The sequence below is a fragment of the Acetobacter sp. JWB genome, assembly GCF_003323795.1.
Taxonomy (GTDB): Bacteria; Pseudomonadota; Alphaproteobacteria; order Acetobacterales; family Acetobacteraceae; genus Acetobacter; species Acetobacter oryzifermentans.
The window spans coordinates 691,098-746,640 of record NZ_CP030871.1 but is presented as its reverse complement, the minus strand read 5'-3'; the positions used below and the strand labels follow the sequence as shown (position 1 = coordinate 746,640).

Genomic DNA, 55,543 nt, shown 5'->3' with positions numbered 1-55,543 from the left:
GATATGTCTCACGGTGGGCAAATTACCGTAACCGCCGCCGGTGGGTTTGACTGGGACCAGAACCAGAAAAAAGTTACCGCCTATGATCAGGCAAAAGCCATCCGTGGGGATGTTACGGTTACGGCAGACAAGCTGATTGCCTATTACCGCAAAAAAGCCCCTGCCCCCGGCGCGCCAGACGCTAACACCCCGGCTGAGGCAAATGGTGCAAAACCGGCAAGCGTGCAGGCCCCGGCAGCCAACGGCGCCACACCGGCCACCCCTCCGGCCAGTACAGATCAGCCCCCACCGGCCCCTGCCACCAATGGCAGCGCAGATGCAGGTGGCCAGAAAGCCGCCGGAGGGGATGATCAGGATTCCGGCGCCAACGAAATTTTCCGGCTTGAAGCCATAGGCCACGTACATATCTTCACCCAGACCGATCAGGCATGGGGGGATAAAGCCGTGTACGACATGGATCAGGCCGTGCTTGTCATGACCGGCAAGGCCATGAAGCTGACCACCCCGCAGGATGTGCTGACAGCGCGGGATTCGATGGAATATTATTCGCAGCAGCGTATTTCCATCGGGCGGGGCAACGCTACCGTCACCACGAACGATCAGCGCCAGATCCGGGCTGATGTGTTGGTGGGCTACAGCGCCCCGCCAGATCAGAACGCCCAGCCACAGCAGCAGGCCAGCAACAACAGCAGTTCAGATCCGCTCAGCAGCGGTTCGGGCAAGCTGGAAAAGGTGAACGCCTTTGGCCATGTATGGGTGCACACGCAAACAGAAATCGTAACGGGGGAACGCGGGGTGTATGTGCCTGATACCGGCATTGCCCGCATTGTTGGCAATGTCCATATCACCCGTGGACCAAATCAGATTCAGGGCGCGGCCGCCATTATCAACATGCACACAGGCATAGCCACCATGACAGAACGCCCCGGCAGCCGGGTAAGTGGGTTGGTTGTGCCCAATAACGGCGATACGTCGGACAGGAAATAAGCATGAATCAGGAAGTCACCTGGACGTCGGAAGAAACGGTTCGTGAAGAAGTTGTAGGTGTAGGCGTTGGGCCGGAACCTACTGACATTCATGCCCCGCATCGCCCCGGCCACGGCCTGTACGCACGCGGCATTGGCAAAAGCTATAAAAAGCGCGAGGTGGTGAAAAACGTTTCCATCGAGGTACACCGGGGGGAAGCTGTCGGGCTGCTGGGGCCAAACGGTGCAGGTAAAACCACCAGCTTTTACATGATTGTGGGCCTTGTGCAGCCCGATACCGGCTCCATCACGTTAGATGGGGCGGATATTACGCAGTTACCCATGTATCGGCGCGCCCGGCTGGGCATTGGTTACCTGCCGCAGGAAGCCAGTATTTTCCGTGGCCTGAATGTGGAGCAGAACATTCTGGCCGCCTTGGAAGTGGTAGAGCCAGACCCAGACCAGAGGCAGGTGATGCTGGATGGTCTGTTAAGCGAATTTGGTATCAGCCATCTGCGCCGCTCGCCTTCCCTTGCTCTTTCAGGGGGGGAACGCCGCCGTCTGGAAATTGCACGCGCACTGGCCAGCCAGCCCCATTACATTCTGCTGGATGAACCACTCGCTGGTATTGACCCCATTGCTGTGGGGGAAATCCGTGATCTGGTATCCCACCTCAAAGATCGCGGCATTGGCGTGCTGATTACCGACCATAACGTGCGTGAAACGCTGGAAGTGATTGACCGCGCCTATATCATGCACAGTGGTCAGGTGCTGATGCAGGGTGTGCCAGAAGAAATTGTAGCCCATGAAGATGTACGCCGCGTGTATCTGGGTGAAAGCTTCTCGCTTTAAGCTTTGGCCATTTGCGCCAACACGTTGGATGGCCCGGAGTCTAATATAGTTACAGGCGCACCCACCTCTATTATGCCGGGCTGTTCTACCACTGCGTTTTGCGCAAACATTATCCCTTTGGGCGTGCGGTGGAACGATGCCAACGTGGCCAGAGGCTCCTTGGGGTAAGGCACTTCTGCTGTGGTCTGATCAATCGTTGTCACCACACAGCGCGAACATGGAGCCAGAATACGTAAAATGGCTGTGCCAACACGTATGCGCAGCCAGCCATCCTCGGCCCACGGTGCTGCCCCTTGCACCACAATATTAGGCCGAAACCGCGCCATAGGCACAGCCTGCCCCAAAGGCAAACGCGCGTTTAAATCCGCCAAAGATGCCGTATTAGCCACAAGCAGCGGGTATCCATCTGCAAAGGAAACCGGAACATCTGCCTGATCCAAATGGCGCAGGCGCGCTTGCTGGGGTGTATCCATCCACACCAGCCTGCACGGTTGCGCTAAAGCCTCGGCCAGCCAAACCGCTGCGTCTTTCCCCGCATCCCGTGCCTGCACCGTATCTTTCCATACGGTAACAGAGCGCATGGGCGCGTTGGTATCTGGAAAGCGCACAACGCACGGGGGCATATTGGCCTTGCCCAGTTCCAGCCCTTGTGGCGTAGGCAAAGCAGATATCAGCGCCATATCCCGGCAGGTTCTTTGGGTTATAAACCGGCCTTGTGGATCTGTAATCATCCACCGCCGGTCTGCTTCCAGCCCCCAAGGCCATAATCTGGCTTGGGTGGGAGAAAGCCCGCGCAGCCCCTTAACAGGGTAAACATGCACGCCAGCAACGCTTAAATCTGTCATGCAGCAAACTCCCTGTATATCGCCAAACCCCTAACTAGCGGCGGTGCCCCGCATGGCGCAGCACCAGCTTTGGGGGTGGAAACTGAACCGGTGCAGGTTGCACAAGCTCTGGTTCAATAGGTGCTGGTGCAGGCGGAATAACCATAGGCAGCTTGATAAAGCGGATAGCAACCCGTGCTGCCGGATTGGGCCGCGGGGCTATTTTTTCATGCGCCAGATGCCATACAAACGCGCCGTACAGCACACCCAGCCCAGCCATGCAGCCCAGCTTAACGCGCACCATCTGCCCGCGGGGCATTTTAGGCATTTCAACCGGCGGAGCAGAGCGCAGCAGCATGGAAAATATACTCTCCTGTCAACAACGGCAGACAGGCTGCCCCGTATTGTTCTGGCCTTATTGTGTATTGTTAGGCATGGCTGTTTGCCCACTGCAAGCCTGCTAAGTGCTTTTTACGCAGCCATGCAACCGAGAGGCCTAGCCCTGCATTATATTTAAAACAAAGGCATGGACAGCAACCGCCACCCATGCCCAAATATGAAAGAAGCGTTACAAACACTTCGCGTAACGTAACAAGGCTAACCAGTTGAACCTGATAAAACCCGGTTCTGGTATGGCACCGGTGTTTATTCAGATCTGGAGATTCTGCCACTTAGCAGCAAGGAACGACGTTCTATGCATATTCAGGTTTCAGGTAAACAGATTGATCTGTCCGATGCGCTTAAGCACCGGGTCAATTCCCACCTCGGCAACCTAGCGGAACGATATTTTGACAAAGCCCTGCAAGCACAGGTGACATTCAGCAAGGCGCGTTCGTTCTTTACCTGCGATATTAATGTGCGCACAGGCAGTGGCCTTGTATTGCGCGGTGAAGGCGAAGCCGCAGATGCTAATGGGGCATTTGATGATGCCGCTGAACATATTGCCAAACGCCTGCGCCGGTATAACCGCCGGGTTACATCCCACACACGCGGCGCCCAAAGGCAGGCAACAGCACAAAGCGGTCGCACCTATGTGCTGCAACCGCTTAATGAAGATCCGTTGCCATCTGAAGACAGCACAGAAAAACCCGTGCTTTCCACCCAGCCAGAAGGCACGGATACAGAAACTTTTGCCGCCATTATTGCCGAACAGCCCACGGATATTCCCTTACTAAGCGTTGGCGAGGCCGTTATGCGGCTTGATCTGGCAGGTATTTCCTTCCTGCTGTTCCGTAACGCGGCCAACGAGCAGGTGAGTCTGGTTTACCGGCGGGATGATGGCAATATTGGGTGGATTGATACCAACCCACGCTAAGCCAACAGCGTGATGCGCATAAAAAAGGATCGGCTCATCACCGATCCTTTTTCTATCTGGTAAGACTGAATGGCCCTTGGGCCGCCGCCGCTACTGCAAGCTGGCGGGGATCATATCGTTCTGTACAATTGCGCCCCATGCCGTTTCCAGATCTTCCACCACAGCCAGCAAAGATCCGTCCGCCGCGTAAATGGCGCAACCCACTTCATCATCTTCCATCAGCGCTGGGCGCGTATAGGCAACCTCCCGCAGCCCAAGGGAGCGGAACTGGCTTTCTGAAAGCTGGCGAACATTTGCTGGGCGTTCAGCCGCATGCGGCATAACGGGGGCGCTACCGTTGTAGATGGAACTTTTCATGGCGTCCTCCTTATTGGGTCAGCTTTCATCCACGTCCATCACTGGGCGCAGCATGCGCGATGAGCGGGTTTTAAGCACGCTGCCGCTACCAGCAGCAGGCGCGCGGCCATTTTTTTGCCCACCCTGCACAATTTCAATGCGTTTCACACGCACCTCCGGCTGGGGGCGAAACAGGTCTATATGCAACAGACCGTTATCCAGCCACGCCCCGCCAATTTCTATCCCTTCCGCCAGCACAAATGCTTTTTGGAACTGGCGAGAGGCAATACCTCGGTGCAGAAAAACGCGTTCTTCTCCGTCTTCCATCTGACGACCACGAATAACAAGCTGATTATCTTCCTGCGTAATCTGCAAGTCATCCATTTTAAAGCCTGCTACGGCCAAAGTGATCCGTAGGCCGTTGGGGGCAATCTGCTCAATGTTATAGGGCGGATATCCATCGCCCGATCCCTTGCTGGCGCGTTCAAGCATCTGCTCCAGATGGTCAAACCCTAAAAACATGGGTGAGCCAAACAGTCTTCCAGACATCCAAGCCTCCTCCTTCCTTGAGCGAGACAGAAAAATCAGACCCGTTACAGCATCTGATCTTATCACGATATGGGATAGGCCCGCTGACACGCAACCCCGCCCCCATGCCTGTATCTGGCCAAATGGGGGTATTGGACAACACACTGTGGCGGTGGTGCAACAGGTTTTAAGGCCAGAGGCAGATTTTCCCTGTGTTTTCCTCTGGCATCAGGCGCAGTGGAGCGCTACATCCCGCAGTATGACACACGCAGCCAATACAGACATCTCTTTTTCTGCTGCATCGGATGGCGCAGCACCCCTTCAGATCCTTACGCCGCCGCACCCTGTGCTGCGCCAAAAGGCGCGGCTGGTAAAGCCGGAAGACGTGGCAGACATTCGCAAGATTCTGCCCAACATGTTCTCGGCCATGTATCAGGCCCCCGGCATTGGGCTTGCCGCGCCGCAGGTGGGCCTGAGCCAGCGCTTTCTTCTGGTTGATCTGGGAGAAAAGGATGCGCGGGACCCGATTGTCATGATCAACCCCGAAGTGATTGCAGAAACCGAAGACATGGCCGTGCGGGAAGAAGGCTGCCTTTCCCTGCCCAACCAGTATGCAGAAGTTGTGCGCCCGGAAAAGATTCGCGTGCGCTGGAACAACATCAATGGCGATGTGGTGGAGCGCGAAGCCGAAGGCCTGCTGGCCACCTGCATCCAGCACGAAATAGACCATCTGGAAGGCGTGCTGTTTGTAGACCACCTTTCTGCCCTGCGCCGCAACATGATCCTGCGCCGTCTGGCCAAGGAACTAAAGCGTAAATAAGCCTAAGGGGCCGCCAACCATGCGTCTTGTCTTTATGGGCACGCCGGATTTTTCTGTTCCGGCGCTGCGTGCGCTCCATGCCGCGGGGCATGAAATTGTTGCTGTGTACTGTCAGCCGCCGCGGCCCGCAGGGCGCGGCAAAAAACTTCAGGCTTCCCCCGTGCAGCAGGCGGCGGAAGAACTGGGGCTGCTAGTGCGCCACCCGCTCTCTCTGCGCAAAAATGAGCAAGAATGGGCAGATTTTGCAGCACTACAGGCCGATGCCGCCATTGTGGCCGCCTATGGGCTTATTCTGCCCCAAGCCATGCTAGACGCCCCGCGCCTTGGCTGCCTGAACATTCATGCCAGCTTGCTGCCGCGCTGGCGCGGTGCCTCCCCCATCCAAAGCGCCATTCTGGCCGGAGATACCCAAAGCGGTGTCACCATCATGCAGATGGAAGCCGGGTTAGACACAGGCCCCATGTTGCTACGTGAAGCCGTGCCCATTACCGCCACCACAACCGCCACCAGCCTGCATGATGCCCTGAGTGCTCTGGGCGCAGATATGGCGCTGCGTGTGCTGGCCGATATGCCCGCCCCAACCCCACAGCCAGAAGAAGGCGTAACCTACGCCCCCCGCCTAACGCGTGAGGATGGGCGCATAGACTGGGCCAAAACCGCCACGGAAATAGACCGCCAGATTCGCGCACTTACACCGTGGCCCGGCACCTTCAGCACCCTGCCTGATGGCACTGTGCTGAAAATTGGTGCAGCCACTCCCCTGCCTGATACCAAGCACAGCGCCCAACCCGGCACAGTACTGGATGATGCCCTGACCATTGCCTGTGGCAACGGCGCCGTGCGGCTGAACCGCCTGCAAAAACCGGGCCGCGGCATGATGGATGCTGATGCCTTCCTACGTGGCCAGCCTTTGGCCGCTGGCACGCTTTTAGGGGCCAAACAGCCAGACGCCGCATGATGGAAGAAGAACTTGCTCCCGTTCAGCGCTGGGCCGTTAAACTGGAATATGATGGCACCGGCCTTGTAGGCTGGCAGCGCCAGAAATCCGGCCTTTCTGTGCAAAGTTTGTTAGAAGCGGCGGCTGCACGGCTGGCCGGTAATCGGCCTGTAAGCAGCATTACCGCCGGGCGTACAGATTCCGGCGTGCATGCGCTGGCACAGGTGGCACATCTGGATTTTCCCGCAGATGTGCGTTTCTCTCGCCATTCTGTGCGGGAGGGGCTGAGCTACCACCTCAAACCGCATAACGTGGTGGTGTTGGATGCCGTGCAGGTGGATACTGACTGGAGCGCTCGTTTTTCTGCCACGTGGCGTTCATACCAGTATCGTATCCTCAACCGCAGATCGCGCCCTACCTTGCTGGCAGGCAATGTGTGGCACGTTAAAAGCACGCTGGATGTAGAAAAAATGCAGGAAGCAGCCAATATTCTGGTTGGCCCGCATGATTTCACTTCTTTCCGCGCCGTGGCCTGCCAGGCTCATAGCCCTATGCGTACGCTAGACCAGCTAGACGTTTCCCGCCACGGAGATGAAGTGCTTGTTTTTGCCAAGGCCCGTTCCTTTTTGCACCATCAGGTGCGGAACATGGTGGGCACGCTTAAACTTGTGGGGATTGGCGCTTGGCAGCCAGAGCGTGTGGCAGAAGCTCTAGAGGCCCGCAACCGCTGCGCCGCAGGCCCTACCGCCCCGCCAGAGGGGCTTTACCTAAACGGCGTGGGGTATGATCCAGACCCGTTTGACTAAAACAGGTCTGGCACAAAACTTTCTTCAGGAATTGTTCATCACAATCATGGGCTGGAGTAGATCGGTCAGCACCTTGTAATGGGGTGGCAGCAGCGCAGCCAAACCATACAATGCCAGCGTGGCCAACAGCACAGAGGCATACAGCACAAAGGCACGTCCACCGCTAATGCTTAAGCCCACGCGGGCCACAAACCATTGCAGCCAGAGTTCATACACAGCGGCTGTCATCACCAATGCGGCCATAAAGCCCGGCTGTTGCGCAATGGCAGGAAACAGCAGAGCAGCCAGCAGCGTAGCGGCCAGAGAAATCAGCACCACAACCCAGTTGCACCATGTAGCTGCCGTAATGTAACGCAGCCATAGCGCCCCACGCCCCCAACGCTGGGCGTAAAAATGAGACACAACAGCAGGCAGCAAGGTGACGCACAAGGAAAGCAGAACCTTGATAAGCGCCATAATCTTGTCGGTCTGGAGGAAGACCTGCAACAGCCCCACCACCAAAAACGCCAACTGCGGTGCAAGTGCTGCGCCAAAAGCATCCAGCGTGCCATCAAAACACGCTATGCCATCTCTGCGCCCACTGGCCAGCAGCAACATGCCCTGCAATGTACGCCGGATAACACCGGGCTTGCTGGTATCGGGAATCATGCCTGCGCTCCTTCCAGAAAAGTCTGATAGATCCGTGTCAGCATTTCCAGATCCGCAATATCCGTGTGTTCATCAACTTTGTGAATACTCGCCCCCACCAGCCCGAATTCAGAAACCGCACAATACCGGCTGATAAAGCGTGCATCCGATGTGCCGCCCCCGGTATCCAGCTTGGGTGTGCGGCCTGTAACCTGCTGAATGGCCTCTACAAGGGCTGTGGTTTCCTGCGTGGGAGACGTAAGGAAAGATTCGCCGCTGATCTTGGTTTCCACGCGGGAACGCGGGGCATGCTGGCGGCAGATGGTTTCCACCCAGCCCTTGAGCGCGGCACCTGTATGCAGATCATTAAACCGAATGTTCAGCCGTGCTTCCGCCCGTGCGGGAATAACATTGGTGGCTCCATTACCCACATCTACACTGGTAACCTGAAGGCTGGAGGGTTCAAAATACTCGGTGCCGTTATCCAACGGCGTGGCGCGCAAAGCTTCCAGCACGGCCAGCAGGCGATGCACCGGGTTATCTGCCCGATGCGGGTAAGCCACATGCCCCTGCGTACCTTCCACCACAATATGCGCGTTCAGGCTGCCACGGCGGCCTACCTTCACCATTTCGCCCAATACCTTGGGGTTGGTGGGTTCACCTACCAGACAGTAATCGGGAATCTGGTTGTGCTGCGCCATCCATTCCAGCACCTTTACCGTGCCATAGGTGGCGGGGCCTTCTTCATCCCCGGTTATCAGAAAACTGATGGAGCCTTTGCCCGGCCCTGCGGCCACATGCCGCGCCACGGCAGAAACAAAAGATGCAATGCCGCCCTTCATGTCACACGCGCCGCGGCCATACAGCACGCCATCCACAATATCTGCCGCATAAGGGGGGTAAGACCAATCGGCCTCATCCCCCGGCGGCACCACATCGGTATGGCCCGCATAGCAGATATGGGGGCTGCCCGTGCCCAAACGGGCAAAGAAATTGGGCGTGCGCTCCGCACCCTCACCAAACGGAAGATGCGTTACCTCAAACCCCAAGCGCTCCAGCATGGCTGCAAGCAGATGCTGAGATGCGCCAGGATCTGGCGAGACAGAAGGCAGACGGATAAGCGCCTGCGCCACTCCAACCGGATCTGTCAGTGCCAGATTGGCCGGAATACTCACCTGCGCTGCGTCCGCCATGCTTTTCTGCCTCTTTTCGCTTTTTAGTCTACCAGATCAGTCACGCAGCAGATCGTTAATGGAGGTTTTGGAACGCGTGCGTTCGTCCACCCGCTTAACAATAACAGCGCAGGCCAGAGCAGGATTGGGGCGGCCATCCGGGCCAACCGGCTTGGAAGATGGCATGGTGCCGGGCACGACAACAGAATAAGCCGGAACGCGGCCCATGTAGATTTCACCCGTTGCACGATCCACAATCTTGGTGGAAGCCCCAAGGAACACGCCCATGGAAAGCACGGAGCCGCGTTCCACAATCACGCCTTCTGCCACTTCGGAACGTGCGCCGATAAAGCAGTTATCTTCAATAATCACCGGGGCAGCCTGCAACGGTTCCAGAACGCCGCCAATGCCTGCGCCACCGCTGATATGGCAGTTTTTGCCAATCTGGGCACAGCTTCCAACAGTGGCCCATGTGTCTACCATGGTGCCGCTATCTACGCGTGCGCCCACATTTACAAAGCTGGGCATCAGCACAGCACCGGGCGCAATAAAGGCGGAGCGGCGCACAACAGCACCCGGCACCACGCGGAAGCCAGCCTTATCAAAACGGGCCTGATCCCAGCCAGCAAACTTCAGCGGCACTTTATCATACGCAGGAGCACCTGCTGCGCCACCGGGAATGGCTACGCTATCATTCAGACGGAAGGAAAGCAGAACAGCTTTTTTCAGCCATTCATTCACCTGCCAGCCATCTTCCTTGGGTTCGGCCACACGCAGCGCACCAGAATCCAGAGCTTCCAGAGCCGTTTCAATGGCTTTGCGGTCTTCCCCCGTTGTAGCGGAGGAAATCTGGTCCCGCTTTTCCCACAGGGTTTCAATATGCGCGCGCAAAGTTTCGTTGGTCATAACACACCGTCAGACAGGATGGACAAACACCGGGCCTGCACCACAGCCCCGGCAGAAAAAACACAGAGCGACCATGCGGACACACACGCAGCGTGTCAACGCATGGCACCCCGGAAAATGGCAGGCAACCGCGGCGTTATTCCGCCCGGATCATGGTGCCGGAGCCAGATGCCGTAAACAGTTCCAGCAGGCAGGCATGGGGCATGCGGCCATCAATAATGACGGCGGCACGCGCACCGGCCTGCACGGCCTGAATGCAGGTTTCCACCTTGGGGATCATACCACCGGTAATCACACCATCCTCAATAGCCTGCATGGCCTGCGCTGCTGTGAGTTCGGGTATAAGCTTACCATCGGCATCCAGCACGCCGGGCACGTCTGTTAGCATCAGCAAGCGTGTGGCATGCACCGCACCAGCTACAGCACCCGCTGCCGTATCGGCATTGATATTGTAGGTAGCCCCATCTTCCCCAAAGCCCACTGGTGCAATAACCGGAATAAGGCCAGAGCCAGACAGCGCATAAATCACCCGTGGGTCTACCTTTATGGGTTCGCCCACAAAGCCCAGATCCAGCACGCGTTCAATCTGGCTTTCCGTATCCCGCACCTTGCGCTGCAATTTGCGGGCGGTAATCATTTTACCGTCCTTGCCAGAAATACCAACGGCCAGCGCGCCTTCACGGCTGATAAGCTCCGCCACTTCTTTGTTCACGGAGCCAGCTAGAACCATCTCGATAACATCCACCATGTTGGCATCTGTTACGCGCAGGCCATCCACAAAGGTGGAAGGAATTTCCAGCCGTTTGAGCATCTGGTTAATTTGCGGGCCGCCGCCATGCACCACAACCGGGTTGATACCCACCAGCTTGAGCAGCGCAATATCGCGCCCAAAGGTTTTGGCCAGATCTGCATTACCCATGGCGTGGCCACCATACTTGACCACAATGGTATCTCCCGCATAGCGGCGCAGATACGGCAGGGCTCCGGCCAGAATGGCGGCTTCCTGCGCCGCATCATGATGGGAATGGGAAGAAGGAACCCGTGGTTCTGTCATGTTCTGCACGTCCTGCTTGTCATCATCAGATCATGGCGCCTTGGGCAGGGCAAATTCTGCCAGTTCCGCCCGCAAGCCCTCAATACCTTCACCTGTCTGGCTGCTTGTTAAAGACAGGTAGGGAAAAGCCGCAGGGTGGCGGCGAATTTCCGCTTCAACTTCTGCCTGCTTGCGTGCCAGCGGGCCGGGTTTAACGCTATCGCATTTGGTAAGCACAACCTGAAAGCTGACGGCCGCTTTATCCAGCAGATCCATCACTTCCAGATCATGGGCTTTCATTTCCACCCGAGCATCCAGCAACAGCACCACACGCTGCAAACTTGGGCGGCCACGCAGGTAATCAAACATCATATCCTGCCAATCTTCCTTTACGGATTTGGCAGCTTTTGCGTAGCCATAACCCGGCATATCCACCAGCATCAGCCGGTCTGCCAGATTAAAAAAGTTGAGCTGCTTGGTGCGCCCCGGTTCGGAAGAGGCCCGCGCCAGCGTTTTGCGGCCCGTAAGTGCGTTTACCAAGCTGGACTTACCCACATTGGAACGCCCGGCAAACGCAATTTCTGGCAGGGTTTGCGGTGGCAGTTGCCCCAGCCGTTGTGCGCCAAACACAAATTCGCATGAACCCGCAAAAAGCCGCCGCCCCTCTTCCAGGGCGGCGGCAATACGGGCTTCATCCTTTAGTTCTCGGAAAGAGGATGCGGCATCATCTGTCATTTGGGCTTAACCAGTTGGGGTTTGGCATCTGCCGCTTTGAGGCGGGAGATGATGACAACCTGCTGCACAGCCGTAAGGATGTTGCTCCAGCAGTAGTAGATCACCAGCCCAACCGGCTGCCGCGCCATAAAGAACGTGAACAGCAGCGGAATGAACATCATCACCTTCTGCTGTGATGGGTCCATGTTGGCAGAGCTGGAGCTCACCTTCTGCATCAGGAACAGCGTGGCCCCATACATGATCGGCCATGCACCCAGCGCCAAGAACGGCGTGATGTGGGTGGGATCAAACGGGATAAGACCAAACAGGTTGAACAGGTTGGTGGGGTCTGGCGCAGAAAGATCTTTCACCCAGCCCACAAACGGTGCGTGCCGCATTTCAATGGTGACGTACAGATCCTTATACAAGCACCAGAACACAGGCGCCTGAATAAGCAGAGGCAGAAAGCCCCCGAACAGATTGACGTTTTCCTGCCGATACAGCGCCATAATCTGCTGCTGCATGGCCATTGGGTCATCCTTCAGGCGGGAGCGGATAAGATCCACCTGCGGCTTCAGGCGCGCTGTTTTCCATGTCATGCGCATCTGCTTGATGGTGAGCGGCAGAAAGGCCACTTTCACAATCACGGTAAACGTTAGCAGCGCTAGGCCAAAGCTGCCCAGATGTTCGTTCAGCCAATCCAGCACAAAGAACACAGGGCGGGTAAGAAAGGAAAGCCAGCCAAAATCCACGGCTTTCCAGAACATGGGCACGTGCAGGTCTTTTTCATACTGTTCAAGCAGGCGCACTTCCTTGGCGCCCGCAAACACGTGGGCCTCGGTAGAAGCTGTCTGCCCCGCGGCCACCTGCACAGGTGCTGTAGCCGTAAAGCCAACCTGATACGCGCCCTGTGCTGCCTGAAAACCATAAGTGCCAATTACGTTAGCGTTCTGGTCTGGCAGCACGGCCATCAGCCAGTATTTATCTGTAATACCAGCCCAACCGCCGGTGCCCTGATGGCTCCATGCAATGTTGTCTGGCGGTACGCCACCCGTGCGCACCGTTTTGTAGGAGCCTTCGTTCAGGCGGCCATCAATAACCGAGATCGGGCCTTCATGCACCAGCATGCCGCCGGTTTCTTCTGGCGTGTAACCACGGTTCACGCGGTAGAAAGGATACAGCGCCACAGCCTGCCCGGTGCTGTTATGCACCTGCTGGCTGATGGTGAACATGTAGTTCTGATCCACCGACAAGCGGATATCAAAGGTTAGGCCCTGCCCGTTATCCCAAGAAAGGGTAAGCGGGTGTTCGGCATCCATCTGGGTGCCAGAGGCTTTCCACAATGTGTTGGCATCTGGCAGACGCACAGAAACATCGGACGGCGCACGCCAGCCGAAATCTACATAATCTGCATGGGTGGAAGCGGAGTTAAGAACACGCACATCCGGGCTATCTGGCTTTACGGTTTCCCGATAATGCTTGAGCACCAGATCATCCAGCCGTGCGCCACGCAGGTTTAGCGTACCCTGTACGGCAGGGGCGTTAATGGCCACACGGGTTTCCGGGCCATCCTTTACCGGGGCAGCGGCTTCTGCCTGCGTGTTTTCAGCCGGAGCGGCTGCACCAGAAGAGGCAGGGGCCGGAGGCGCTACAGCATGTACGCCCTGCTGCGCCGGTGGCACAAGCTGATGCTGTGGGAAAAAATAGTCATACCCGAAAAGTACCAGAGCTGACAGCAATGTTGCCAGTATCAGACGTTTTGAATCCATAAGCTCCGGCCTTGCGGCCCCCTGCACATACAAATTGGAAAACTTAACACCCGTAAAAAACCCGGAGTCTTAAACGGCATACAGGTTCCAGCGCAGGACGAGCATGAATGCAAGGCAGGATATCAGGAATCCCGCTGGCACAACGCTAATGCTTTACGGAAATCAGCCACCAGCGCCACAAATGGGCGATTTATGGTGGCGCTACGGCCTATAAGAACAAGGTCCAGACCGTTTAGCGGCGTATCGGCTTCTACAATACGCACAACTTCGCGCAACCTGCGGCGCACGCGGTTACGCACCACGGAGTTGCCGACCTTTTTGGTAACCGTAAAGCCTACACGCGCGACATCCGTATCCGGACGCCGGAAAAGCTGCAAAACAAGCCCCGGCACAGGCGCTTTACGCCCGCGAGAAGCCAGAAAGAGGAATTGCTTCCTCTTTTTAAGCCGCAGAGATCGTGCAGATTCCGCCGCTGGCTGCTCCTGCGCTGCAGGCCCGTCCATCAAGCCGGACTGCCGGGCAGTTCTTACGCGGAAAGGCGCTTACGGCCTTTGGCACGACGGTTGCCGATGATCTTGCGGCCACCAACGGTTGCCATACGCGCGCGGAACCCGTGACGACGCTTGCGAACCAGCCGGGACGGTTGATAAGTGCGCTTCATGGCGGCACTCCCTTACTGTTTGAATACGGTTATCCGGTGGCCTGTTAAAGACCACGCCTCTTGAAGCTGCGGCTTATAGAGTTCAGATAAGGAACCGTCAATCTATAGCGTAGAGTCGTTACCGCAGCCTTGCGGCAGAATCCCCCGCAAGATGGAGAAAAACATGAACACCATGCCCTTTCCCGCCCGTGCCGCAGCCGTTATTTTCTGCCTGCCCGTAGCAGGTGCCGTGCTGGCCGGAGTGCTGGGGCTGGCCTTCCCCGTTGCGTTAGGGCCTATTATTTGTGCAGCGGCTTTAGGCGCATGGCTAGGCATAAAGCTGCAACCACATACAGCCGCCCCCACTCCGGCGGCTGCACCTCCAGCACCGGCCCCAACAACAGATTCCAAACTGCGGCACGATATTCGGGGCATTGTCTCCCCCGCCATGCTGGCAGCAGAGCAGCTTGATACATATTCCGACCCAGCAGTGCAGAAAGCTGCCAAGACCATTAATGATTCGCTAGACCGCCTGACCGCACGCCTAAAGCAACACCCGCAAAGCTAAGCTGCCTTTATTCAGCGCGCTCGATCAGCTCGACCTTATAACCATCGGGGTCTTCAACAAAAGCAATTACGGTGGTGCCAAATTTTACTGGCCCGGCTTCTCGCGTCACCTTGCCACCACCGGCCCGCACACGTGCTACCATTTCCACCACATTAGGCACGCCTACGGCAAAATGACCAAACCCGGTGCCCAGTTCATAGCCGTCATCTTCACCCCAATTATAGGTTAGCTCGATTTCAGCTTGCCCGGCAGCATTATCTGCATAGCCGATGAACACCAACGTATAACGTCCTTCCGGCACCTCGCGTCGGCGGAGTTCGTGCATGCCCAGCAATTTGTAGAACGCCAGACTTTTCTCCAGATTGCGCACCCGCACCATGGTATGCAGAAAACTTGCCATCTGTTTGCTCCTTGTTTTGAAGTATCAGGCAGACTGCGCGCTTGTTCCTGCATCTTCAACAGGATTGAAGGCCAGAAGAAACAAGCCCAGCCGGTCTGCTTCCTCTATACAACGCTGCCTGTCTGTCAGCAGTGTGTGGGCGGCCTCAAACGCAATGCCGCGTAGGCCTGCCGCATGGGCATTCTGCACGGTTACAGGCCCTATTGTGGGCATATCCGCCCGTTTTTCCTGCCCCGGCTTAAGCATTTTTACCAGAACGCCACCTTCACCCGGCTGCCTGCATTCACCTGCACGGGCCAGCATACGGTCTGTGCCTTCCATGGCCTCTACCGTTAGCACAACGCCATTCTGCACCACACAGCCCTGCCCGATATCCAGCCGCCCTAGCGCCTGCACCACAGTAATGCCGCGCTGAATATCTGCTTGTGCCTGTGCATCTGGCTGCATGCGGCCCAATACACCGGGTTGTGCCACAGCCTGCGTAAGAAATTCGTGCGCTCCACGAATGTGAAAGCCTTCCTCGCCCAAAATGCGCACAAGGGCACCCAGCAGGCCATCATCTCCCGCAAACAGAGCACGACCTAAACGCGCCAGAATACGTGCGCCTTCGGCATCCGGGCGCAAATTGCGCAAGGAAGGCCGACGGATTGGCCCGATAAGAACCAGATCCGAACAATGATGTTGCCGTAAAAGGGAAAGCATACGCCCGGCTGCACCCAGCCGGACACATTCGTGCGGCCAAGGGCCGATCACTTCGGGTTCGGCAAAACCTTCAAACCCCAGAATAAAAACAGGCCGCCCTGCTGCTGTGGCTGCTTCTGCCACTCTGCCCGGCAGAGGGCCACCGCCCGCCAGAATACCAACAGCAGAAGGTGTGCTCACGCGCCCTCGGTTTCTGCACGCTCCAGATCCTGCCGTGCGGGGCGCACAAGGCCGCGCCGACTAGGAGCATCTATAAAGTCCAGAATTTCACGCACACGGGGGTTATCACCAAATTCTGCACGCACCCGTTCCAGACGCACAGAAAACGGATCTTCCCCACAGCCATTTTTAGGGTACAGCGTAAGAAACGCCTTACGCATCCGATGGATTTCATCAGACTGCACGCCATTCCGGCGCAGCCAGATCCAATGCAGGCCAATTAGCCGCGCGCGGTTGCCCAGCACACTGCCGTAAGGAATAACATCGGCTTCCACCCCAGCCACACCGCCCACAAGGGCTGCATGCCCAATGCGGACAAACTGATGAATGGCAGCGGAGCCCATAATACGGGCATCATCCTCAATGGTAACATGCCCGCCCATCACCACGTTATTCACGATAATAACGCGATCACCCAGCACGCAATCATGCGCTACGTGGGCGTTGGCCATGATGAGCACATTCTGCCCCACCTTGGTAAGACCAGACCCCGTGGCGGTGCCACGATGGATGGTAACGTGTTCACGCACCACTGTACCAGCCCCGATCTCGCACCGGGTTGGCTCACCTTTATACTTCAAGTCCTGCGGGGCCATGCCCACGGTGCAAAACGGAAAATAGCGTGAACCCGCCCCCAAACGTGTGTGGCCATCGACCACCACATGAGAGATCAGCTCAACCCCGTCTTCAATCGTGACATCTGGCCCGACAGAACACCAAGGGCCGATAACCACCCCCTGCCCAAGCCGCGCACCGGGAGCAACAAGAGCCGTTGGGTGGACAACGGTTGATCTGGCTTCCTCTGCAGCGTGCACCAATTCAGTTCCTTATTTCCGTTCACCGTTGGCCGGGCAAATTTGCCCTACCTTACCCTTTTGTAAAAAAATCTGGGCAGTTTAGGGGCAAACCTGACTTGCCTTAACAGAATGATGTGAACAGGCCGGGTTCTCAACCCATAATCATGGCGCTGAATGTGGCTTCCGCCACCACAGTGCCTTCTACGCGGGCTTCACCGCGGAATTTCCACACATTGGAGCGATGGCGTTCCTTGGCCACATGAATGCGCACCTGATCCCCCGGCTCTACCGGGCGGCGGAATTTTGCGCCTTCAATGGTCATGAAGTACACCAGCTTGCCTTCAAAGTCCTTACCCAGTGTAAGCACAACCAAGGTTGCGGCGGTTTGCGCCATAGCCTCAACCAGCAATACACCCGGCATAACAGGGCGCGCAGGAAAATGCCCCTGAAAGAATGGTTCATTGACCGAAACATTCTTGATACCTGTTGCCTCTTCTCCCAGGACGATATCTTCCATCCGGTCGATCAGAAGAAAAGGATATCTGTGCGGAATCGCCTGCATGATACGGTTGACGTCAATTCTGTCGATCGTCTGAGCGTCCTGCTGCGATTCTTGTTTCGTCTCCACGTCCCCGAAACCACCCTTTGCGCCGGTAACAAGCACCGACCTTAGTTTATCCCTTGTCCGAACCGTTCTTGGCCGATCCAGACGCTTTTTTTGCCAGCTTGCGCAATACCGCTACGTTCCGGAAAAATTCCCTGAACGGCATAGCTGGGCTGCCAATAACATCCGCGCCGCCTTCTATATCCGACATTACGCCACATTGCGCGCCAATACGCGCCTTTGCACCAATGCGGATATGCCCGATAAGGCCAGCCTGCGCGGCAATTGTTACATAGTCTTCCAGCACGGTGGAGCCAGAGATCCCGGCCTGCGAAACCACAATACAACACCGCCCCAGACGGGCGTTGTGGCCGATCTGCACCAGATTGTCGAGACGTGATCCTGCACCAATAACCGTATCATTCACCGAACCACGGTCAATTGTGCTGTTAGCGCCAATTTCTACATCGTTTTCCAGCACCACGCGGCCAAGCTGCGGCACGGTTTCAAACCCTTGCGGGCCAACTGCAAAACCAAACCCATCCTGCCCAATGCGGGAGCCAGGCAGAATAATAACCCGTTCGCCCAACACAGCGTGGGAGAGTGTAACATGGCTGCCAATGCGACAATCCTGCGCAAGCTGCACGCCATCCCCTACCACGGCGTGAGAACCGATAATACAACCCGGCCCAATTTCCGCCTTGGCCCCAACCACCACAAACGGCCCAATTTCTGCCGTGGGGTCTATGCTGGCTGTGGGATCTATACATGCTGAAGGATGCACCCCCGCACGCGCTGGCACCCGTGGGTGAAACAACCGCGCAATGCGAGACCACGCCAGATACGGCGTGCCCGTTACCAGTGCGGCACACCCGGCAGGCACCTTATCTGCAAAAGCAGGTGCAACAATCACCAGCCCGGCCTTGGTTTGCTCCAGCAAAGGGGCATACCGGCGGTTATCCAGAAAGCTGACATCATGCAGGCCTGCGGCCTGTAGCGGCGCAATACCCACAAAGCCTTTTTCTGGCAGGGCACCGGCTTTAGGCAGCACCAGTTCCGCCCCAGCGGTTTCAGCCAGCGTGGCCGCATCAAACGGCCCCGCCCGGGTGAAAAAACGCGGGTCTGCCGGCCCGGAAAATGTTGTACCCTCAGCCACGATTACTGCTGCCCGGCTGCCGGTGCCACTACTGGAGCCGGACCTGTGCGCGGGCCTTGATCTGCATCTGCCGTTGTGGGCATTTTGCCAGATTTAGCCAGTTCTTCGGGGTCTACATTAGCTTCTGGAATGAATACAGACGGCAGAATCTTGTTTAGCTGCACGGCTACTTCGTTGGTGATATCCTGCCCATCAACATGCAGGGCCACCTGCTCGCTATGCAGCACAAGGTTCATGCCATGTGCGGCAGCCACTTTCTGGATAACCTGCACCAGCTCACGTTCAATCTGGCCCAAGGAAACCTGTGCTGCTTCCTGAATGATGCGGTTGCGGTTACGGAAATCGCGCTGCGCTTTCATCACGCGGGCTTGCAAGCTGCGTTCACGCGTCTGAATCTGCTCGGATGTCAGAGACTTGGCCTGTGCCTGAAGTTTCTGCTGTTCATCACGCCAGCCAGCCTGTTCCTTCTGGAGATCCTGCGCCAGTTCATCACGGCGGCCACCCAAAGTACGTTCAACCTGCATGGCTGCGGAAGACTGACGCATAACGCCGCCAACGCTAATTACGCCAATAACTGTTGTGGGCGGCGGAGCTTCCTTGGCAACTTCTGGCGCAGATGGAATAGGCGGCAACGGCAGTACGGGCGGAGCCTGATCTGCTTCCTGGCTATCTGCTGGCGGTGCGGGCAACTGCACCGGAGCGGGAGCGCGACGGGCCGCAGCCGGATGCTGTGCCGGAGCCTGTGCAGCAGGCTGCTGGGTTTTGGGCACAAACCACCCGCCTCCATTCTGCGCCTGTGCACAAGGCACAAAAGCCGAAGAGAAAGACAGGACAACAGCCCCCAGCAGGGCAGTTCTGGTGGAAAAACGCATCATTACCTCAGAATTGCTGGCCGAAGCCAAAGCGAAGGAGCTGCGTGCGGTCATTATGGCTCCGCATAACTGGCACACCCAGATCGATGTTCAGCAAACCAAACGGACTTTTCCATGAAAAACCAGCACCAGCACTTACACGTGGGCGCAATGTATCACCGCTGACAGGCGTGTAATAGATACCATCATTCGCCTTGCTTGTATAAAGGCGCTTCACACGCAAACCAGCGACACTCCCTGTATCCACAAACGCACGCCCGCCAATACCCATGTCAGACAGGAACGGAATAGGGAAGTTAAGCTGGGCGGAAGCATTATACATAAAGCGCCCACCCAACAGATCTTCGGACGAATGGTTGAGGATACCCACACTACGCGGGCCTGCACCACCATCCAAGAAGCCGCGCAGGTTGTTACCACCCAGATAGAAGTTATCAATAATATCGTGGCGGCCATTACCCCAGTCAGCCATGTACCCGGCGCCACCGCGCACCATGAATGTCCAGCTATGGCTGTTGGTAATATCATCCAACGGCACATAGTACGCCCCGTTAACCTTACCGCGGACGTATTTTTCATCGCCACCAATACCGGCAAAGTCACCGCCAACAGACACATAGTACCCACTATGCGGCGCCATGCGGTTATCACGCGTATCATACATAAGGGTGGTGCTCAGCTGCGAGAGCAAAGACTTACCCTTCTGATCCAACACGTAGTAGGAGGACTGATCCCATGTATCACCCACCCAACGGCGGATCAGGCTGTAGTTCCAGGATTGGGACAGATACCGGTTGTACGAATACCCCATACGCAGGGTGATACCGTAGCGCCCTTCAGAATAGTTCTGATAGGTCTGGTAGTTGTTTTCAACAAAGAAGATATCCGCACCGGCAACAAGGTTGCGCCCCATAAATGCAGGGTTGGTGATGGAGATATCCGCCTGTTTTTGCCACTGCGAAACGGTGCCAGAGAACCCGGCATCAACCCCGGTGCCCAGCAGGTTATGCTGTTTTAGCCCAACGTTACCGATCACACCCACGTCGGTTGAGTAACCGCCACCAAGCGAGAATTCCCCGGTGGGTTTTTCCACCACGTTCACCGCAACGTTGGTGCGATCAGGCGTAGAACCCTGAGCGGTGGAAACATCCACGCTCTTAAAGAAGCCCAGATCCTGCACAGCTTCCTTGGCGTATTTCTTGTAGCTGGTGGTATAGGGGTCACCCTCAGCAAACGGCAACTGACGGCGGACCACATTATCCTGCGTGATGGTGTTGCCGTTCACATCAATACGCTCAACGTAATGGCGTGGGCCTTCGCTCACATCAAACAGCAGGTTGACTATCCGCTTTTCCGGATTGCGAGCAATGGTGGGGCGTACTTGTGCAAACGGATGCCCTTCGGCCTGGAGGATTTCCTCCATATCCGTAGCGTTATCCTGCACGGCCTTGCCATCGTACCACTGATGCGGGAACAGCTCGACATACTTACGCAAAGATTTAGCTGGCACATGGCGCAGGCTGGAGCGGATATCCACCTTACCCAAACGGTAACGCACACCTTCATCCATCGTGAAGGTGACGTAGAAAGACTTCCGATCCGGCGAGAGCTCGCCTTTTACGTCCTTGATCTGAAAATCCACAAACCCGTTGCGCAGGTAAAACCGGCGCAGCAATTCCGCATCGTATTTAATACGTTCGGGGTTGTACTCATCGGATGAGGACAGGAAGTGGTACCAAGCTGTTTCCTTGGAAGAAACAACGCCTGCCAGACTGGATTCGCTGTACGCCTTGTTGCCTACAAACGCAATCTTGCTGATAAGTGTCTGCGGCCCTTCGTTAATCTGGAAAACCACATCCACACGGTTATGCGCCAGCTTGATAATCTGTGGCGTTACCACCGCAGCAAAGCGGGCCTTCTGGGCGTACACTTCCAGAATACGCTGCCGATCATCCGCCGTGGTTTCGGCCGAGAACACTGCACGCGGGCGCAAAGCCAGCACCTTTCGCAGGTCTTCATCCTTAGCGGCGTGGTTCCCCTCGAACACGATACGGTTGACGATGGGGTTTTCCTTCAGGCGCACCAGCAGGATGTTGCCATCACGGCGCAGCGTAACATCCTTGAACAGGCCGGTGGCGTAAAGAGTTTTGAGCGAACGATCCAGATCATCCTGACTGAACGGGTCCCCCACGCGCGCAACCATATAGGACAGCACGGTGTTGGTTTCGATACGGGTGTTACCCGATACCCGGATATCTTCAATATATCCGCCCGTAGGCGCAACAGATGATGTGGATTCGGAAAGGCGCGGCGTGCGCGCATGTATGGCGCGGGATGGCGCCACCACCGCAGCAGGTGCGGCGGCACTTGTACCTTCTGTTGCTGCGGCGGATGCCTGTCTGCCATCCACCATCACAAAAGGTAGCACACAGACAGAAACGAACAGGGCTGAACGCTTACCCGTCAAGATCTGCTTCCTTCCATCCGGGTCGCTTTTCGTACGAAAGCCCATCTTCCGTTCTCATTCCGCCCGCAACGGGAGGTATCCGAAATCACCCCTGTCACGCAAGCACTTCCCTTCCTGTTCCCGCCGTCATTCATCCTACAAGCGAAGCAATCCACCTGAACAGGCCAAAACCTGAAAGGTCATTGAACGTGGAGAACAGGAACAGGCCCGCAAGCAATGCAAAACCAACCTGAAAACTGATCTCTTGCACCCGCTTGGAAACCGGGCGGCCTCTTATTGCCTCTATGGCATAAAAAACCAGACGTCCACCATCAAGAAGCGGCACGGGGAAGAGATTAATCAGCCCAAGGTTAACAGAGAGCAGCGCCATAAAGGACAACAGGCTGGCAAACCCATACTGCGCCACCTGCCCGGAAAGTTGCGCAATCTTGAGCGGACCGCCCAAATCTTTGGCTGTATGCTGGCCGGTTAGAATCTGCCACACGCCATCCAGCGTTTGCACGCTGGCGTTCCATGTGGCTTTTACGCCCGCCACCACAGCCTGCGGAAATGGCAGTGGCTTACCAACTTCCGTGGCAAAAATAATACCAAGCTGACCATGCGGCTTTTGAGGAGTCGAATCCGGGGCCTTGCCGATGGTAATGGGCAACGTCACGCTCTGTTCGCCACGTTTTACGGTGAGCGTGGTTTGTGCCCCAGCCTGCGTGGAAATGGAGGCCTGAATATCTTCCACGCCGGTAACATCATGGCTGCCGATACGCTGAATGACATCGCCCTGTTGCACACCAGCCACAGCCGCCGCGCCATTTGGCATAACGGTTGCAATCTGATCGCGCACATGCGGCTGGCCTGTTGTGGCAAACAGCACAGCAAACAGCACAAAGGCCAAAATGAAGTTAAAAATCGGGCCTGCCAGAATAACAATAGCGCGGGAAAAAACCGATTTATCGTGAAAGGTACGGCCCTTTATCCACGCAGCTTTTTGCTCTGGGGTCGCGTCTTCGGGGTCTTCAAACCCGTGGGGGCGCACGTAACCACCCAAAGGAATGGGGCAGATACGCCATTCCGTGCCGGATTTATCGCGCCAGCGGAACAAGGCCGGGCCAAACCCAAGCGAGAACACCTCAACATGCACGCCACGCCACTTGGCCGCCAGATAGTGGCCAAGTTCGTGAAAGCTCACCAACACACCCAGCACGAAAACGAAGGAAAGCAGTGTACGCAGGTAATCGTGTATCATCATTCTTCCGATATCGGCTGGGGGCTGCGTTTTCTCAAGCCGCGTGAACGGGAATCAGGCGCTGTGCGGCACGGCGTGCCTCAGCATCCCAATGCAGCACGGCGTCCAGCGTATCTGCTGGCGGTGCGCCAAGCGCCACCATAACTTCTTCCACAATGCGGGAAATATCCAAAAAGCCGATCTGTTCGTGCAGAAAGGCATCAACCGCAATTTCGTTAGCCGCGGAAAGGATGGCAGGTGCGGCCCCACCCTTACGCAGTGCCTCACGCGCAAGGCGGAGTGCTGGAAAGCGCACTTCATCCGGCGCATAAAATTCCAGCTTACCAAAAGCCGCCAGATCCAACTGAGGAGACGTCGTGGCCATACGCTGCGGCCAAGCCAGCGTATGTGCGATGGGGATACGCATATCAGCAGAGCCCATCTGGGCAATCAGGCTGCCATCTGTGTACTGCACCATGCCGTGCACCACAGATTGCGGATGCACCAGCACATCAATTTTGTCTTCCGGCAGATTAAAGATACGGGCGGCCTCAATAACTTCCAGCCCCTTGTTAAACATGCTGGCAGAATCGATGCTAATTTTGGCCCCCATGCTCCATGTTGGGTGCTTAAGCGCCTGCGCACGGGTGGCTACGCGCATTTCTTCCAGCGTGGAGGTGCGAAATGGGCCACCAGAAGCCGTGAGAATAATTTTTTCAACCTGATCGATCTGCCGATCAGCCATGGCCTGAAAAACAGCATTGTGCTCAGAATCCACAGGCAGCAGTGTCGCGCCCGCTTCCTTTACGGCACGCAGCATTACATCACCGGCGCACACCAAGGCTTCCTTGTTGGCCAGTGCAATGCTTTTGCCGTTTTTAACGGCAGCCAGCGTGGGTTCCAGCCCCGCAGCGCCTGTAATGGCGGCCATTGTCCAATCTGCCGGAAGGGCTGCGGCATCAATCACCGCCTGACGGCCACAGGCAACTTTTGTGCCACTGCCTGCCAGCAGGGTCTTCAGTTCTTCAAACGCGCTTTCATCAGCCAGAACAGCCAGTTCCGCTTGTAGGCTACGGGCCTGCTCTGCCAGTTTGGCAGCATTTTTGCCCCCCACAAGCGCCCGCACCCGAAACTGGTCTCGCGCCTGCTCCAGCAGATCTACGGTTGAACAGCCAATGCTGCCAGTGCTGCCCAGAACGGTTACGGTTCTCATGCTTAACGTCTTTCCAAACCTGAAAATACAAACGGCGGCAGGCCGCCCAACAGGCAGCCACACCACCCATTGGCCCTACCCCGGCAGATGGCCTGCCAGAGCCCTTAAAATGGTGCGTGCGCCTACTGCCCAAAATGGCATGGAAGCCCCCGCACATACAGAAACCAGTGCCGCCACAGGTGCAGCCACCACCAACCCATCAAACCGATCCAGCAGGCCACCATGCCCCGGCAGCAGCTTACCCGAATCCTTTACGCCCAAGGCGCGCTTCATTGCGCTTTCGGCCAGATCTCCTGCTTGGGCGGAAATACCCAAGATCCCCCCCCATACCAGTGCGGAACCCATGCCACCTAAGCCGGAAAGTGTGGCAACAATACCGCCGGTTGCCACAGCGCCCACCAAACCGCCAACAGCACCGGAGCGCGTTTTACCCGGAGAGATACGCGGTGCCAGCTTGGGGCCTCCAAAAATGCGCCCCGCCACATAGGCCGAACTATCGCTGGCCACCACAACGGCAATCACAAACAGAACGGGCCAGAAGCTGGCCTGCCGCAACCATAGCAGCGCCGTGCCTGCCAGAATAATCACGCACATAATGGCGCAAAGCGGGGCACCAAACACCAGAGAGCTGAGGCAAAAAACAATAAAATAAGCCCAATGCCCGGTAGCCGCAGAAAGCCCGGCACAAATAGCCCACAGCATATACAGCACGCCGCGCCAGCTTTTAATGGAAAGCCCAAACAAGGTTGCGGCCTCTACCGCCATGCCGCCCATCATGCCCAGAATAAGGGCATCATACGCCAAGCCACCCAAGCCAATGCATGTACCGGCCACAGCCACCAGCACAGCGGCAGACATAAGCCGCGGGCGCAGATCACGCCATGCTGAGGTATCCTGCGCGTTTGTGCTCATGCCGGGCCTTGAGGGCGTGCGCCAAAACGCCGTTCTCGCTGGGCGTATTGATCTAGCACCATAGCAAAATGTCGTTCGTTAAAATCGGGCCAGAACACGTTCAGAAACACCAGCTCAGCATACGCGCTCTGCCACAGCAGAAAGTTGGAAAGCCGACATTCGCCACTGGTGCGCACCACCACATCGGGGTCTGGCACGCCGCTGGTCCATAAAAAGTTGCTGAATACGCTTTCTGTAATCTGCTCTGGCGCAATGCGGCCATCCTTGACCTCCTGCGCCAAACGCTGTGCCGCCTGCACAATATCCAGCCGCCCACCATAAGAAAGCGCCAGAATAAGCGTAAGCTTGCTATTGCCGCGGGTTAAGGATTCGGCCTGTGCCAGTTCCTCTCGCAAGCTGTCATCAAAGCGGGCCAGATCACCAATAAAGCGCAGGCGCACGCCTTCCTTATGCAGTTCACGCACCTTGTGGCGCAGGTAATACCGCAAAAGACCGGTGAGGTCTGAAACCTCCTCCTGCCCCCGTGCCCAGTTTTCTGATGAGAATGCGTACAGCGTTAAATACGCCACACCACGCTGCATGGCTGCGCGCACGCAACGGGCCACGGCTTCCGCCCCTGCCCTGTGCCCGGCAAGGCGCGGCAGACCACGTTCGCGCGCCCAGCGCCCGTTTCCATCCATGATGACAGCAACATGGGTTGGAATTGCCGGTTTTTTATCAGCTAGCCGCGTGGACATAACAGGCAGGGTTCCACCCCATTAACGTGCACAAACACATCCGAAGAAGCCCCAATACTGCCTCAGACCTGTTTGATTTCCTTGTCTTTATCGGCCAGCATATCATCAATTTTTTTCACGTACTGGTCTGTCAGTTTCTGAATGGCGTCAGACCAGGTTTTAACATCGTCCTGGCTGATTTCACCTTTCTTTTCGAAACCCTTGGCTTTGTCCATGCCATCACGGCGCACGCCACGCACGGCCACCTTGCCGCCTTCTGCATAACGGGCGGCAGCTTTTGCCAGCTCGTTACGGCGTTCTTCTGTAAGCTGCGGAATGGGCACGCGGATGGTCTGCCCTTCCCCTGCCGGGTTCAGGCCCAGGCCGGAATCACGGATAGCGCGTTCTACAGCGCCAGCCAGTGCGCGATCCCACACCTGCACGGTAATCATACGTGCTTCTGGCACGGCAATGGAGCCAACCTGTGTGAGCGGCACTTCACCACCATAAGCTTCCACCCGCACAGGTTCCAGCAAAGCCGGGCTGGCGCGGCCAGAGCGCAGGCCAGAAAAATCACGGCGCAGGCTATCCAGCGCGCCATCCATACGGCGCTTTAGGTCATCCAGCAGAGCATTCAAGTCAGACACGGTGTTTTCTCCCGTTGCATCCTACAGCAGGGCATGGCCTTACATGCCCCGTTCAGTTTGTCGGTCATTCTGGCGGCATAGGGTGCCAGAATGATGCGGCGCTTTTCAGGCGGCTTCGATAATCCGTGTGAAAGGCCCTTCATTGCGCATCACACGCGGGAAGGCCCCTTCCTCGCCAATATTGAAAACAATGATAGGCAGACGGTTTTCACGCGCAAGGCTAATGGCGGCGGCATCCATCACGTTTAGCTGGTTGGCCAGCACGTCCATGTATGTCAGCTCTTCATAACGCTTGGCGGTGGGGTCTTTTTTGGGGTCTGCGGAATAAACGCCATCTACCTGCGTGCCTTTCAGCAGCATGTCGCATTCCATTTCCGCGGCGCGCAGGGCAGCGGCTGTATCCGTGGTAAAGAACGGGTTGCCTGTGCCCGCAGCAAAAATAACCACACGCCCTTTTTCCATATGCCGCACGGCGCGGCGGCGGATATATGGCTCCGCAATGGAAGACATATGGATGGCGGACATTACCCGCGTTGCAATCTGCTCGCGCTCTAGCGCGTTTTGCAGCAGCAGCGCGTTAATAACGGTGGCCAGCATACCGGCGTAATCACCCTGCGCACGGTCCATGCCCTTGGCGGCGGCGGCCAGCCCGCGGAAGATGTTGCCACCCCCCACAACAAGGCACACTTCTGTGCCAGAACGCACGACTTGGCCAATATCATGGGCAATGCGTTCTACCGTCTGCTGATCCACTCCGAAGGCGCCATTGCCCATCAGGGCTTCCCCCGATACCTTGAGCAACACGCGTTTACGGCTTGGCTTTTCGCCTACAGAAGCAGTCATTGGCCCTCGATCTTGCAGAAAGTCCCACACAGATCCCACACCGTATGCAGATACGGCGAGATCGCCCCCTCTTATCCTTCATGGCGCACGGCCACAAGCGCCCATGCGGTAGTTTATGGCACGTCGTCCAGACCAATGGCGCGTAGGCGGGCGCGCTCTTCATCCCATCCGCCGCGTTCCTTTACGTTCAGAAACAGGTGGCAGGGGCGTTCGAGCAGGCTGGAAAGCTGCTTGCGCGCGCGTTCTCCAATCTGGCGGATTTTCTGCCCGCCATTGCCAATCAGAATAGCCTTATGCCCCGCGCGGGACACATAGATGGTAGCATCTATACGCACAGATCCATCTGGCCGCTCCTTATAACTTTCGGTTTCCACCGTGGCGCTGTAGGGCACTTCTTCATGCGTTTGCATAAAAATCTGCTCACGCACCAGTTCGGCAGCCAAAAGCCTGTCTGGCAGGTCTGTCAGATCATCTTCTGGGTACAGGTACGGGCCTTCGGGCAGGCTTGCAGCCAGCTTGTCCAGCAGGTCTTCCACACCATTGCCGGTGCGTGCGCTCACCATAAACACGTGCTCAACCGGCAGTTTTTCCGTAATGGACGCCGTAAGCGGCAACAGGGCCGTGGCGGGCACAAGATCGGTCTTGTTCAGCACCAGCCAAACCTTGCGCTTGGTTTCTGCCAGACGCTCAATAATGGTCTGCACGGCTTCTGTCAGGCCGCTGCGGGCATCTACCAGCAGCAGTGTGATGTCTGCATCTTCTGCACCCGTCCACGCTGCGGCCACCATAGCGCGGTCCAGCTTACGGCGCGGGCGGAAAATTCCCGGTGTGTCTACCAGCAGAATCTGGCTGTGCCCGCGCATAAGAATGCCCAGAACCCGAAAACGCGTGGTTTGCGCTTTGGGTGACACAATGGATAACTTGGCACCCGCCATGCGGTTAAGAAGTGTTGATTTGCCTGCGTTTGGCGCCCCCACAAGGGCAGCAAAACCGCAGCGCGTGGTATCATCAGCCATGCTGGGCTACCCCTCCAGTTTTTCTAGTAAATCAGCGGCGGCGGCACTTTCCGCAGCACGTTTGCTGCCTGCCCGGCCTTCACCAAACAGGCCGCCTGCCGTAACGCGCACCACAAACAGCGGTGCGTGAGAAGGGCCATCCGCCCCTATTGTTTCATACACAGGCAGGCTTTGCCCGCGGCCAAGCACCCATTCCTGCAACGCGGTTTTGGGGTCTTTGGGCGGGTGGGCCTGTGCATCCAGCGCAGATCGCCACCAATCCCGCACCATCTGGCGTGCAGGCTCCAGCCCGCCATCCAGAAAAACTGCGCCCAGCACGGCTTCCAGCGCATCGGCCACCACATTGGCGGCAGTTTGCACACCTGCGCGGGCTTCATGCGCAGCCACGGTAAGAGACTGCGGCAGATCCAGCCTATCCGCAATTTCCGCCAAGGAAACGCGGGAGACCAGATGCGCCAGCCGAGACCCCAAAGCACCTTCCTGCTCGTTTGGAAAGCGCTCTAGCAGCCATTCCGCCATCAGCAGGCCCAGAACGCGGTCCCCTATAAATTCCAGCCGCTCATTAGAGCCAGCGCCCTTGGCTTTCTGGCGCTTACGCCCGCCTGCTTTCTGGTGCGCGGCAGAACGATGCGTCAGTGCCTCCTGCAACAGATCAGGATTAACAAAGCGATAACCCAGACGCACTTCCAGCTCTTCTAACCGAAAGCGTGCGGCATCGGAAATATTGCTTGGTTTTCTCACGATACGCCCCGCAGAATGCGCGCCCAACGGATTTCAACTGGCCAGTACCAGACCTGCCAGAACGGGTGAGAAGACTGAACCGAGAAGAAAATACGCTGCGCCCGGCCGACCAGATTTTCCATGGGCACAAAACCCAGATCCTTGGGGCCATCACCCATAAAGCGGCTATCTGCGCTATCATCCCTGTTATCACCCATAGCAAAAAAGTAACCGGGCGGCACAACATATTCGGGCGTGTTGTTCTGCGGGCCTTCATCCGTCAGCTTAAGGATATCGTGCTTGACCACCGTGCCATTGGCGCTGCCGGGCAGTTGCTCTGTGCAGGCTTCGCCTTCCATATCCACCTGCGTTTCATCCCGCGTGGTGTAGGTATGGGGGTTCAGGCACGGCACTTCCTGCCCGTTTAGAATAAGATGGCCATTTGTAACGCGGATATGGTCCCCCGGCAGGCCGACAATGCGCTTGATGTAATCAACCGATGTATCCTTGGTGTAGCGGAACACAGCCACATCACCCCGGTGCGGTTCTGCCCCCCACACCCGCCCTTCAAACAGGTTTGGAGAGAACGGGAAGGAATATTTGGAATACCCATAGCTAAACTTGGACACCCAGATGTAATCCCCCACCTGTAAGGTTGGGATCATGGAGCCTGATGGGATCACAAAAGATTCAAACAGGAAGGTGCGCACCACAGTTACCACCAGCACCACCGTTATAATGGTGCGCAGGGAGTCCAGCACGGTATTTCCGCCCTTTGCGGGCTGACCTGCCCCGGTGGTGGGAGGATGTTCCGGTGTGCTCATGCGTTATCTCGCCCGTTCCTGCTGTTCAGTAAAAAAGAAAAATCCGGCGGATCAAGCCGCGCAGGGCGCTGGATGTCAAGCAGGCGTTCATGCCTTGCGGGCTGATATCAGCACCTGCGCCAACGCGTATGGGGGCTCATCCGTCATGCTCAGCACAATATGGGGCACTGTGCCGGGGGCATAAGCTGCGCCAGTTTTTGCGCAGCCACCCCGGTGAGCACCAATGTTGGCTGGCCAGATGGCAGGTTTTGCACGCCTATCTGGCTATGCGCCACCCCTTGCGCAAAGCCGGTGCCCAATGCCTTTGCGCAGGCCTCTTTCGCAGCCCAGCGTTTGGCATAAGACCCTATACGGGCCTGGCCGGATATGCTTTCCGCCTTTGCGCGCTCCTGCTGCGTGAACACACGCTGCGCAAACCGATCTCCAAACCGTTCTAGAGCCTGAGCAATCCGGCGCATATCGCACAGATCCACCCCGGCGGAAATCAGTGTCATGATTTTACCCTATCTGCCTGCGTAATGCCCGGGGCAGCACGCAGGCTGGCAATAACCGAGGAGAGATGGCGCAGATCCCGCACTTCCACGTCCACAAGAATTTCCGTGAAATCAAGCTGACGATGCACAATTTTAAGGTTCACCATCGCGGCATCGGATTTGGAAATGGAGTTGGTGATATTGGCCAGCACAGCGGCCTCGTTTTCCGCCACAATGCTGATACGGCCAACCCGCATCTGCCCCGCCCCGCCAGAACGGGCCATGGCATCGTAATCCCAATCCACATCCAAAAAGCGTTCTGGGGTTGCGGAAAAACTTTCCAGCGTCTGGCAGGTGCGGGTGTGAATGGTCACACCGCGGCCCGTGGCCACCACGCCCACAATTCTATCCCCCGGCAAAGGGTGGCAGCAGGCGGCGTAATGCACAGCCACACCAGCACCCAGCCCCACCAGTGGCACCGCAGCGTTGGAGGAGCGGCGGCCAGAACCACCTGCCCCGCGCGCCCGTGGCCCAGCCGTACCCAACACACCGGGCAGGCCAGAAAGCATACGCGGCACACGCTGCACGCGCTTGAGTTCGGGGTACGCTGTATGCACCACATCCCGCGCGGGCAGATTACCTGCGCCCACAGCCACATACAGATCTGTAAGCGAACTTTGTTTGAGCGGCTTGAGCGTGGTTTCCAGAATCTTTTCAGACCCATCCACACCTTCCTGACGGAAGGCTTTAGCCAGCGCGGCACGCCCGCCATCCAGCGAGACCTGGCGCTGCTGCTGCGCCACATAACGGCGGATGCGCGCACGCGCCTTGCCGGTAACAACAAACCTTTCCCACGAAGGAGAAGGCGCGCCGCCACGGGCCGTCATGATTTCGACCTGATCACCGTTTTCCAGCTCATGCCGCAGGGGCATCAGGCGGCCGTTGATCTTGGCGCCCACGCAGGTATCACCCACATGGCTGTGCACGGCGTAGGCAAAATCTACCGGAGTGGCCCCACGTGGCAGAGAAATAAGTTGACCTTTAGGTGTGAAGCAGAAAACCTGATCCTGATACAGCTCCAGCTTGGTGTTTTCCAAAAACTCATCCGGGGCGGATGAAGCTTCCAGAATTTCCAGCAGATCTTGCACCCAGCGCGGGCGACGCAAGCCGCCATAGCCGCCTTCTTCCGTGCCTGTGCCTTCCTTATAGGCCCAGTGCGCGGCCACGCCGTTTTCTGCCACATCGTGCATATCCTGCGTGCGGATCTGCACTTCAATTTTCTGGTTGCGAGGGGAACGGAGCGTTACCCCCGTATGCAGGCTTTGGTATCCGTTGGCCTTGGGGGTAGAGATATAATCCTTAAACCGCCCGGCTATCATGGGGTAGGCCGCATGCACGGCACCCAGCGCCATGTAGCAATCCTCCCGCGTGTCTACGATCACACGGAAAGCCATGATGTCTGAAAGCTGTTCAAACGCCACATTGCGGCGCTGCATCTTTTCCCAAATGGAATACGGAGATTTCTCGCGCCCCGAAACCTGAACGTTCTTCAGCCCGGCTTCATGGCACAGGCGCAGCAGTTCGCGCCGCACTTCTTCAATAACATCCGCACCCTGCCCGCGCAGGTAGTTCAGGCGCGTACGGATGGTGGCATCAGCTTCTGGTTCAAGCTGCGCAAAGGACAGGTTTTGCAACTCTGTCTTAACGCGGTCCATACCAATGCGCTCGGCCAGCGGCGCATAGATATCCAGCGTTTCACGCGCAATACGCTGCCGCCTATCCTGCCGCTCCACAAAATGCAGGGTGCGCATGTTGTGCAGCCGGTCTGCCAGCTTGACCAGCAGAACACGGATATCCTTGGACATAGCCAGCACAAGCTTGCGGAAATTTTCTGCCTGCTTGGTGCGGTCTGATTGCAGTTCCAGCCGTGTCAGCTTGGTTACGCCATCTACCAGATCCGCCACTGTGGGGCCGAACTGCGCCTTAAGCGTATCGTAGGTAACGCCGGTATCTTCTATGGTATCATGCAGCAGAGCGGTGCAGATAGACTGCACATCCAGCCGAAAGCGGGCCAGAATCATGGCCACGGCAAGCGGGTGAATTATGTACGGGTCACCATTATCGCGCTTCTGGTTTTCGTGCGCTTTGCTGGCTACCGCAAAAGCGCGGCGGATACTTTCTACATCCGCCTTGGGTGCGTAAGTAAGCACCCGGTTAACCAGACGCTCGCAGTTCAGCTCACCTCGCCCGCCATTTTCTGGCGCGGAAGCCGGTGTGGCAGTTTTTTCTGCAGAAGCGTCTGTTTTAACAGGCTGCAACACGCCCTCCCCCGAGTCCTTAACGGAAACCGGAACCGGAGGAGAATGATCGCCGCCCGTATGCGCCACCCGAATTACCGACGTGCGCGACCGGTAAGTGCAGCCTCAATAGCCCGCACATCATCAGCGGCTTCTTCTTCTGCAGAAACTTCCTGCAAGCCAAAGATGTTCTGCTCGGTCGGAACCAGATCCTGCACTTCTTCTTCCACGGGTTCGGGCTCGGGTTCACGGGCCTGAGAACGGATCAGATCATTGCGCAGAGCGGGCAGAGAGACGGTTTCGTCTGCAATTTCACGCAGAGCGACAACGGGGTTTTTATCGTTATCCCGATCAACTGTCAGCTCTTCCCCGCGAGAGATATTGCGGGCGCGCTGTGCGGCATAGACCACCAGTTCAAAACGGTTCGGGACCTTTTCCACACAGTCTTCAACGGTGACGCGGGCCATTGCGGAGAGCCTCCAGACAAGTTTCAGCTTATAGATGCTTACAGGAACAGAAAGAGTATATTACCGCATCCGCCCCGCCTACGGAAGAGTTTATTCTTTTACGGGCTGTATTTCCTGCCCCGCAACGCCTTGCAGCAGGGCATCCAGCCCCTTGCCGGTTACGGGGTCTTTCCACTCTGGCGCCACATCATGCAAGGGGTACAGCACAAAAGCGCGTTGGGTAGCTCGGGGGTGGGGCAACGTAAGGCGCGGTGTGTTAATTTGCAGAGTGTCTATGGAAATAATATCCAGATCAAGCGTGCGCGCAGCATTTGGCACGGAACGTACGCGCCCCAACCGCGTTTCCACCCCCTGAAGCGCATCAAGCAGAGCCAGAGGCTCCAGCGTGGTGCGGCAACGCACAACCCCATTAACGTAAGGAGGTTGCCCAGATGGAGGCACAGGCGCACTTTCATACCAGCGGGAAACAGCTTCAACTTCTAGTTGGGGCAGATTTTTCAAGGCCTGCACGGCTTGCTCACACGTCTGGCGGGCGCTTAAGCGCAAATGCGGAAGATTCGCACCTATCGCTATCAGCACTGATCTGGTATTCATTTCCGGCATCGTTATAAACCCGTTCCGCAGCGGCTAATTCTGCCACATTTTATGGATATAGTTACCAAATGATCTTACCATTCTTTCTATCAAAACCGAAAAGACCCCAGACCATTTAATAGTAACGCCCAAAACAGCACACCAAAGTATTTAGAGGAAACCAACTATGAACCTTCAGAAAACCGAAAAGACCTGCCTTTTCATTGATGGCTCCAGCCTGTATTCTACATCCCGTAGTCTTGGTTTTGATGTGGACTATAAAAAGCTGTTGGATTTCTTTGCCGCCAAAACGCATATTATCCGCGCTTATTATTATGCCGCCATTTTGGACACAGAAGATTACTCCCCCCTTAAGCCACTTACAGACTGGCTCTCCTATAACGGGTATTTTCTTGTTACCAAACCCGCGCGGGAATTTACCGATTCTACCGGCAAGCGCCGCGTAAAAGGCAATATGGACATAGAAATTGCCGTGGATATGCTGGAAATGGCCCCACATATCGACCACGCCATTCTGTTTAGCGGTGATTCTGATTTCCGCCGTGTGGTGGAAGCCGTGCAGCGGCAGGGCACACGGGTTTCTGTTGTATCCTCCATGCGCTCCACCCCACCGTTGATTGGGGATGATTTGCGCCGGCAGGCAGACCAGTTTCTGGAGCTTTCCGCTCTGGCAGGCAACTTTACCCGCAGGCAGACAGAAAACCCCCGCCCCGTGCGCACCAATGCCCCGCCCGTGCGCCACCCGGCAGACCAAATGAGCGAACCGGATGAAGATGATCCGCTAAGCTAAGCGCGCAACACGCAAAATGCCACCTTCCAACAGAGGGTGGCATTTTTTTTCATCTGCGTGCAAAACTCTTAAGGTTGTTTTGCCGTTATTTAACCGTCACCATTGTTGAAGCCCTTTGTTTCAAGGGTGAACCGACATAATAATTTGCCGGAGTTTTTATATGCCCTCATGTTCTGAAGCCAGAAGCAGCCTTCTTTCCCTGCTGCGTGGGGTTGAGCACTTCAACACCGAAATTTTTCCTGCCAAAAAAGAACTGTTTACCAATCTGGCAAAAGGGCAAGCCCCGGAAGCTTTGTTTATTGCATGCGCAGATAGCCGCATTAACCCCAACCTTATCACCCAGACAGGGCCGGGTGATCTGTTTATTTTGCGCAATATTGGCAACCTTGTACCTGCATATGGTGAAATGCTGGGTGGTGTGTCCTCCGCAGTGGAATACGCTGTTCTGGGCCTTGGGGTTTCTACCATTATTGTGTGCGGCCATTCTGATTGCGGCGCCATGAAGGCCCTGCTGGAACCAGAAAAAAACGGGCTGGATAAAATGCCCACCGTGCGCAAATGGCTGCGCAATGCAGAAGCCGCCCGTGCGGCCACCCTGCACACCTTTACGGGCGAAGATGTTGGCCCCGCCACCGTGCGTTCTGTTGCAGAACAAAACGTGCTGTTGCAGTTGGCCCATTTGCGCACGCACCCTGCGGTAGCTGCTGGGCTGGCAAAGGGCACACTGTTCCTGCAAGGGTGGTTTTATGATATCGGCTCCGGTGAAATTACGGTGCTGGATGAACAAACACGCAAAAGCCTGCCGATTAAAGCCGTTATTACACAGATGGAAGAAAAAGCCGCCTAAAAGCCCTGCTCTTTTCTTTTGTGGTTTTGTAATTGCTGCGTGTTGCCTGTGTTTTACTTCGGCAACCGCAGCAGATACACTTAAACTCAGCACATGGAATCTGGACTGGCTGCTTGATCCGGCTCACCCCGGCTATGCACAGGCCCCGCCAGATATCCCCCACCGCACCCCTGCTGATATTTCCAGCCTTGCCAGCTATGCCACCCATTTGCATGCCGATGTTGTGGCCTTGCAGGAAATAGAAAGCCCCGCCAGTGCCGGGCAGCTTTTTCCATTGGCGCGTTATCATCTCTCCATCAGTCAAGACCATGTATTCGGGACGCAGGGGCCGGAAGTTCGAATCTTCTCACTCCGACCAGACTTTCCCTTGAAAAATAGACATAAACAACAGTGCTCACTTTATCATGTGAACACAATACCGCGTTTATGCGCCCGTACCTTATATATAAGGTACGGTATCGTTATCTGATCATACTTGCGATATAGAGCTGATAGCCAAGAGCCTGTCCGCTACCTATGGCGGCTCTTGGTCTATCTATTACTGCTTCCACGAATGATTTCGGCAAGCCCCTTAAATTAAGCAAAATATATATACAATCTGCTTGCCTTAAATTGTCTGTTTGTATATACAATTTATATGAGATACGATTGGGACGAAGCAAAGCGTCAAAGTAACATCGCCAAGCATGGCGTTGATTTTGCTGATGCTGAAGACTTCGAATGGGATGTGGCTTTTGTCATGACAAGTCGTAGCGCAAACGAGCCCCGCCTTGTTGCTATTGCCCCAATCAATCTCCGCCTGCATGTGCTGGTTTTCAGCATTGAAACACGCATTGTCCGCATCATCAGCCTACGAAAGGCCAACAAACGGGAGGCAAAGCTTTATGCCGCGCAAACCTGAATTTATCATGCCTACGGATGAAGAAGATGCCCTGATCAATCAGGGCATCTTGCAAGATGCAGATAACCCCGAGCTAACGGATCAAGATTTTCTCAATGCCAAACCTGCATCTGTAGCTGTGCCAGCATTAGCAGCACAGCGTAGAGTAAGAGGGCCACAAAAAGCTCCCACAAAGAAGCTTGTATCGATTCGTCTTGACCCCGATTTGATTGACCGGCTGAAACAGGACGGCCCTGGTTGGCAAGGGCGCGTTAACGATATGCTACGGCAAGCCATAGGCCTAACCAGTTAGCTTTTGTAGCCAGACGTCACCCAGCCTGCACAGAGGCATTAGCAGCATCAAGCTGCTTTTCAGCAAAGGCCCATTCATCCGCTGTGGGTGCACGGCCTTCCTTCAGCGGCTTCAGCAGTGCGGAAATATCTTCCACGATCACCGGGCCGTTTTCGACAAGGGCTTCAACCGCAGCAATGGCAATGCTTGCGTAGTTCATGATAGTTTTTCCTTGATTTTCTGCCATTTTTGGCAGGCAATAAAAAAGGGTGTCCAGTAATACCGACACCCTTGCGGATCATTTTCCCGACGCCGGGAAAATGGTTACTTGCTGGCAGGCAGCAGCTTGCGGGCTGCGTCTAGCGCATCCTGCGCCGCTTCAACCGCAGCTTCAGGCAGTGGATCACCTTTAGCCGCAGCCTCATCGAGCGGCTTGATCTGGTCATGCGCGGTCTGGAAGGCCGGTTTCAGCTTTGCTACTACAGCCGGATCTGCGGCCGGGTTCTTTTCATAGTCAGCCGCAAGCTGGGCTGCTGCGGCATAAGACAGGCTCAGGCCGTAAACAGACTGCTGGCGCTGCACTAGCTGGTCAGATCCGCACGCCATCAAGCTGGTGCCAACCAGACCAAGCAGCATGACGCCCGCCACGGCAGAAGCCGCGCTGCTTTTCTTGGGTGCTGCTTCAGCAGTGGAAGAAGCAATGGCAGATGTTGCGGCCGCCAGAATTGTGCTGGCTGGCACGGCATCGGCAATCACCTTTGCAGCCGTGGGGCCAATGTCCTTATGGGCGGCCACTGCATTCAGCGCCTTTTCCAGATCCGCCTTGTTGGCCAGAAGGGCTGCAATAATGCCGCTGTTATCACTGCCCAGCAGAGGCAATGCAGCAATCAGCATGGCAGCAGAGCCACCGGCCGGAATCACGTTAAACCACGTGGCTACCAGATCCCCCAAAATAAGGGATAGGGCAAACAGCGTGGTGGGCTGGCGCAGATATGCGCTGATACGGGACAGGTTCATGGATCTACCCTTCGGGCACGCTGCGCATGCCCTGTATGTGTGAAAATCTGGGGTTTCTGGCTGTTCAGCCCTGTGCGCCGCGCAGGCTGCTGGGCAGCGTGTTGATGTCCACGTCTTCCACCAGCAGGGCTTGGCCATTGCGGGGTGCAGCAATGCACAGGCCGCGTTTTTCCAGCCGCTCTGCAATCAGATCAGCCAGCCGGTTCAGTTCGCGTTCAGTCATGAACATGATGTCACTTTCAGTAGGAATTTTTCAGGAATCGGATCAGCTGGCCCACAGCTGCCATTCGGCACGCCGGCGCAACGTCAGGCCGGCCACAGTGATCAGCTGGCCATTGCGGTGCATGTGGTTCCACAGCAGCAACTGATTGCGGGCGGCATTCCCCTGCCCTGCGTTCAGCAGCTTCAACAGTGTGGATCCCGCAAGTGCTGGCAATCCGAGGTTGTAAGTAAAGTCCAACAGTGCGGCCTGCTGGCCGGATGTCAGCGGCACACGCACCAGCCGCAGGATCTGCGGCAACAGCTTGGCCAGCGTGCCTTGCAGCAAGGCATTGGCATATTCAGCCGTAATGGGTGCGGTGCTGGCGGTTACGGCGGCCCCGTTGGCCAGAAACCGGCTGCCATAGCCGATTGTCCAATACCCGGCCGGGCACACATATGGGCGCAGGCGCAAGCCTTCAGACCGGCGGCACAGATCTGCCGCCAGTAGGATCGGATCATTCATCAATTTTCCGGATACAAAAAAGGCCGCTCAATGGCGGCCGGAGTGGAAACAAAATGTGATTGACCAGACTCGGACGGTCACATTTGATGAGGCGCATGACGCCTACTGAGAAACTTGTTCATAATGAGCGGCTTAAGCTACGCGCTAATGCCCTGAATACTTTGGGAACATCCTACTTCACTATCGGTGCGTTAGCTCCATTAGTGAATTTAACGTTTGGAAGTCCTGCACATACACAGCCATGGTATATATATGTATTGTTCCTAGTCAGCTTTAGCGCTGGTGGAATAAGGTTACATAAACTTGGCCAACAAACGTTGAATGGATTGATAGGATGACAACAACAGGATGGATTGCATTTATCTGCTTCCCCCTCGTATCCGTAGTTCTTATTGAGATATGGAACCGCCTTACGGTCAAAAAGCTGTAAGGCATCCACATATCTGTTCAACATGGACGAGTTTACAGGTGATCTTGCCCGGATTAGTCCACCGGAGCACAAAACCCGCAGAAAACAGCCCTTTGCAGTGGGCTAAAACGTTGGCAGGTTTTCGTGGTCAGGTTTACAAAAGCCGGTTTTCGGTTGTCACGGGTGCATATGCTGCAACGCCTGGACAATTCCGCTGCCCAGGGCAGAGCCAAAAATAACCAGGCCGCCATTTACCCAGGTCTTGCGGTTGTTGATCCGCTTCAGTTCCGTCCAGATATTGGCAATGCCAGTCTCCAGCGTAGAAAACTTGCCGTTCACGCTGGTTTCAAACGCAACAAATTCATCCTGCCGCACCACATCATCAGGCATGACACTCTTCCTTTCAGGCATAAAAAAAGCGGCTTAAAGCCGCTCGGTAATGGTGAAGCTGGTCTGCTGCCGCAGGGCAGCGCCATAGGGGTTGCTCAGATCTCCGCGCTGGACGCGACCAAACAGGCTGCGCAGGTTCAGCGTGGGGCCATCGGCATCCGGATCAGGCACAAACAGCACATTCGCGCCAGATGCGCCCAGCAGCAGGATCTGCTCCAGCACCGGCACATCTGCCAGATCCAGAGATTCATGATCCACCACAGCCTTGCGCCGCATCCATGCCGGCGTGACAAACTCGGCCCCGCTCATGCCGGTATTCACCGTCACGGAACTATCCAGCCCGGTGGTGCTCTTGGTGCTCATGTTGCGCACCGGCTGCCACACCGGCCCGATATAGGCCAGAGACAGGGAAATATAGCTTTCCGATGCGCTGCCATTGCTGGTGACGGTGATCTTGACCGTATCGGCCTGAATGTCCTGCGGTGCCACATGCACCATCTGCACCGGGCCAACACCACCCAACGTGGCAAAGCTGCCAGAGGCAGAATACACCGTATTGCCGCCAGAACTGGCCACAAGCTGCCAGGTTGCGGCTTGGCCAAGGTTGGTGCGCCCTACAAAGAAGGCCCGCATGGTCTGGGCACTGCCCCATTGCGCCTGAAACCATGCCGTTCTGTTGCCATCCCCAACAGACCAGAACGCCGCCGTGGTGTTGCCCTGGTCTGTAGCCAGCTGATTGGGTGAGAAATCCTTGGCAGCGGATACGCCCGCATAAAAGGAATTGGAGCCGCTCAGGCTGGCAGTCTTGACCAGATTGTTCAGGCCGAAAGCACAATTCTGCATCAGACCAGCACCGTCAGCACGCACTGGCCTGCACTGGAGCCGCGCCAGCTTTCACCGACAACCAGACCGCCCAGGCCATCGCGCAGGCCGTCTACATTGGCAAACAGCACAATCTCGTCCCCCATTTCAAAATCAAACAGGCGTTCAAACGGCAGCGTGACGTAAAACACGCGCCGGTCTGCCACCGTCCACAGTTTGTTGATGACATCTGCCACCACCTGCGCCCCGGCCTGCGTGCGCAAGCTGGTGAGCACTTCAGGCGGGCTGACCACTTCCACCGTTGGGCTATCCGTGCCCACCGTGACAGCACTGCGCTGTGTGCGCAGGGTGGACAGATCCGCCTTCGGGCTGAGGGTGCTGGTGCTCATCACCGTATAATTGCGGCTATAGGTGCAACGCCCGCAGGTGAGAGGCAGCGCCAGTTCGGACGGCAGATCCGTTTCCTTGATGTCAATCACCTCATCCGGAAGCACCGCCAGCTTTTCCCACTGGTGCGGCACAAGCTGCAAAAAGCTGTCTGTAATGCCGATCAGCTTCAGTGTGCCGTCCCGCGCAACAGCCAGCTTGCGCATACTGCCCTGCAAGAGCGCGGTGATCATGTCATTCCCGGTATAGCTGTCAGAGCCATCCCAGAACGCACCGGCGGCACTATCCACATTGCCGAACGGATCTGCCCATGTGCTGGAAATGGATGCCGCCGGTATGCCGATATCCTGCACCAGCACCTGCCGCACGATATCCGGCAGGCTGGAAACATACGTGCCATCGGGCATCGCGCCAGTGGCCCAGCAGGTAATGGTATAAACCGGCGTGCCACCCAACCGGAAAAACGCGCCCCGGCTGGAACTTTCCACCACATAGGTGCCTGCGGCCGGATCTGCGGTCGTGATATCACTGACCATGCCAGCATAGGCCCAGCTGCCATCTGTTGCCGGCGCAGACCACGCCCCCAGCACGCCGCCTTCCAGCACGGTCAGATCCGGCTGAGTGCCCTGCGTGCCCATCCAAAGCGGTGCATCAGACACCTGATAGATCTGATTGACGCTATCCACACAGACCGGCGTGATATTGAAAGCATAACCCCGCAGGCGCGGCTTCACCCGGCCTGTCAGGTCTGAGCCACCTTCCACGCCGCCCGTTCCGGCATAGGTTGCCAGTGGCAACTGGCGCGAGAGCACGGCAGGCCCCGAAAGTGTCAGCGTGCCTTGCGTGGCTCCGGTGCGCCATGCGGTGGCAGATCCGGTAAACAGAGGCTGGCACGCAGAAAGTGCCGGATCCACCCACCAGCCGCGTGCCATGTCATAGCTGCGCAGGCCGGTCAGGATGGACAGATCTCCGGTATGGTTGCGCACGTTCATGCTATCAGCCACGCCATCGGACAGATTGACCGTAAGCTGCCCGAACGATTGCGTCATGCTGCTACCGGAAATTGAAATATCCAGTTCCCTGTCCACATCAGGCAGGCTTGCCAGAATGGGCGGATATTTCGTGCCGGTGGCAACATCCACATACCCGCCAGAAGACAGGCATGTGGTCGTGCGGGAAGCCGCAGGCCCGAAGGCCAGCGTTCCCAGAAAACAGCGTTGCTGCATTGTGGTGATATCCCGTTAGGCTGCGGAAGATTTTTCCGCCTGAAAGCGTGTTTCTTGCAGCTGTGCCACAGACGTTTTGAGAAGATCCTGCAAAAGCGAGGCCAGTGTTTCCGTCTGATTAGATTGGCCTTGCTGGATCTTATTCAGCACATCGGCCTGCACCTTGGTCAGATCCATGCCACCCAGCGCCTTGACGATGGTTTGCACCATATTGAAATCAGACACATAGGCTGCCCCGCCACCATTGAATTTCTGGGACAGAGACAGGAAGTTTTGCATGTCAGTCTGGAGCGCAGACAGGGCATCATAATTCCCACCCAGAGCAGCCTGATAATCCGTATGCAGATTATCATTAGCCGCCTTGTACTGATCCGCCACCGATAATGGCGAAGCGTCTGATGTGGTCAGCCCTTTTTCATAGGTGTCCAGACTGTCAAAAACAGACTCCAGCTTCTCATTTGCTTCAGATTGATATTCTTCCTGCTGCTCCAGAGCCTTTTCCTGATACTCCTGCTGGATCTGCAACCGCTCGGCATTCTGGGTTTTCTCCAGATCTGCAAGCTGCTGCTGGTAGGTAACGTTATCGGCAAAGTTATCACCTAGGAAGCTGCGCCAGTTATCCTGTAGCTGCTGGATTTCCTGCGCCGCACTCACCTGCTGATTGAGCAGATCTGCGCCTTCCTGATCACCCGTGGCAGACAGATAACGTGCCTGCACGGACTGATCAGATTGCGAAAGCGTGGTTTGCTCATTGGCAATCATGGCAGCAGCAATGGCATTGCCTTTATCCAGCAGCGCCTGAGCATCCAGACCGTAGGATGCTGCCGTGTTGGCGGCATCCTGATATTTGGCCTTCAGATCATCCACCTGCTGCATCAGGCTTTCGGAGCCGGATGCCGTGACATCCAGCAGCCCCGGCATTGTGGTGCCCACAAACTCCTCAATGGCCTGAAACTGGCTTTGCAGATCGTCAACACTCAGCGTTTTTCCATCCAGAGTGGAAAGCGCCTTGGCCATATCTCCCGTATAGCCGGTGAAATGATCCACCGTGACGTGGCTGGAATCATCAAACTTCGAGACAGACACTTTCATGCTGTCCAGTTCGTCCGCAAGACTTTTCAGGCTTTCCAGATCCTGCGTGAACGTGTCCACGCTATCAAAACTGGACGGCATGAGCTGCTTCAGCTCCAGATTCATGTTGGCTGAAGAGCTGGTCAGATCCAGATCAGGCAGCAGATCTGTCAGGCTGTAGGTATCTTTTTTCTTCCCCTTCTTGGAATAGCCAACTTTGCCGAGTGTATCTGTGTTTGTCGCGGATACGCCCGTATAGTCGAATGCATTGTTGATGCTATCCAGATCGGTCTGAAGCCCAGATGCTACCGTGTCATTTCCATGGATATCCTTGTACACATGGCCGCTGATTGCCAACTGCCCATTATCCACAGAAACATACTGATAATCTTTGCTCCTTTTTGCAAACAGGCTGCCAATGGCATCCCCAATGGCACCAATAACGGAACCACCCACCAGAGATCCCAATGGGCCACCAAATATACCACCGACAATGGAGCCAACGCCCGAACCGACTTCCCCACCGACTTCAGAGCTTTTTGAACCATCAAACAGCTTATCTGTCAGCAGTTTGCTTAGGGAAGAGCCTGCGGCAAAACCGCCTAGCATGCCCATCCCCATATTGAGGGCGCCACCAAGGCTTTCAGTGCCACCGTTCCCAATCCCGCCACTGAACAGGGATGAAAGGCTAAAACTGCTTGACTGATTAAGCTGCTTTTTTTCCTGCTGCACTTCCTCTGGAGACATGGCCCAGCCGGATTGGGAAATGGCATTTAGGTTATCATCCTGAAGCGCACTTCCAGAACCTGAAGCAGAACCCATCTTGCTGAACATATTGTTGAAATCAGACAGGGTTGTGCGTGTTCCCCCATCTATACTGTTCAGCAGAGGATTGATCAGCGCCATTTTTGCAATCATGGACACAATCTGCGCTTCAATGCCCTGCATGGTGGACTTGAAGGACATCCCGCTGGACGTGCCCTGCAGAAATCCCTGCACAACGCCATCAGAAAGCTGATCCGTCATGTCACTCAGACTTCCAGTGAAATCATCTAGTGTCTGCTGTGCATGCTGATATTCCGCCGTGGCGTCAGACAAGGCATCCACACTTTTCAGATAGGTCTGTGTGCTGGTATCTGTAAGAGAATCACCATTGCGCACCAGCTCTTGCTCTGTTTGCATATGCGTGAGCATTTTCTGACGTGCATCATCATTCTGGCCAAGCGAGGCAGTTTCTGCCTGCAACAAGCTGATCTGATCTTTATTCTGCCATGTCTGGCCAATCAGTGCCTGTTCTTTTTGTGTGGCAGTTTGCTTGTCCAGAGCTGCCGTCATTTCATTTACATGCTGCGTGAACGATGTGCTGTGAGGGTCAAATGATTGTAATGCCTCTTCATATGCCTTCTGATAATTTGTGACATGATCAAGAGACGTAGATGTTTGTGCATAGGCCGTATTAACTGCATCCTGTTCATCAGCCTGACGACTGATGGAAGTTACGCTGGCATTCCACTGATCCGCCAGAATGGATTGCTCACGTGCCTGCGCACCCATGATTTGGGCAGCAGAAGCATGCGTGCCGTTGAGAGAAAGCTGCGCCTGGTCAACTTCTTGCGCCACGCTGACCATCTGCCGGTCATAGCCCGTTAAGGCAGATGCGCTTTGTGCGGCTAGCGTTTGCGAATGATCCACTTCCTGCAAGGGATCACGCAGATTGGCGAGAGAGGCGCTGGTAGCGTCTATCTGATCATGAATAACCTTTGTTTGATCAGACCACTCTTTCTGGGAAATAATGCCAGCCTGATACTGCTTATTGACAGTATCCAGAGCACCTTCCTGCTTTACCAGAGAGCGCGTGAGATCATCACGCTGGCCATTTACTCCAGTATCACCCTGCGAAACCACGCTATCCACAGATTTCTGCATGTTTGCAGATGTGACAGCGCCATAAGGCACGCCCTCTGTAGTTTTTGCCAGATAATCCATGGTTTCCGCAGGAATGCGGCTAGGATCACCATCGCTTTTCAAATAGCGGTCTAGGTTAGATTCTCCCCAGTTATAGGCCATGGCAACCAGTGTCTGATCACCATCATATTTGGTGTATAGGTGCTCCAGCAGCTGAGCACTGGCAGAAACATTTCCGTGCAGATCTGTCAGATCATTTCCGGCCGCGTTGTCTTGCTTCACTTGCATGGCGCCAATGGCACCGGCACTGGAGCGCACCAACTGACCTTTCAGGTATTGGCCCGTGCTGCTTTCCGCAGGTGCTATGGCGTGCATCAGACTGGTGATATCACCATTCAGGTGCTGTTCCTGTGCCACCTGATTGATCATGCTTTGCACAGCAGAAATGCCGCCATCATGCACAAGTCTATGGTTTGCCGCTGTGTTGGTAGGCATGGAGAATGTAGGATCTGGCGTGTTGCCCTGTGCCATGAGCTTTTGCACGTTGGCAGGCATCAGGCTTTCAATCTTACCTTCCAGCCAGCTAAAGCCGCTAGATGATCCAGATTTGATGCTGCTCCAAATGCTACTGAGCTCATCAGGCAGTTTTTTAAGGTGCTTGACCAGATCATCCGCAGCGTTGATGCCCTCAGTCGCCATGGAGACGAACAGATCTCCAATGCTACGGGATTCAGCTGCGATAATGCTGGATGCACCGCCCATTTCATCGCTCAGCTTGCGCCATGCAGTCTGGAACGGTGTCAGGCCCTGATCGGCAGCCCCATGAATGGCGCTTTCCAGCTTCTGGATCACCAGAGAAACGGCATCAGCCTGCTGGCCCATCTGCACCATATGCTGCACGCTCAGCACCAACCCAGCGTTGAAACCGGGCAAGTGCTGATCTGACAGCGCCTGTGCTTCCTTGGCAGGATCTTCCAATGCCGCTGCCAGTGTTTTGGCGGCTTCAGGAACTGTGGTGCCCATAACGGCAGCCAGATCCCGGCTGTCTGCTGTCAGGCGCTGAATCTGGCTGGCATCCACCGTGGGCACAGCAGCAATGGTCTGCACCGTGCTGCGGCTGTCTGAGAGCGAGATATCTCCATACTGATCATGCAGCGCACGGGCGGCATTTTCAGCAGATTTGGACATATCATCATAATCAGCCCGCGTGGCGCGCAGATGTGTGGAAAGCTGGGCAAGGCTTTCCTGCTCACTTTCCGCATACTTGCCCATACCAAAGATGGCTGCACCTGCTGCAACTGCTCCCGCGGCAAGGCCAGCCGGCCCAGTCAATACGCCGATCACGCGTGTCAGAGCACCATCCAGACCGCCCATCACCTGCACCATATTGGGCACCTGATAGAACGCGGCCTGCAATGGGCTGCCACCAGCCATAACCTGATCGAAAAACTTATGGGTTTCGTCTGCCAGAATACCCATTTCAAACGAGGTCAGCTTGACTGCGGCGGCACTCCCACCAAAAGCAGCTTTCTGGCGGTTCAGGCTATCTGTAGCCTTGCCAACATAGGCATCATATTCTTTCTGTTTGATGATGTCGGTTGCCAGAGCACTATCAGCTTCTGCAACCGCTTTTGCGTAATCGCGTTCCGCAGCAGCCAATGGCACAATCTTGGCACGGATGGCATCGGCATCAGCAAATGCGCCGGTAATATCCTCCAAACGAGATGCGCTCAGATCATTGCTGGGTAGGCTGATTCCCAGATTGCTGTTGAGGTTGCTCTGGTAGGAACTGGCAATACTGGACAGAGCGCCATCAGATGCACGCTGCATGGCGGCATAATCTGCCGTGATATCCTGCACGCCCTTGCGGTATCCGTTCAGGGACAGCAGGTTGTTTTCAAAGGCAGACCGCAGCTCACGCAGGGACATGACTTCTGCCATTTCAGCGGCAGAGAGCTTTTCCAGAACGGCAGACGCGCTGGAACCATCTTCACCCATTTTGGTGAAGGTTTCTGCCGTAGCAGTCTGTTCCAGACGCAGCTTTGCTTCCTGCTGCACCAGAGCATCAATCTTTTCCCGCTGGGCATCCAGAACGCGCGTAACATCTTCCGGACTGGTGCTGCCGCTTCCAATGGCTTCAACACCACGGGCATCCAGCCGGTCATACTCATCCTGTGCCAGACGGATCTGGCGCTGGATCTTGGAAATACTGTCCCCCGTACGTGCAGCCGAATTTTGCCAGGTCTTATCCGCACTGGTGGCGCTACGGGTGATAACCGTCACCAGATCTTCAGCAGATTTGGTGGCATCGCTCAGGCTGTCTTTGAATGACGTGCCAATTTTGTCCGCAGATGTAACCGTATCTTCGGCAGCTTCACCAATACCGGACAGGGCTTTTTCTGTATTCTCTGCACCCAGCTGCACATCGTGGGTAATCTGATCTACGCTATCCTTCAGACGCCCCGCACTGGTTTCCAGCTTTCCGGTGCCGGATATAACGGCTTCAACAGTGTTGTTTGCAGCAGATCCGGCAGCCTCCAGACCTTCCTGAAATGCTTCCCCAATGCGCTTGCCGCTTTCTGCCAGCGCGTCAGATTTATCCTGTAGCGCATCTATGCGTGCACCAGCGGCTTCCGTGGGCTGTGCAGTCTGATCATCCACCACAAAACGGGTGATGACTTCATTGATAACCTCAGAAACTTTAGCCATTGGAAGGCTCCGTCAGCACAAGAGCAGGATACGTCATGACTTGCCCGGCCTGCCGATCCTTGCGGTTGCTCCGGCGTGGCTTACGCAGATGTTCAAACCCGCTTTTCTTGGAAAATGTCAGGCCGCTTTCGATTCCCTGCGCTTTCAGGATGTATGGCAGGCGTTCGCCACGGGCATCGCGTCCATCTGACAAGGACAGGAATTTGCGGGCAATTTTGAGTGTGGGATATTGTTTCATAGCCGCTTGCCGTGCGGCCTCCACTATTCCAGGCGGCACACTGGTAATCTGCCCACCCGTATCAATCTTGCGGGCATAGGGCATGGTATTCACGATTTCCACCGTGCTACCCGGCTGAATGGTGGCGGCCGGACGTGTCCACCACTCTCCATTCACACGCACAGCCCAACTGTCACGATACGCTCCGCTGCGTACTGGCGAATGCGTCTGGCAATACTGCAGGGCAAATGCCACGGCCTGCGCCAGATAGGAAAACACATAGCGGACAATGCCACCATCCAGATTCACGCTTTCTTCATCAGCACCCACATGCCCATCTACAGCCGTGCGGAATGTGCTGGAGGCATGTCCGGATGTAATCAGTTCATCACGATTGGCACGGCAGGCATCAGCAGCTGCTTTATGGAGAGCAGCAGAAGATAGACTTGCACGCGCAGAGACAATGATCTGTTTGCGCAGAACGTCTGCCATACGTGCCCGTGCCATGATGCTATTTTTTCCTGAACGTGTGTTGCAGATCTTCCGTGATCTGCTGGTTACGGATCTGAAGAAATGCCTGATCCATTGATTTGACGAGTTGGAACGTGAAGTCTGTTTCCGCCTCATTCAGCCGGCGCATCTGACACCAGCGCAGGATCTCGGTATCAGCCAGTGGCTGCGGATAGGCAACATTACGGATTGCCCCCATACCTGCGCCAAAACCCTCTGGCCGATGCAGGCGCGTGCCGGCCACGCCATGCCAGCACCGCCAGGGCAGCATATTTGCTGGCTCCGGATCAATTTTCCGCAACCATGCATCATAGGCTGCCCAATCGTGTTTGGGCGGTGGCAGCACGCCGCAACGCCCTGCTACCGGCCCATCCACCAGATGCCAGTGCAGGGCGGCTATCAGTTTCCCTCAGCGGCCTCTAGCTGTGCCTTGGTAGCGCGACCAACAGAAGCCGCGGCCTGCAATGCCAGAGCAAGCAATGCCCGGTTTTCGCGGTGGGTGATCATTTCCTTGAAGGTGGCAATATCAATCGGGGTGCCATCGTCATTTTCCAGACCCTGCACGTCAATCAGGCACTTTTCGCTCAGCGCCTGTGCCTGACACGCATCATCCATGGAGGGTGGCAGATTGTTTTCATTTACCGGCACATCGGTAGCAGATAGGCCGGTATTATATTTGATGGCAGCAGCGCGGCGCAGCGCCCACAGACGGTCTGCGTAATCTGCCGTCATGCCCTTGGTGACGATAGTGAACTGATCTGTCACGCCAACGGTAACAGGTGTGCCATCAGCGATTGCAGCAGCGTTGCGGGTATAGGAGGAAATCTTAGCCATTATGCAAAACCCTGTGAGTTATGGGTACAAACAAAAATGGCATCCAGATTATGGATACCATTTGCGAAATTGGTTTTGAAGTAAAGAAGGATCAGGAGCCGGTGGCTGGAATACCTGTCAGACGGTAGATGGCAAATGCAGGCCCACCGCTGGCATCTGGATTTCCCTCAATATCAAACGATGCCGTGACAGTTGCGTTTGCCTGAGAGCTGTTCACCTTGGGGTTGCGCAAAGCGGCATTTGTAAACAGGAACGCATAACCATTGCCGGAATCATCAACCGTTGTGACAACGATTGGCCCCTGCGTGCCAGCAATGCTGGCTTTGTATTCATCCCACGAGCGGAAATAGAATTCGATGCTGCCGCTCGCAATGAACTGCCCGTTTTGCACTCCGCAGGCATCGGCATGCCCCATGCCATATTCATTTTTCGAACCATCGCGGGCCAGTGTGCAGGTGAACTGTGTCACACAACCTGCTGGAGCCTGTAAGTTAATCAGTGCGCCCAGAAAATTGTTGACGGAGTTGTGAACTTTCCCAGATGGAGCCGGGAGAACAGCAGACGCAACATCGTTATCATTTTGCTGCACATTGGCGCTGGTGACATCTACGCTGACAGTACCAAACTGTGCCTGCTGTAGCTGGAACTGGATCTGCGTGATTAGGCTGCCCGGATACATTAGGAATGAACCCAGCGTCTTTTTCCGGAACGTGAATGTTTTATCCAGAGCACCGTTGGTCAGCGCAGGGCCAAATATACGAGCATTCGGGCCACCGTTCGCATTTGCCGACAGAAATGGACTGAGCGCACCTTTTACCTGCAGAGCGATAACCCCCTGTGCACCGGTGCGTTGATACTGGAAAAAATTTGCGATGCCGTTATCTGGGTCGTGAATGTAAACATATCCATTCTGTGGCCAGTTATTGATTGTTGCGATAGAGGCTGCATCAATCCCACCGATATTAGGTAGTCCACTGGTGTAGCCATTTGCTAACGTGTACGAATAACCGGTTTTGGAATCAGAACTGCCAGAGACTGTAGCATTAACCCAATCATTCCCCATCACGCCGGCTATCAGATCATCAAACGTGCCAGATGACAGGGCACCTGAAATTGTACCAGATGCCGAAACCTGCGTGATAACGGCCTGAGAAACCTGTTTTTGGGCGTTCAGCTCAGATGGGCGCGCAGTCGTCTGCTGGAGTGCTAGAGTTTCACCCGTAATGCGCAGCGCCTGATAATTGCCAGTCGGTGGCGTGGCGTATGTTGTCTCTAGCGCAAAATCCACGAGCGTGTCATTGGTTTGTGCGCCAGCTGCCAAGCCTGCTGTGGCTCCAGTAAAATCCATGTTTACCTCAATAAAAAAGGCCACCCGAAGGCGGCCTGTGTTGAACGAATGGAAACAGGATCAGCGTTAGCTGGCAGGCGTTGCCGTGCTTTCTGTTCCGCTGGATGCGGGGGCTGCCTCAGTGCCAGATGTTGCCGGTGCTGCTACGGGTTTTTCATCCACCGGCATCAGGCCGAGGCGGAAACCCATATACTGCGCCATGGACAGACACAGATTAGAGGCATCGCACAGCGTAGAAACAAGCTGCTGTCCATCTGGCGTCCATGGCTGATCTGTACCGCCAACCTGCGCCAGAACCGTGTAGGACTTGCCTTTTTCATCATCCGTAATGGGCGAGAAATCTGGCAGGCCGCGCACTTCGTGATACAGCCACGCGCCATAACGCAGGCCCGCGCCAACAGTGGGTTCAATCAATGCCAGCGCGGCAGTGGTACTTTCGGCCTCTACAGCGGCACCAGAAAGCTGGAACTTGCCGGAATTGGCAGCAGTTTCGATAAGAGGATAGAATTTCATGGGGTTTGTTCCGTAATGTTCTGCCAGCGGTAATCCACCATCAGCGTGGCAACGTACCAATTACCTGTCTGGGCAAGAAAGGAAGGTGGCGTGTAATTCTGGCCATCGTAAAACAGGCCAGCGGGCCAGCGTTTATCCGGATCAGTTGGGTCGGTGCGGAACGCTGCTTCAAACGCATTCATGATGGACAGCACCGCGGGTGTGTTCATCTTGCCCTGTGGTATCCAGAGCATGATGCAGATCTGGCCGCTTTCCTGCGCCTGTTGATCACCCAGTTCCAGGCTATCTATGCTGGACGAGGACATATCCAGCGCCACAAATGCTTTGCCATCGCTGGAAAAATCCCATGTCAGGGGATCACCGATCAGATAGCCCAACGCCTCTGCCACGGCGCTGGCACGGGCATAGGCATCGTTCCACACTGTTTCTGAGGGCATTAGTCGCCTCCTGCTGCAATCAGCGTCCAGCCGCAGATGGTGGCCCCGTCATAAACGGGCGTGGCATCTGTCAGGCTGTAGGTTTTGGGGCCATCTGTGAGGTGCCATTGCGCCTTTGGCGTGACATTGGCCGCGCTCAGCTCATCCGCTAACGTTTGAGCAATGAACGGCGCTTTGGGCATGCCATCTGCCAGTTGTGACGACTGCGGCGGCGGTGCATATGCGCGTAATGTGACCGGATTGCTGCCATCCCGTGCCGTGAGCACCATCTGGCGGCCACTTCTAGCAAGCAGCCGTTTGCGGGTTTCGGTAATCTGGCCCATCAGGCCATCCAATCAGCAGCAATGCCAAGCCGATTCAATGCACCAACGGCATCAGGCGTTAGCCCACCAACGGTAGGATCTAGCGTGCCATAAGATGCCGAGCCCACCCCTTGCGTGCTTTCTGATTTCAGAAGCGGATCACGCCCAGCGGCACAACTGAGCATCTGAATGGTGCTCAGACAGCCTGATGCCACGGAAGCGGGCAGGCTTTGTGCCTGCAAGGTCAGGAGCGGGTTTTCTGGTGTAGGAATATCCATACCAGGCAACAGAAAGCCCGCTATGTAGGTGATATCCACTACAACAGGCCTATGAAAAACCATTTGCCGTGGCGGCAGGAATGCAGATGCCATGATGCGTGCATTCTTGCGGTCAACATCGCATTCATCCAGCGGGCCAGACCATGCCACCCTATCCACAGATGCAGATAAAATGGTGGCAACTGGCCCATTGGACAGATTGACGCCCGGAATGCGGCCACGCAGCGTCCAGCGCTCCCGATAGGTTTGGAGCGCCAACGGACGCCCCAAATAATCGGTAAAGCAGCCAGATGCAGCGGTGATAAGCTGCCCAAGCCGGGCATCTTGGCTATCATCCGAGATCTGGAGATATGTTTTCACACTCTCCAGCGTTACCAGATCTGTTTTTTCGGCAGGTGTAATGACTGCAACTGTCATACTGCACCCCAAATAAAAACGGCCTCCAGATGGAGACCGTTAGGATTTGCCATTTTCTGGCGTTTCTGGCTCATTTTCAGCCGGTTTTTCCTCATTTTGAGGTGTTTCCGTCTCTTTTTGGCCCGTTTCTTCCGGGGCAGCGGGCTCCGGTTCAGGCACCGGCTTTGCAGTGCCTTTTTTGGCAGCCACGATGGCATCAGCCACATTATCCGGAAACATGCCTACATCACCCTTGTTGTAAACGGCACCAATGCCGCCACAACGATCTGTAAAGGTCACAATTTTCATTTTACTCCCCCGCGACCGCACCAGGGAACCATGCAGCCCCTGTCAGCACCGCAATGGCGCTATCGTAACGCGTGTTCAGATCCACAGCCTCAATCACACGCACCAGCGTTTCATCATTCTGGAATGCGGAGCGCGTTTCCCCTGCGCTATCCACGTAAGATGCCTGTGTACTGACGGCCAATGTGGTCTGGAAAGCATCACCGATCAGGATCTGGGCAAAGTCTGCAAAATACAACTCAGATTCATTGCCGGCAGTGCCAAGGTTATCAGGCACAGAAGTGGTGCTGGCATAGGGGAAAGCGCCAATCCGACCATCTGCAATTTCAGGGAATGCCAGAGCGCCTGTGGCGGTTTGAAGCTGACTCAGGAATTCCACCAGGGTCGGGTTAATGATGTAACCCGGAGACTGCATGGGCACGTTATTCTTGGTGAGTGCCAGACGGAGTTTCCCAAGATCATTGCGCACATTCTGCACGTTTACTGTGGCATTTGCCGCAATGACATTGGCGGCATTAGCCAGGTAACGCAGACCAGCGGGCGCAAAATCGGAAGCTGCCCCGCGAATGAACTGCTGATCTTCCGCAATAGCCATCGAGCGCGTGACGTCATTATTCACCAGATTATCTGTCTGGATCGAATTGTAACGCAGCAGATCATTGGTGATCGGCACCAACGCCCCCAATTTCTTGGCCTTCATTGCCACCACATCCACCTGCGGTGCTGATGTTGGCACGGGCGCGCGCTCACCGATCCACTGGGCATTGGATGTGCCGGTTTGCTTACGGAAGGTCAGATTGCCATTTGGCATTGGCACGGAAACCGCACCCATTTTGCGAACAGCCACAGCAGGACGCAGGGCCTCAATCAGATCTGTGGAATAATCGGTATTGACCAGGAAGCCACCCTGCACATCCACAGACTGTTCCATGTTGTCAGCAGCAGCGGCAGCGAAAGTGGAGCCCCACGTTTTTTCTGAAAAATCCAGAACAGCACGCATGCCGCCTTCACCACGGGTGGCAGCAACAGCCTGCACCAGACGGGAAAACTTGATGCCAGGAGAAAGCTTTTGCTCAGCCTGAGCCGGAACCGTAGAACGGCTACCGGGATTTCCTGCAGGCAGCGGCGCCATCGGACGCGCAGCTGCTGCACGGCGGCGCTCCATGTCAGTTTCCCGCTCAATACTGGCTGTCAGGCGATCATCTTCTGCCCGCAACTGGTCATATGCTGCGGTTTGCTCTTCTGTCAGATCGCCAGCTTCATTGCTTTCTGATGCAGCCAGAATATTGTCCATTTCGACATGCACTTCGGCCTGGCGGCTGCGGAGTGCTGTGATGCGGTCACGAACGGCCATTTACGCGTGTCCTTCTGCGAGTTTCCGGCGTGCTTCCAGATCCGCCATTGCAGCGGCGCGACGTGGAGCGGATTTTACCGGCGTTTTTGGAGGGTTTGCGGCACCAAGCTTGGCCAAGGTGGCCGAAAGCGTGCTGATACCATCGGCCATTCCGGCTGAAATGGCGCTGTTTGCCACCTTCATGCCGCCTTGGCCGAAATTCTGTTTTACGTTGTCCACCGATGTGTGGCGGCCCTGTGCGACAGCCTGGAGAAATACGGCCTCCAGATCATCCAGCACGGTGCGGATCTGCGCCTGATCATCATCGGATGTGACGTCCAACCGCTTGTTAGGGGCATTGGAGCTGACAATATCCACCTCCATCATGCCGTTTGCGTCTGGCTCCACCTGTTTTGCGCCAGACATAACCACACCGATGGAGCCAACCAGGGCTGTATTATCCATCAGGATGGTGGAACACTGGCTTGCCAGCCAATAGGCGGCAGATGCAGCCATACCGGGCACAAAGGCCGTGACAGGCTTGCTGGACGCCGCAATCTGGCTGGCCATGTCACTCACACCCGTTGTGACGCCTCCGGGGCTGTCAAACACCATAAGGATCTGCTTGACGTCCGCACTGGATAGCGCTGCCTGAAGATCTGCCGACAGGCTGCTGAGGTCTGTAGCACCTGAAAACTCTGTCAGCAGATTGGCACGCGGGAAAATCGGCCCCATGACAGGGATGGTGGCAACGCCCTGCTTGTTGAGCGTGACGTTGTTTGTGCCGTTCATGCGCTTGCCGGTATCAGCCACGGCTGAAAGCATCGTCTGATAGCGTTCTGCATGCCCATCAGCTCGTAGAACGTCCAGCACGGGGGTTTCCAGCGCACGGGCAGCAATGGCCTCAATAGCGCCTAGATGTGCGGGAAGAATCGCCCAGGGCTGTGCCCTGATCGCTTCCAGCGCATAATATCGTGTCATGTCAGTTTCCTGATTCTGTTCCGGCTGGGGTTTCGCCTGCCACACCGATATTGATTGGCCGCCACAGCTCAGATCCGACATCACCGCCTACGGGGTTCAGATCGAAATTGCTGCGGGCCTCATCCGTGTTCATCACGCCCGCATTACGGAGAGCGGAAACACCCTGAGCACGATCCAGAAAGCCGCCTTTCAGCAGATCAGACGGATCATGCTTGAAAATGCAGCCTGTATCCGCAAAGGCGTGCATGGCGCTATCTGCCACGCGTGCAAAATGCGGGCCAAGGTGATAGATCACGAATTCCAGAGACTGCTGCTCGATATTCCCGAATGTGGCCTTGGACAGTTCGAAAATCAGATGCGGCGGAACGCCCCATGCACGCGCAATATCCAGCACCTGGGCAGTGCGCGTTTCCACCAACTGCCCATCCTTGTTGTTCATGGGCATGTAGGTGGCTTTCAGACCGCTCCCCAGAACCGCTGGCGTGCCTGCATTCATGGGGCCAGAATAGAGCGACTGCCAGTCTTCCTTGATGGCTTGACGTGCTCCAGGGTCAATCGCCTTATCCGATGTCATGATGACTGGCGGCTGGCCATTATTGCGCCAGTAATTCTGCACATAGGTGGCCGTAGCGATGCTCTCGCCAAATGC

63 protein-coding genes and 1 pseudogene (2 of these 64 only partly in view) are annotated in these 55,543 nt (G+C 56.0%); 12 read left to right on the top strand and 52 right to left on the bottom strand.

Features of this window, described 5'->3' with window-relative positions; genetic code table 11:
- Positions 1 to 987, top strand: partial view of an LptA/OstA family protein gene (locus tag DS739_RS03625; protein WP_035354095.1) — the 3' portion only. Its footprint begins 114 nt before the window's first position; the window shows 987 of its 1,101 coding nt (coding positions 115-1,101); the start codon falls outside the window, past its left edge; the stop codon is at positions 985 to 987.
- Positions 988 to 989: 2 nt separating this feature from the next.
- On the top strand, positions 990 to 1,817 hold the full coding sequence (gene lptB, locus DS739_RS03620; protein ID WP_006116323.1) for an LPS export ABC transporter ATP-binding protein: 828 nt from the start codon (positions 990 to 992) through the stop codon (positions 1,815 to 1,817).
- On the opposite strand, the gene DS739_RS03615 is transcribed toward lptB, so the two are convergent.
- Positions 1,814 to 2,662, bottom strand: coding sequence for an MOSC domain-containing protein (locus DS739_RS03615; RefSeq protein ID WP_006116324.1), 849 nt, complete (start codon positions 2,660 to 2,662; stop codon positions 1,814 to 1,816). The genes lptB and DS739_RS03615 overlap by 4 nt on opposite strands.
- 34 nt (positions 2,663 to 2,696) lie before the next feature.
- A complete protein-coding gene (locus tag DS739_RS03610; protein WP_006116325.1) occupies positions 2,697 to 2,999 on the bottom strand; it encodes a hypothetical protein in 303 nt (100 codons plus the stop codon).
- 336 nt (positions 3,000 to 3,335) lie between these two features.
- Here DS739_RS03610 and hpf point away from each other — a divergent pair, with 336 nt between their 5' ends.
- Positions 3,336 to 3,956, top strand: a complete 621-nt coding sequence (hpf, locus tag DS739_RS03605) for a ribosome hibernation-promoting factor, HPF/YfiA family (protein ID WP_006116326.1) — start codon at positions 3,336 to 3,338, stop codon at positions 3,954 to 3,956.
- Between the two features lie 90 nt (positions 3,957 to 4,046).
- On the opposite strand, the gene DS739_RS03600 is transcribed toward hpf, so the two are convergent.
- Together DS739_RS03600 and DS739_RS03595 are read right to left on the bottom strand one after the other, a co-directional pair.
- Positions 4,047 to 4,313, bottom strand: a complete 267-nt coding sequence (locus DS739_RS03600; RefSeq protein WP_006116328.1) for a hypothetical protein — start codon at positions 4,311 to 4,313, stop codon at positions 4,047 to 4,049.
- 18 nt (positions 4,314 to 4,331) lie between these two features.
- Positions 4,332 to 4,841: an Hsp20 family protein gene (locus DS739_RS03595; protein ID WP_006116329.1), complete on the bottom strand. Its 510-nt coding sequence runs from the start codon at positions 4,839 to 4,841 to the stop codon at positions 4,332 to 4,334.
- Between the two features lie 238 nt (positions 4,842 to 5,079).
- Between DS739_RS03595 and def the strand changes: the two genes are divergently transcribed.
- Genes def through truA form a run of 3 tightly spaced genes read left to right on the top strand, consistent with a single transcriptional unit; the run spans position 5,080 to position 7,383 of the window.
- The gene (def, locus tag DS739_RS03585) at positions 5,080 to 5,640 is read left to right on the top strand and encodes a peptide deformylase (protein ID WP_035354273.1); all 561 of its coding nucleotides are present in this window, start codon (positions 5,080 to 5,082) and stop codon (positions 5,638 to 5,640) included.
- 19 nt (positions 5,641 to 5,659) lie between these two features.
- A complete protein-coding gene (fmt, locus tag DS739_RS03580) occupies positions 5,660 to 6,598 on the top strand; it encodes a methionyl-tRNA formyltransferase (RefSeq protein WP_006116331.1) in 939 nt (312 codons plus the stop codon).
- Positions 6,595 to 7,383, top strand: coding sequence for a tRNA pseudouridine(38-40) synthase TruA (gene truA, locus DS739_RS03575; RefSeq protein WP_006116332.1), 789 nt, complete (start codon positions 6,595 to 6,597; stop codon positions 7,381 to 7,383). The genes fmt and truA overlap by 4 nt, the downstream gene beginning before the upstream one ends.
- 24 nt (positions 7,384 to 7,407) lie before the next feature.
- Here truA and DS739_RS03570 read toward each other — a convergent pair whose 3' ends face one another.
- From DS739_RS03570 to rpmH, 8 genes are all read right to left on the bottom strand, one after another.
- Positions 7,408 to 8,031: a hypothetical protein gene (locus DS739_RS03570; RefSeq protein ID WP_035354101.1), complete on the bottom strand. Its 624-nt coding sequence runs from the start codon at positions 8,029 to 8,031 to the stop codon at positions 7,408 to 7,410.
- Positions 8,028 to 9,203 carry a succinyl-diaminopimelate desuccinylase gene (dapE, locus tag DS739_RS03565; protein WP_006116334.1) on the bottom strand — a complete coding sequence of 392 codons (1,176 nt, stop codon included), beginning with the start codon at positions 9,201 to 9,203 and terminating at the stop codon, positions 8,028 to 8,030. Before dapE ends, DS739_RS03570 begins: the two co-directional genes overlap by 4 nt.
- Positions 9,204 to 9,239: 36 nt before the next feature.
- Positions 9,240 to 10,088: a 2,3,4,5-tetrahydropyridine-2,6-dicarboxylate N-succinyltransferase gene (gene dapD / locus DS739_RS03560; protein ID WP_006116335.1), complete on the bottom strand. Its 849-nt coding sequence runs from the start codon at positions 10,086 to 10,088 to the stop codon at positions 9,240 to 9,242.
- 136 nt (positions 10,089 to 10,224) lie between these two features.
- Positions 10,225 to 11,142: an acetylglutamate kinase gene (argB, locus tag DS739_RS03555; RefSeq protein WP_012812628.1), complete on the bottom strand. Its 918-nt coding sequence runs from the start codon at positions 11,140 to 11,142 to the stop codon at positions 10,225 to 10,227.
- A gap of 30 nt (positions 11,143 to 11,172) precedes the next feature.
- Entirely contained in the window at positions 11,173 to 11,856 is a 684-nt protein-coding gene (gene yihA / locus DS739_RS03550) for a ribosome biogenesis GTP-binding protein YihA/YsxC (protein ID WP_006116339.1), read from the bottom strand.
- Entirely contained in the window at positions 11,853 to 13,604 is a 1,752-nt protein-coding gene (gene yidC, locus DS739_RS03545; RefSeq protein WP_035354106.1) for a membrane protein insertase YidC, read from the bottom strand. Before yidC ends, yihA begins: the two co-directional genes overlap by 4 nt.
- A 122-nt stretch (positions 13,605 to 13,726) precedes the next feature.
- Positions 13,727 to 14,107 (bottom strand): ribonuclease P protein component, encoded by a 381-nt coding sequence (gene rnpA / locus DS739_RS03540; RefSeq protein WP_050793129.1) that lies wholly within the window; start codon positions 14,105 to 14,107, stop codon positions 13,727 to 13,729.
- 23 nt (positions 14,108 to 14,130) lie between these two features.
- On the bottom strand, positions 14,131 to 14,265 hold the full coding sequence (gene rpmH / locus DS739_RS03535; RefSeq protein WP_035354109.1) for a 50S ribosomal protein L34: 135 nt from the start codon (positions 14,263 to 14,265) through the stop codon (positions 14,131 to 14,133).
- A 151-nt stretch (positions 14,266 to 14,416) separates the two neighbouring features.
- On the opposite strand from rpmH, the gene DS739_RS03530 reads away from it, so the two are divergent.
- A complete protein-coding gene (locus DS739_RS03530) occupies positions 14,417 to 14,812 on the top strand; it encodes a hypothetical protein (RefSeq protein ID WP_006116344.1) in 396 nt (131 codons plus the stop codon).
- 7 nt (positions 14,813 to 14,819) lie between these two features.
- Here the strand turns inward: DS739_RS03530 and gloA are convergent, their stop codons facing one another.
- The 20 genes and pseudogenes from gloA to folK all read right to left on the bottom strand — a co-directional run bounded on the left by gloA (position 14,820) and on the right by folK (position 33,979).
- Positions 14,820 to 15,212, bottom strand: a complete 393-nt coding sequence (gene gloA, locus DS739_RS03525) for a lactoylglutathione lyase (RefSeq protein WP_006116345.1) — start codon at positions 15,210 to 15,212, stop codon at positions 14,820 to 14,822.
- A 24-nt stretch (positions 15,213 to 15,236) separates the two neighbouring features.
- A complete protein-coding gene (locus DS739_RS03520; RefSeq protein WP_035354114.1) occupies positions 15,237 to 16,094 on the bottom strand; it encodes an LpxI family protein in 858 nt (285 codons plus the stop codon).
- The gene (gene lpxA, locus DS739_RS03515; RefSeq protein ID WP_035354279.1) at positions 16,091 to 16,948 is read right to left on the bottom strand and encodes an acyl-ACP--UDP-N-acetylglucosamine O-acyltransferase; all 858 of its coding nucleotides are present in this window, start codon (positions 16,946 to 16,948) and stop codon (positions 16,091 to 16,093) included. The genes DS739_RS03520 and lpxA overlap by 4 nt, the downstream gene beginning before the upstream one ends.
- 133 nt (positions 16,949 to 17,081) lie before the next feature.
- Positions 17,082 to 17,492 carry a 3-hydroxyacyl-ACP dehydratase FabZ gene (fabZ, locus tag DS739_RS03510; RefSeq protein ID WP_003622563.1) on the bottom strand — a complete coding sequence of 137 codons (411 nt, stop codon included), beginning with the start codon at positions 17,490 to 17,492 and terminating at the stop codon, positions 17,082 to 17,084.
- Between the two features lie 112 nt (positions 17,493 to 17,604).
- Positions 17,605 to 18,690, bottom strand: a complete 1,086-nt coding sequence (gene lpxD, locus DS739_RS03505) for a UDP-3-O-(3-hydroxymyristoyl)glucosamine N-acyltransferase (RefSeq protein ID WP_006116348.1) — start codon at positions 18,688 to 18,690, stop codon at positions 17,605 to 17,607.
- 2 nt (positions 18,691 to 18,692) lie between these two features.
- Positions 18,693 to 19,565: an OmpH family outer membrane protein gene (locus DS739_RS03500; RefSeq protein ID WP_006116349.1), complete on the bottom strand. Its 873-nt coding sequence runs from the start codon at positions 19,563 to 19,565 to the stop codon at positions 18,693 to 18,695.
- Positions 19,566 to 19,569: 4 nt separating this feature from the next.
- Positions 19,570 to 22,074, bottom strand: coding sequence for an outer membrane protein assembly factor BamA (bamA, locus tag DS739_RS03495; protein ID WP_006116350.1), 2,505 nt, complete (start codon positions 22,072 to 22,074; stop codon positions 19,570 to 19,572).
- A gap of 85 nt (positions 22,075 to 22,159) precedes the next feature.
- Positions 22,160 to 23,272, bottom strand: coding sequence for an RIP metalloprotease RseP (gene rseP, locus DS739_RS03490; protein ID WP_006116351.1), 1,113 nt, complete (start codon positions 23,270 to 23,272; stop codon positions 22,160 to 22,162).
- A gap of 31 nt (positions 23,273 to 23,303) precedes the next feature.
- A complete protein-coding gene (locus DS739_RS03485; RefSeq protein WP_035354121.1) occupies positions 23,304 to 24,461 on the bottom strand; it encodes a 1-deoxy-D-xylulose-5-phosphate reductoisomerase in 1,158 nt (385 codons plus the stop codon).
- A 75-nt stretch (positions 24,462 to 24,536) separates the two neighbouring features.
- Positions 24,537 to 25,373: a phosphatidate cytidylyltransferase gene (locus DS739_RS03480; RefSeq protein ID WP_006116354.1), complete on the bottom strand. Its 837-nt coding sequence runs from the start codon at positions 25,371 to 25,373 to the stop codon at positions 24,537 to 24,539.
- Positions 25,370 to 26,110, bottom strand: a complete 741-nt coding sequence (gene uppS, locus DS739_RS03475) for a polyprenyl diphosphate synthase (protein WP_006116355.1) — start codon at positions 26,108 to 26,110, stop codon at positions 25,370 to 25,372. Before uppS ends, DS739_RS03480 begins: the two co-directional genes overlap by 4 nt.
- Positions 26,111 to 26,172: 62 nt before the next feature.
- Entirely contained in the window at positions 26,173 to 26,694 is a 522-nt protein-coding gene (gene frr, locus DS739_RS03470) for a ribosome recycling factor (protein WP_044583078.1), read from the bottom strand.
- Between the two features lie 147 nt (positions 26,695 to 26,841).
- Positions 26,842 to 27,579 (bottom strand): UMP kinase, encoded by a 738-nt coding sequence (gene pyrH / locus DS739_RS03465; protein WP_035354124.1) that lies wholly within the window; start codon positions 27,577 to 27,579, stop codon positions 26,842 to 26,844.
- 113 nt (positions 27,580 to 27,692) lie between these two features.
- Positions 27,693 to 28,595: a GTPase Era gene (gene era / locus DS739_RS03460; protein ID WP_003622545.1), complete on the bottom strand. Its 903-nt coding sequence runs from the start codon at positions 28,593 to 28,595 to the stop codon at positions 27,693 to 27,695.
- Between the two features lie 6 nt (positions 28,596 to 28,601).
- On the bottom strand, positions 28,602 to 29,318 hold the full coding sequence (gene rnc, locus DS739_RS03455; RefSeq protein WP_035354288.1) for a ribonuclease III: 717 nt from the start codon (positions 29,316 to 29,318) through the stop codon (positions 28,602 to 28,604).
- Between the two features lie 14 nt (positions 29,319 to 29,332).
- Positions 29,333 to 30,139: a signal peptidase I gene (gene lepB, locus DS739_RS03450; RefSeq protein ID WP_006116359.1), complete on the bottom strand. Its 807-nt coding sequence runs from the start codon at positions 30,137 to 30,139 to the stop codon at positions 29,333 to 29,335.
- 87 nt (positions 30,140 to 30,226) lie between these two features.
- Positions 30,227 to 30,633 (bottom strand): annotated as a pseudogene (gene acpS, locus DS739_RS03445) (holo-ACP synthase).
- Entirely contained in the window at positions 30,630 to 32,999 is a 2,370-nt protein-coding gene (locus DS739_RS03440) for a bifunctional (p)ppGpp synthetase/guanosine-3',5'-bis(diphosphate) 3'-pyrophosphohydrolase (protein WP_006116361.1), read from the bottom strand. Before DS739_RS03440 ends, acpS begins: the two are co-directional and overlap by 4 nt.
- A gap of 5 nt (positions 33,000 to 33,004) precedes the next feature.
- Positions 33,005 to 33,376 (bottom strand): DNA-directed RNA polymerase subunit omega, encoded by a 372-nt coding sequence (gene rpoZ / locus DS739_RS03435; protein WP_003622533.1) that lies wholly within the window; start codon positions 33,374 to 33,376, stop codon positions 33,005 to 33,007.
- Between the two features lie 90 nt (positions 33,377 to 33,466).
- Positions 33,467 to 33,979, bottom strand: a complete 513-nt coding sequence (gene folK / locus DS739_RS03430; RefSeq protein WP_035354129.1) for a 2-amino-4-hydroxy-6-hydroxymethyldihydropteridine diphosphokinase — start codon at positions 33,977 to 33,979, stop codon at positions 33,467 to 33,469.
- Positions 33,980 to 34,136: 157 nt separating this feature from the next.
- Here folK and DS739_RS03425 point away from each other — a divergent pair, with 157 nt between their 5' ends.
- The 5 genes from DS739_RS03425 (at position 34,137) to DS739_RS03405 (ending at position 36,800) form a co-directional block, all read left to right on the top strand.
- Positions 34,137 to 34,760, top strand: a complete 624-nt coding sequence (locus DS739_RS03425; RefSeq protein ID WP_006116363.1) for an NYN domain-containing protein — start codon at positions 34,137 to 34,139, stop codon at positions 34,758 to 34,760.
- Between the two features lie 160 nt (positions 34,761 to 34,920).
- Entirely contained in the window at positions 34,921 to 35,607 is a 687-nt protein-coding gene (locus tag DS739_RS03420; protein WP_006116364.1) for a carbonic anhydrase, read from the top strand.
- On the top strand, positions 35,540 to 36,076 hold the full coding sequence (locus DS739_RS03415) for a hypothetical protein (protein WP_240190202.1): 537 nt from the start codon (positions 35,540 to 35,542) through the stop codon (positions 36,074 to 36,076). The genes DS739_RS03420 and DS739_RS03415 overlap by 68 nt, the downstream gene beginning before the upstream one ends.
- Positions 36,077 to 36,244: 168 nt before the next feature.
- The gene (locus DS739_RS03410; protein WP_006117339.1) at positions 36,245 to 36,508 is read left to right on the top strand and encodes a BrnT family toxin; all 264 of its coding nucleotides are present in this window, start codon (positions 36,245 to 36,247) and stop codon (positions 36,506 to 36,508) included.
- Positions 36,492 to 36,800: a BrnA antitoxin family protein gene (locus DS739_RS03405; protein WP_035354354.1), complete on the top strand. Its 309-nt coding sequence runs from the start codon at positions 36,492 to 36,494 to the stop codon at positions 36,798 to 36,800. The genes DS739_RS03410 and DS739_RS03405 overlap by 17 nt, the downstream gene beginning before the upstream one ends.
- A gap of 16 nt (positions 36,801 to 36,816) precedes the next feature.
- On the opposite strand, the gene DS739_RS03400 is transcribed toward DS739_RS03405, so the two are convergent.
- From DS739_RS03400 to DS739_RS03310, 20 genes are all read right to left on the bottom strand, one after another.
- Positions 36,817 to 36,999, bottom strand: a complete 183-nt coding sequence (locus DS739_RS03400; protein ID WP_231621279.1) for a hypothetical protein — start codon at positions 36,997 to 36,999, stop codon at positions 36,817 to 36,819.
- 104 nt (positions 37,000 to 37,103) lie between these two features.
- Positions 37,104 to 37,796, bottom strand: a complete 693-nt coding sequence (locus tag DS739_RS03395; protein ID WP_006117341.1) for a hypothetical protein — start codon at positions 37,794 to 37,796, stop codon at positions 37,104 to 37,106.
- 64 nt (positions 37,797 to 37,860) lie between these two features.
- On the bottom strand, positions 37,861 to 38,019 hold the full coding sequence (locus DS739_RS14125) for a hypothetical protein (protein ID WP_162784330.1): 159 nt from the start codon (positions 38,017 to 38,019) through the stop codon (positions 37,861 to 37,863).
- 42 nt (positions 38,020 to 38,061) lie between these two features.
- Positions 38,062 to 38,520 carry a lysozyme gene (locus DS739_RS03390; RefSeq protein WP_035354359.1) on the bottom strand — a complete coding sequence of 153 codons (459 nt, stop codon included), beginning with the start codon at positions 38,518 to 38,520 and terminating at the stop codon, positions 38,062 to 38,064.
- 586 nt (positions 38,521 to 39,106) lie between these two features.
- A complete protein-coding gene (locus DS739_RS03385; RefSeq protein ID WP_003628621.1) occupies positions 39,107 to 39,319 on the bottom strand; it encodes a hypothetical protein in 213 nt (70 codons plus the stop codon).
- Positions 39,320 to 39,352: 33 nt separating this feature from the next.
- Positions 39,353 to 40,162 (bottom strand): hypothetical protein, encoded by an 810-nt coding sequence (locus DS739_RS03380; RefSeq protein ID WP_035354364.1) that lies wholly within the window; start codon positions 40,160 to 40,162, stop codon positions 39,353 to 39,355.
- Entirely contained in the window at positions 40,162 to 41,754 is a 1,593-nt protein-coding gene (locus DS739_RS03375) for a hypothetical protein (RefSeq protein ID WP_006117346.1), read from the bottom strand. The genes DS739_RS03380 and DS739_RS03375 overlap by 1 nt, the downstream gene beginning before the upstream one ends.
- Positions 41,755 to 41,769: 15 nt before the next feature.
- A complete protein-coding gene (locus DS739_RS03370; RefSeq protein WP_114012459.1) occupies positions 41,770 to 47,439 on the bottom strand; it encodes a phage tail length tape measure family protein in 5,670 nt (1,889 codons plus the stop codon).
- A complete protein-coding gene (locus DS739_RS03365) occupies positions 47,432 to 48,163 on the bottom strand; it encodes a hypothetical protein (RefSeq protein ID WP_006117348.1) in 732 nt (243 codons plus the stop codon). The genes DS739_RS03370 and DS739_RS03365 overlap by 8 nt, the downstream gene beginning before the upstream one ends.
- Positions 48,164 to 48,167: 4 nt before the next feature.
- A complete protein-coding gene (locus DS739_RS03360; RefSeq protein ID WP_035354370.1) occupies positions 48,168 to 48,542 on the bottom strand; it encodes a hypothetical protein in 375 nt (124 codons plus the stop codon).
- A 23-nt stretch (positions 48,543 to 48,565) separates the two neighbouring features.
- Positions 48,566 to 49,000 carry a hypothetical protein gene (locus DS739_RS03355; protein ID WP_006117350.1) on the bottom strand — a complete coding sequence of 145 codons (435 nt, stop codon included), beginning with the start codon at positions 48,998 to 49,000 and terminating at the stop codon, positions 48,566 to 48,568.
- 91 nt (positions 49,001 to 49,091) lie between these two features.
- Positions 49,092 to 50,372, bottom strand: coding sequence for a phage tail tube protein (locus DS739_RS03350; protein WP_006117351.1), 1,281 nt, complete (start codon positions 50,370 to 50,372; stop codon positions 49,092 to 49,094).
- A gap of 42 nt (positions 50,373 to 50,414) precedes the next feature.
- Entirely contained in the window at positions 50,415 to 50,861 is a 447-nt protein-coding gene (locus DS739_RS03345) for a hypothetical protein (RefSeq protein WP_006117352.1), read from the bottom strand.
- Positions 50,858 to 51,298: a hypothetical protein gene (locus DS739_RS03340; protein WP_006117353.1), complete on the bottom strand. Its 441-nt coding sequence runs from the start codon at positions 51,296 to 51,298 to the stop codon at positions 50,858 to 50,860. The genes DS739_RS03345 and DS739_RS03340 overlap by 4 nt, the downstream gene beginning before the upstream one ends.
- A complete protein-coding gene (locus tag DS739_RS03335; RefSeq protein ID WP_035354379.1) occupies positions 51,298 to 51,621 on the bottom strand; it encodes a hypothetical protein in 324 nt (107 codons plus the stop codon). The genes DS739_RS03340 and DS739_RS03335 overlap by 1 nt, the downstream gene beginning before the upstream one ends.
- Positions 51,621 to 52,295 (bottom strand): phage head-tail connector protein, encoded by a 675-nt coding sequence (locus DS739_RS03330; RefSeq protein ID WP_035354381.1) that lies wholly within the window; start codon positions 52,293 to 52,295, stop codon positions 51,621 to 51,623. The genes DS739_RS03335 and DS739_RS03330 overlap by 1 nt, the downstream gene beginning before the upstream one ends.
- A 39-nt stretch (positions 52,296 to 52,334) precedes the next feature.
- A complete protein-coding gene (locus DS739_RS03325) occupies positions 52,335 to 52,583 on the bottom strand; it encodes a hypothetical protein (protein WP_035354384.1) in 249 nt (82 codons plus the stop codon).
- A gap of 1 nt (position 52,584) precedes the next feature.
- Positions 52,585 to 53,934, bottom strand: coding sequence for a phage major capsid protein (locus tag DS739_RS03320; RefSeq protein WP_006117356.1), 1,350 nt, complete (start codon positions 53,932 to 53,934; stop codon positions 52,585 to 52,587).
- On the bottom strand, positions 53,935 to 54,894 hold the full coding sequence (locus DS739_RS03315; protein ID WP_035354387.1) for a S49 family peptidase: 960 nt from the start codon (positions 54,892 to 54,894) through the stop codon (positions 53,935 to 53,937).
- Between the two features lies 1 nt (position 54,895).
- Positions 54,896 to 55,543, bottom strand: partial view of a phage portal protein gene (locus tag DS739_RS03310; RefSeq protein WP_006117358.1) — the 3' portion only. The gene runs 630 nt beyond the window's last position; 648 of the gene's 1,278 nt are visible here — the last part of the coding sequence; its start codon lies beyond the right edge, outside the window; the stop codon is at positions 54,896 to 54,898.

Bases quoted from the DNA above. Each gene is read 5' to 3' on its own strand.
- lptB (WP_006116323.1), top strand. From the start codon at position 990: ATGAATCAGGAAGTCACCTGGACGTCGGAAGAAACGGTTCGTGAAGAA.
- DS739_RS03615 (WP_006116324.1), bottom strand. From the start codon at position 2,662: ATGACAGATTTAAGCGTTGCTGGCGTGCATGTTTACCCTGTTAAGGGG.
- DS739_RS03610 (WP_006116325.1), bottom strand. From the start codon at position 2,999: ATGCTGCTGCGCTCTGCTCCGCCGGTTGAAATGCCTAAAATGCCCCGC.
- hpf (WP_006116326.1), top strand. From the start codon at position 3,336: ATGCATATTCAGGTTTCAGGTAAACAGATTGATCTGTCCGATGCGCTT.
- DS739_RS03600 (WP_006116328.1), bottom strand. From the start codon at position 4,313: ATGAAAAGTTCCATCTACAACGGTAGCGCCCCCGTTATGCCGCATGCG.
- DS739_RS03595 (WP_006116329.1), bottom strand. From the start codon at position 4,841: ATGTCTGGAAGACTGTTTGGCTCACCCATGTTTTTAGGGTTTGACCAT.
- def (WP_035354273.1), top strand. From the start codon at position 5,080: ATGACACACGCAGCCAATACAGACATCTCTTTTTCTGCTGCATCGGAT.
- fmt (WP_006116331.1), top strand. From the start codon at position 5,660: ATGCGTCTTGTCTTTATGGGCACGCCGGATTTTTCTGTTCCGGCGCTG.
- truA (WP_006116332.1), top strand. From the start codon at position 6,595: ATGATGGAAGAAGAACTTGCTCCCGTTCAGCGCTGGGCCGTTAAACTG.
- DS739_RS03570 (WP_035354101.1), bottom strand. From the start codon at position 8,031: ATGATTCCCGATACCAGCAAGCCCGGTGTTATCCGGCGTACATTGCAG.
- dapE (WP_006116334.1), bottom strand. From the start codon at position 9,203: ATGGCGGACGCAGCGCAGGTGAGTATTCCGGCCAATCTGGCACTGACA.
- dapD (WP_006116335.1), bottom strand. From the start codon at position 10,088: ATGACCAACGAAACTTTGCGCGCGCATATTGAAACCCTGTGGGAAAAG.
- argB (WP_012812628.1), bottom strand. From the start codon at position 11,142: ATGACAGAACCACGGGTTCCTTCTTCCCATTCCCATCATGATGCGGCG.
- yihA (WP_006116339.1), bottom strand. From the start codon at position 11,856: ATGACAGATGATGCCGCATCCTCTTTCCGAGAACTAAAGGATGAAGCC.
- yidC (WP_035354106.1), bottom strand. From the start codon at position 13,604: ATGGATTCAAAACGTCTGATACTGGCAACATTGCTGTCAGCTCTGGTA.
- rnpA (WP_050793129.1), bottom strand. From the start codon at position 14,107: ATGGACGGGCCTGCAGCGCAGGAGCAGCCAGCGGCGGAATCTGCACGA.
- rpmH (WP_035354109.1), bottom strand. From the start codon at position 14,265: ATGAAGCGCACTTATCAACCGTCCCGGCTGGTTCGCAAGCGTCGTCAC.
- DS739_RS03530 (WP_006116344.1), top strand. From the start codon at position 14,417: ATGGAGAAAAACATGAACACCATGCCCTTTCCCGCCCGTGCCGCAGCC.
- gloA (WP_006116345.1), bottom strand. From the start codon at position 15,212: ATGGCAAGTTTTCTGCATACCATGGTGCGGGTGCGCAATCTGGAGAAA.
- fabZ (WP_003622563.1), bottom strand. From the start codon at position 17,492: ATGCAGGCGATTCCGCACAGATATCCTTTTCTTCTGATCGACCGGATG.
- DS739_RS03500 (WP_006116349.1), bottom strand. From the start codon at position 19,565: ATGATGCGTTTTTCCACCAGAACTGCCCTGCTGGGGGCTGTTGTCCTG.
- bamA (WP_006116350.1), bottom strand. From the start codon at position 22,074: ATGGGCTTTCGTACGAAAAGCGACCCGGATGGAAGGAAGCAGATCTTG.
- rseP (WP_006116351.1), bottom strand. From the start codon at position 23,272: ATGATGATACACGATTACCTGCGTACACTGCTTTCCTTCGTTTTCGTG.
- DS739_RS03485 (WP_035354121.1), bottom strand. From the start codon at position 24,461: ATGAGAACCGTAACCGTTCTGGGCAGCACTGGCAGCATTGGCTGTTCA.
- DS739_RS03480 (WP_006116354.1), bottom strand. From the start codon at position 25,373: ATGAGCACAAACGCGCAGGATACCTCAGCATGGCGTGATCTGCGCCCG.
- uppS (WP_006116355.1), bottom strand. From the start codon at position 26,110: ATGTCCACGCGGCTAGCTGATAAAAAACCGGCAATTCCAACCCATGTT.
- frr (WP_044583078.1), bottom strand. From the start codon at position 26,694: ATGGATGGCGCGCTGGATAGCCTGCGCCGTGATTTTTCTGGCCTGCGC.
- pyrH (WP_035354124.1), bottom strand. From the start codon at position 27,579: ATGACTGCTTCTGTAGGCGAAAAGCCAAGCCGTAAACGCGTGTTGCTC.
- era (WP_003622545.1), bottom strand. From the start codon at position 28,595: ATGGCTGATGATACCACGCGCTGCGGTTTTGCTGCCCTTGTGGGGGCG.
- lepB (WP_006116359.1), bottom strand. From the start codon at position 30,139: ATGAGCACACCGGAACATCCTCCCACCACCGGGGCAGGTCAGCCCGCA.
- rpoZ (WP_003622533.1), bottom strand. From the start codon at position 33,376: ATGGCCCGCGTCACCGTTGAAGACTGTGTGGAAAAGGTCCCGAACCGT.
- folK (WP_035354129.1), bottom strand. From the start codon at position 33,979: ATGCCGGAAATGAATACCAGATCAGTGCTGATAGCGATAGGTGCGAAT.
- DS739_RS03425 (WP_006116363.1), top strand. From the start codon at position 34,137: ATGAACCTTCAGAAAACCGAAAAGACCTGCCTTTTCATTGATGGCTCC.
- DS739_RS03420 (WP_006116364.1), top strand. From the start codon at position 34,921: ATGCCCTCATGTTCTGAAGCCAGAAGCAGCCTTCTTTCCCTGCTGCGT.
- DS739_RS03415 (WP_240190202.1), top strand. From the start codon at position 35,540: ATGAACAAACACGCAAAAGCCTGCCGATTAAAGCCGTTATTACACAGA.
- DS739_RS03410 (WP_006117339.1), top strand. From the start codon at position 36,245: ATGAGATACGATTGGGACGAAGCAAAGCGTCAAAGTAACATCGCCAAG.
- DS739_RS03405 (WP_035354354.1), top strand. From the start codon at position 36,492: ATGCCGCGCAAACCTGAATTTATCATGCCTACGGATGAAGAAGATGCC.
- DS739_RS03400 (WP_231621279.1), bottom strand. From the start codon at position 36,999: ATGAACTACGCAAGCATTGCCATTGCTGCGGTTGAAGCCCTTGTCGAA.
- DS739_RS03395 (WP_006117341.1), bottom strand. From the start codon at position 37,796: ATGAACCTGTCCCGTATCAGCGCATATCTGCGCCAGCCCACCACGCTG.
- DS739_RS14125 (WP_162784330.1), bottom strand. From the start codon at position 38,019: ATGACTGAACGCGAACTGAACCGGCTGGCTGATCTGATTGCAGAGCGG.
- DS739_RS03390 (WP_035354359.1), bottom strand. From the start codon at position 38,520: ATGAATGATCCGATCCTACTGGCGGCAGATCTGTGCCGCCGGTCTGAA.
- DS739_RS03385 (WP_003628621.1), bottom strand. From the start codon at position 39,319: ATGCCTGATGATGTGGTGCGGCAGGATGAATTTGTTGCGTTTGAAACC.
- DS739_RS03380 (WP_035354364.1), bottom strand. From the start codon at position 40,162: ATGCAGAATTGTGCTTTCGGCCTGAACAATCTGGTCAAGACTGCCAGC.
- DS739_RS03375 (WP_006117346.1), bottom strand. From the start codon at position 41,754: ATGCAGCAACGCTGTTTTCTGGGAACGCTGGCCTTCGGGCCTGCGGCT.
- DS739_RS03370 (WP_114012459.1), bottom strand. From the start codon at position 47,439: ATGGCTAAAGTTTCTGAGGTTATCAATGAAGTCATCACCCGTTTTGTG.
- DS739_RS03365 (WP_006117348.1), bottom strand. From the start codon at position 48,163: ATGGCACGGGCACGTATGGCAGACGTTCTGCGCAAACAGATCATTGTC.
- DS739_RS03355 (WP_006117350.1), bottom strand. From the start codon at position 49,000: ATGGCTAAGATTTCCTCCTATACCCGCAACGCTGCTGCAATCGCTGAT.
- DS739_RS03345 (WP_006117352.1), bottom strand. From the start codon at position 50,861: ATGAAATTCTATCCTCTTATCGAAACTGCTGCCAATTCCGGCAAGTTC.
- DS739_RS03340 (WP_006117353.1), bottom strand. From the start codon at position 51,298: ATGCCCTCAGAAACAGTGTGGAACGATGCCTATGCCCGTGCCAGCGCC.
- DS739_RS03335 (WP_035354379.1), bottom strand. From the start codon at position 51,621: ATGGGCCAGATTACCGAAACCCGCAAACGGCTGCTTGCTAGAAGTGGC.
- DS739_RS03330 (WP_035354381.1), bottom strand. From the start codon at position 52,295: ATGACAGTTGCAGTCATTACACCTGCCGAAAAAACAGATCTGGTAACG.
- DS739_RS03325 (WP_035354384.1), bottom strand. From the start codon at position 52,583: ATGAAAATTGTGACCTTTACAGATCGTTGTGGCGGCATTGGTGCCGTT.
- DS739_RS03320 (WP_006117356.1), bottom strand. From the start codon at position 53,934: ATGGCCGTTCGTGACCGCATCACAGCACTCCGCAGCCGCCAGGCCGAA.
- DS739_RS03315 (WP_035354387.1), bottom strand. From the start codon at position 54,894: ATGACACGATATTATGCGCTGGAAGCGATCAGGGCACAGCCCTGGGCG.